The organism is Afipia dichlorophenoxyacetatis (assembly GCF_055386385.1).
Map to the genome: position 1 here is coordinate 5225119 of NZ_AP029250.1, position 57671 is coordinate 5282789.

Annotated in this window: 50 protein-coding genes, 1 tRNA gene and 1 pseudogene (2 of these 52 only partly in view); 20 read left to right on the top strand and 32 right to left on the bottom strand. The window is 57.5% G+C overall.

Translation table 11 applies throughout. From position 1 onward, the window contains the following. A protein-coding gene (locus ACZ5C3_RS24480) for a polysaccharide biosynthesis/export family protein (RefSeq protein WP_464033731.1) crosses the window boundary here: on the top strand, positions 1-557 show its 3' end. It extends 574 nt beyond the left edge of the window; 557 of the gene's 1131 nt are visible here — the last part of the coding sequence; its start codon lies off the left edge, out of view; its stop codon occupies positions 555-557. A gap of 129 nt (positions 558-686) precedes the next feature. Continuing rightward, positions 687-2741 carry a hypothetical protein gene (locus ACZ5C3_RS24485; protein ID WP_464033732.1) on the top strand — a complete coding sequence of 685 codons (2055 nt, stop codon included), beginning with the start codon at positions 687-689 and terminating at the stop codon, positions 2739-2741. Between the two features lie 29 nt (positions 2742-2770). On the opposite strand, the gene ACZ5C3_RS24490 is transcribed toward ACZ5C3_RS24485, so the two are convergent. Continuing rightward, complete coding sequence (locus tag ACZ5C3_RS24490) at positions 2771-2950, bottom strand: hypothetical protein (protein ID WP_464033733.1); 180 nt, start codon at positions 2948-2950, stop codon at positions 2771-2773. 258 nt (positions 2951-3208) lie between these two features. Between ACZ5C3_RS24490 and ACZ5C3_RS24495 the strand changes: the two genes are divergently transcribed. Further along, positions 3209-4675, top strand: coding sequence for an undecaprenyl-phosphate glucose phosphotransferase (locus tag ACZ5C3_RS24495; protein ID WP_464044338.1), 1467 nt, complete (start codon positions 3209-3211; stop codon positions 4673-4675). 78 nt (positions 4676-4753) lie between these two features. Here the strand turns inward: ACZ5C3_RS24495 and ACZ5C3_RS24500 are convergent, their stop codons facing one another. Further along, a complete protein-coding gene (locus ACZ5C3_RS24500; RefSeq protein ID WP_464033736.1) occupies positions 4754-5170 on the bottom strand; it encodes an H-NS histone family protein in 417 nt (138 codons plus the stop codon). Positions 5171-5824: 654 nt separating this feature from the next. On the opposite strand from ACZ5C3_RS24500, the gene ACZ5C3_RS24505 reads away from it, so the two are divergent. Beyond that, positions 5825-6178, top strand: a complete 354-nt coding sequence (locus tag ACZ5C3_RS24505; RefSeq protein WP_464033737.1) for an H-NS histone family protein — start codon at positions 5825-5827, stop codon at positions 6176-6178. Positions 6179-6364: 186 nt separating this feature from the next. On the opposite strand, the gene ACZ5C3_RS24510 is transcribed toward ACZ5C3_RS24505, so the two are convergent. Both ACZ5C3_RS24510 and ACZ5C3_RS24515 read right to left on the bottom strand, forming a co-directional pair. Further along, positions 6365-7441 (bottom strand): nucleotidyltransferase family protein, encoded by a 1077-nt coding sequence (locus ACZ5C3_RS24510; RefSeq protein WP_464033738.1) that lies wholly within the window; start codon positions 7439-7441, stop codon positions 6365-6367. Beyond that, positions 7438-8592, bottom strand: a complete 1155-nt coding sequence (locus tag ACZ5C3_RS24515) for a hypothetical protein (protein WP_464033739.1) — start codon at positions 8590-8592, stop codon at positions 7438-7440. The genes ACZ5C3_RS24510 and ACZ5C3_RS24515 overlap by 4 nt, the downstream gene beginning before the upstream one ends. A 237-nt stretch (positions 8593-8829) precedes the next feature. On the opposite strand from ACZ5C3_RS24515, the gene ACZ5C3_RS24520 reads away from it, so the two are divergent. Together ACZ5C3_RS24520 and ACZ5C3_RS24525 are read left to right on the top strand one after the other, a co-directional pair. Next, positions 8830-9087, top strand: a complete 258-nt coding sequence (locus ACZ5C3_RS24520; protein ID WP_464033740.1) for a hypothetical protein — start codon at positions 8830-8832, stop codon at positions 9085-9087. A 210-nt stretch (positions 9088-9297) separates the two neighbouring features. After that, positions 9298-9900 (top strand): hypothetical protein, encoded by a 603-nt coding sequence (locus tag ACZ5C3_RS24525; protein WP_464033741.1) that lies wholly within the window; start codon positions 9298-9300, stop codon positions 9898-9900. 414 nt (positions 9901-10314) lie between these two features. Here the strand turns inward: ACZ5C3_RS24525 and ACZ5C3_RS24530 are convergent, their stop codons facing one another. From ACZ5C3_RS24530 to ACZ5C3_RS24545, 4 genes are all read right to left on the bottom strand, one after another. After that, on the bottom strand, positions 10315-10683 hold the full coding sequence (locus ACZ5C3_RS24530; RefSeq protein ID WP_464033742.1) for a hypothetical protein: 369 nt from the start codon (positions 10681-10683) through the stop codon (positions 10315-10317). Positions 10684-11281: 598 nt separating this feature from the next. After that, complete coding sequence (locus ACZ5C3_RS24535; protein ID WP_464033743.1) at positions 11282-12097, bottom strand: lytic murein transglycosylase; 816 nt, start codon at positions 12095-12097, stop codon at positions 11282-11284. Between the two features lie 57 nt (positions 12098-12154). Then, on the bottom strand, positions 12155-13111 hold the full coding sequence (locus tag ACZ5C3_RS24540; protein ID WP_464033744.1) for an MBL fold metallo-hydrolase: 957 nt from the start codon (positions 13109-13111) through the stop codon (positions 12155-12157). Between the two features lie 192 nt (positions 13112-13303). Then, positions 13304-14194 (bottom strand): NAD(P)-dependent oxidoreductase, encoded by an 891-nt coding sequence (locus ACZ5C3_RS24545; protein WP_464033745.1) that lies wholly within the window; start codon positions 14192-14194, stop codon positions 13304-13306. 132 nt (positions 14195-14326) lie between these two features. Here ACZ5C3_RS24545 and ACZ5C3_RS24550 point away from each other — a divergent pair, with 132 nt between their 5' ends. Further along, positions 14327-15217: a LysR family transcriptional regulator gene (locus tag ACZ5C3_RS24550; protein WP_464033746.1), complete on the top strand. Its 891-nt coding sequence runs from the start codon at positions 14327-14329 to the stop codon at positions 15215-15217. A gap of 14 nt (positions 15218-15231) precedes the next feature. On the opposite strand, the gene ACZ5C3_RS24555 is transcribed toward ACZ5C3_RS24550, so the two are convergent. Further along, positions 15232-16476, bottom strand: a complete 1245-nt coding sequence (locus ACZ5C3_RS24555) for a diguanylate cyclase domain-containing protein (protein ID WP_464033747.1) — start codon at positions 16474-16476, stop codon at positions 15232-15234. A 311-nt stretch (positions 16477-16787) separates the two neighbouring features. On the opposite strand from ACZ5C3_RS24555, the gene ACZ5C3_RS24560 reads away from it, so the two are divergent. From ACZ5C3_RS24560 to ACZ5C3_RS24575, 4 genes are all read left to right on the top strand, one after another. Continuing rightward, positions 16788-18194 carry a PAS domain-containing protein gene (locus ACZ5C3_RS24560; RefSeq protein ID WP_464033748.1) on the top strand — a complete coding sequence of 469 codons (1407 nt, stop codon included), beginning with the start codon at positions 16788-16790 and terminating at the stop codon, positions 18192-18194. Between the two features lie 303 nt (positions 18195-18497). Next, positions 18498-20855 carry an Orn/Lys/Arg family decarboxylase gene (locus ACZ5C3_RS24565; protein WP_464033749.1) on the top strand — a complete coding sequence of 786 codons (2358 nt, stop codon included), beginning with the start codon at positions 18498-18500 and terminating at the stop codon, positions 20853-20855. A 22-nt stretch (positions 20856-20877) separates the two neighbouring features. Continuing rightward, positions 20878-21453: an N-acetyltransferase family protein gene (locus ACZ5C3_RS24570; protein WP_464033750.1), complete on the top strand. Its 576-nt coding sequence runs from the start codon at positions 20878-20880 to the stop codon at positions 21451-21453. Between the two features lie 194 nt (positions 21454-21647). Further along, positions 21648-23198, top strand: a complete 1551-nt coding sequence (locus tag ACZ5C3_RS24575; RefSeq protein ID WP_464038422.1) for a helicase HerA domain-containing protein — start codon at positions 21648-21650, stop codon at positions 23196-23198. 22 nt (positions 23199-23220) lie between these two features. Here the strand turns inward: ACZ5C3_RS24575 and ACZ5C3_RS24580 are convergent, their stop codons facing one another. Next, complete coding sequence (locus ACZ5C3_RS24580) at positions 23221-24540, bottom strand: glycoside hydrolase family 5 protein (protein ID WP_464033751.1); 1320 nt, start codon at positions 24538-24540, stop codon at positions 23221-23223. Between the two features lie 95 nt (positions 24541-24635). Then, positions 24636-26687: a GumC family protein gene (locus ACZ5C3_RS24585; RefSeq protein WP_464033752.1), complete on the bottom strand. Its 2052-nt coding sequence runs from the start codon at positions 26685-26687 to the stop codon at positions 24636-24638. A gap of 310 nt (positions 26688-26997) precedes the next feature. Here ACZ5C3_RS24585 and ACZ5C3_RS24590 point away from each other — a divergent pair. Together ACZ5C3_RS24590 and ACZ5C3_RS24595 are read left to right on the top strand one after the other, a co-directional pair. Then, a pseudogene (locus ACZ5C3_RS24590) lies at positions 26998-27256 on the top strand (N-acetyltransferase family protein); the annotation flags it as partial. A 217-nt stretch (positions 27257-27473) separates the two neighbouring features. After that, positions 27474-29117 (top strand): tetratricopeptide repeat protein, encoded by a 1644-nt coding sequence (locus ACZ5C3_RS24595; RefSeq protein ID WP_464033753.1) that lies wholly within the window; start codon positions 27474-27476, stop codon positions 29115-29117. 21 nt (positions 29118-29138) lie between these two features. On the opposite strand, the gene ACZ5C3_RS24600 is transcribed toward ACZ5C3_RS24595, so the two are convergent. The 5 genes from ACZ5C3_RS24600 to ACZ5C3_RS24620 all read right to left on the bottom strand — a co-directional run bounded on the left by ACZ5C3_RS24600 (position 29139) and on the right by ACZ5C3_RS24620 (position 34391). Further along, the gene (locus ACZ5C3_RS24600) at positions 29139-30629 is read right to left on the bottom strand and encodes a pyridoxal phosphate-dependent decarboxylase family protein (protein WP_464033754.1); all 1491 of its coding nucleotides are present in this window, start codon (positions 30627-30629) and stop codon (positions 29139-29141) included. 411 nt (positions 30630-31040) lie between these two features. Beyond that, entirely contained in the window at positions 31041-32600 is a 1560-nt protein-coding gene (locus tag ACZ5C3_RS24605; protein WP_464033755.1) for a DUF262 domain-containing protein, read from the bottom strand. Beyond that, positions 32597-33532: a nucleotidyltransferase family protein gene (locus ACZ5C3_RS24610; protein WP_464033756.1), complete on the bottom strand. Its 936-nt coding sequence runs from the start codon at positions 33530-33532 to the stop codon at positions 32597-32599. Before ACZ5C3_RS24610 ends, ACZ5C3_RS24605 begins: the two co-directional genes overlap by 4 nt. 264 nt (positions 33533-33796) lie before the next feature. Beyond that, a tRNA-Glu gene (locus ACZ5C3_RS24615) sits at positions 33797-33871 on the bottom strand. A gap of 187 nt (positions 33872-34058) precedes the next feature. After that, on the bottom strand, positions 34059-34391 hold the full coding sequence (locus ACZ5C3_RS24620) for a hypothetical protein (RefSeq protein ID WP_464033757.1): 333 nt from the start codon (positions 34389-34391) through the stop codon (positions 34059-34061). Between ACZ5C3_RS24620 and ACZ5C3_RS24625 the strand changes: the two genes are divergently transcribed. Together ACZ5C3_RS24625 and rpoH are read left to right on the top strand one after the other, a co-directional pair. Continuing rightward, positions 34390-35403, top strand: a complete 1014-nt coding sequence (locus tag ACZ5C3_RS24625) for an RluA family pseudouridine synthase (RefSeq protein WP_464033758.1) — start codon at positions 34390-34392, stop codon at positions 35401-35403. The two genes, ACZ5C3_RS24620 and ACZ5C3_RS24625, sit on opposite strands and share 2 nt — an antisense overlap. Before the next feature lie 217 nt (positions 35404-35620). After that, positions 35621-36517 carry an RNA polymerase sigma factor RpoH gene (gene rpoH, locus ACZ5C3_RS24630; RefSeq protein ID WP_464044339.1) on the top strand — a complete coding sequence of 299 codons (897 nt, stop codon included), beginning with the start codon at positions 35621-35623 and terminating at the stop codon, positions 36515-36517. 123 nt (positions 36518-36640) lie between these two features. On the opposite strand, the gene ACZ5C3_RS24635 is transcribed toward rpoH, so the two are convergent. Both ACZ5C3_RS24635 and ACZ5C3_RS24640 read right to left on the bottom strand, forming a co-directional pair. Then, on the bottom strand, positions 36641-37066 hold the full coding sequence (locus ACZ5C3_RS24635) for a hypothetical protein (protein WP_464033759.1): 426 nt from the start codon (positions 37064-37066) through the stop codon (positions 36641-36643). 320 nt (positions 37067-37386) lie between these two features. Beyond that, a complete protein-coding gene (locus tag ACZ5C3_RS24640; protein ID WP_464033760.1) occupies positions 37387-37686 on the bottom strand; it encodes a hypothetical protein in 300 nt (99 codons plus the stop codon). A gap of 454 nt (positions 37687-38140) precedes the next feature. Here ACZ5C3_RS24640 and ACZ5C3_RS24645 point away from each other — a divergent pair, with 454 nt between their 5' ends. After that, the gene (locus ACZ5C3_RS24645) at positions 38141-38359 is read left to right on the top strand and encodes a hypothetical protein (RefSeq protein WP_464033761.1); all 219 of its coding nucleotides are present in this window, start codon (positions 38141-38143) and stop codon (positions 38357-38359) included. A 110-nt stretch (positions 38360-38469) separates the two neighbouring features. Here ACZ5C3_RS24645 and ACZ5C3_RS24650 read toward each other — a convergent pair whose 3' ends face one another. The 3 genes from ACZ5C3_RS24650 to ACZ5C3_RS24660 all read right to left on the bottom strand — a co-directional run bounded on the left by ACZ5C3_RS24650 (position 38470) and on the right by ACZ5C3_RS24660 (position 42103). Continuing rightward, entirely contained in the window at positions 38470-39105 is a 636-nt protein-coding gene (locus ACZ5C3_RS24650) for a formyltransferase family protein (protein WP_464033762.1), read from the bottom strand. Positions 39106-39159: 54 nt separating this feature from the next. Next, positions 39160-40725 carry a hypothetical protein gene (locus ACZ5C3_RS24655; RefSeq protein WP_464044340.1) on the bottom strand — a complete coding sequence of 522 codons (1566 nt, stop codon included), beginning with the start codon at positions 40723-40725 and terminating at the stop codon, positions 39160-39162. A gap of 85 nt (positions 40726-40810) precedes the next feature. Continuing rightward, a complete protein-coding gene (locus ACZ5C3_RS24660) occupies positions 40811-42103 on the bottom strand; it encodes an adenylosuccinate synthase (RefSeq protein WP_464033763.1) in 1293 nt (430 codons plus the stop codon). Between the two features lie 225 nt (positions 42104-42328). On the opposite strand from ACZ5C3_RS24660, the gene ACZ5C3_RS24665 reads away from it, so the two are divergent. The 3 genes from ACZ5C3_RS24665 (at position 42329) to ACZ5C3_RS24675 (ending at position 45482) form a co-directional block, all read left to right on the top strand. Beyond that, complete coding sequence (locus ACZ5C3_RS24665) at positions 42329-43276, top strand: DMT family transporter (RefSeq protein WP_464044341.1); 948 nt, start codon at positions 42329-42331, stop codon at positions 43274-43276. Between the two features lie 104 nt (positions 43277-43380). Next, on the top strand, positions 43381-44325 hold the full coding sequence (locus tag ACZ5C3_RS24670; RefSeq protein WP_464033764.1) for a DMT family transporter: 945 nt from the start codon (positions 43381-43383) through the stop codon (positions 44323-44325). 218 nt (positions 44326-44543) lie between these two features. Further along, entirely contained in the window at positions 44544-45482 is a 939-nt protein-coding gene (locus tag ACZ5C3_RS24675; RefSeq protein WP_464038423.1) for a Bug family tripartite tricarboxylate transporter substrate binding protein, read from the top strand. Positions 45483-45592: 110 nt separating this feature from the next. Here the strand turns inward: ACZ5C3_RS24675 and ACZ5C3_RS24680 are convergent, their stop codons facing one another. The 11 genes from ACZ5C3_RS24680 to ACZ5C3_RS24730 form a co-directional block, all read right to left on the bottom strand. After that, entirely contained in the window at positions 45593-47281 is a 1689-nt protein-coding gene (locus ACZ5C3_RS24680; RefSeq protein WP_464038424.1) for a methyl-accepting chemotaxis protein, read from the bottom strand. 223 nt (positions 47282-47504) lie between these two features. After that, positions 47505-49094 (bottom strand): phosphoglycerate dehydrogenase, encoded by a 1590-nt coding sequence (gene serA / locus ACZ5C3_RS24685; protein ID WP_464044342.1) that lies wholly within the window; start codon positions 49092-49094, stop codon positions 47505-47507. A gap of 36 nt (positions 49095-49130) precedes the next feature. Then, positions 49131-49448, bottom strand: a complete 318-nt coding sequence (locus ACZ5C3_RS24690; RefSeq protein ID WP_464033765.1) for an antibiotic biosynthesis monooxygenase — start codon at positions 49446-49448, stop codon at positions 49131-49133. A 27-nt stretch (positions 49449-49475) separates the two neighbouring features. Continuing rightward, a complete protein-coding gene (locus ACZ5C3_RS24695) occupies positions 49476-50648 on the bottom strand; it encodes a phosphoserine transaminase (RefSeq protein WP_464044343.1) in 1173 nt (390 codons plus the stop codon). 125 nt (positions 50649-50773) lie between these two features. Next, the gene (locus tag ACZ5C3_RS24700; RefSeq protein ID WP_464033766.1) at positions 50774-51355 is read right to left on the bottom strand and encodes a glutathione S-transferase family protein; all 582 of its coding nucleotides are present in this window, start codon (positions 51353-51355) and stop codon (positions 50774-50776) included. A 92-nt stretch (positions 51356-51447) separates the two neighbouring features. After that, entirely contained in the window at positions 51448-52272 is an 825-nt protein-coding gene (locus ACZ5C3_RS24705; RefSeq protein ID WP_464033767.1) for an outer membrane protein, read from the bottom strand. Positions 52273-52413: 141 nt separating this feature from the next. Then, positions 52414-53256, bottom strand: a complete 843-nt coding sequence (locus ACZ5C3_RS24710) for an outer membrane protein (RefSeq protein ID WP_464033768.1) — start codon at positions 53254-53256, stop codon at positions 52414-52416. 277 nt (positions 53257-53533) lie between these two features. Further along, complete coding sequence (locus tag ACZ5C3_RS24715; protein WP_464033769.1) at positions 53534-54784, bottom strand: MFS transporter; 1251 nt, start codon at positions 54782-54784, stop codon at positions 53534-53536. 100 nt (positions 54785-54884) lie between these two features. Then, the gene (gene glmM / locus ACZ5C3_RS24720) at positions 54885-56231 is read right to left on the bottom strand and encodes a phosphoglucosamine mutase (RefSeq protein ID WP_464033770.1); all 1347 of its coding nucleotides are present in this window, start codon (positions 56229-56231) and stop codon (positions 54885-54887) included. A 208-nt stretch (positions 56232-56439) separates the two neighbouring features. Beyond that, entirely contained in the window at positions 56440-56625 is a 186-nt protein-coding gene (locus ACZ5C3_RS24725) for a hypothetical protein (RefSeq protein WP_464033771.1), read from the bottom strand. A 57-nt stretch (positions 56626-56682) separates the two neighbouring features. After that, positions 56683-56856, bottom strand: coding sequence for a hypothetical protein (locus tag ACZ5C3_RS24730; RefSeq protein WP_464033772.1), 174 nt, complete (start codon positions 56854-56856; stop codon positions 56683-56685). A gap of 94 nt (positions 56857-56950) precedes the next feature. Here ACZ5C3_RS24730 and ACZ5C3_RS24735 point away from each other — a divergent pair, with 94 nt between their 5' ends. Then, a protein-coding gene (locus ACZ5C3_RS24735) for an alpha-hydroxy acid oxidase (RefSeq protein ID WP_464033773.1) crosses the window boundary here: on the top strand, positions 56951-57671 show its 5' portion. It continues 449 nt past the right edge of the window; the window shows 721 of its 1170 coding nt (coding positions 1-721); the start codon lies at positions 56951-56953; its stop codon lies beyond the right edge, outside the window.

Below are 57671 nucleotides of genomic sequence, written 5' to 3' on the forward strand. Positions count from 1 at the left end.
TTGGCGCTTTGGTCTACGAGCCATCGAACAATATTTTCGTCATCCCGAACGATACGATTTATCTCTACAGCCAGCCCCAGACCTTTGTGGCATTCGGCGCTGCCGGTACGCAGGGGCAATACAAATTCGATTCATGGCGGATTTCGCTTGCCGAAGCCGTCGGAAAACACGGCGGGCTTAACGATTCCCTCGCCGATCCCGCTTCCGTATTCCTTTATCGCGGCGAACCGCGTGAAGTGGCAGAACGGCTTGGCGTCGACTGTTCGAAGTTCCAAGGACCGATTGTTCCGGTCATTTACCACGTGAATTTCAGGGATCCGTCGGGCTACTTCCTGGCGCAGACATTCGAAATCCGGAACAAGGACGTGATCTATATCTCGAACGCAGCTTCGGTTGAGACCACGAAGTTCCTGAACTTCCTGCGAACGATTATGGCGACCGTCAACGACCCGATTATTTATGCGACCAACGCTTACACCTTGAGCGCCGTCGCCAAGGGAGGCACGGCGGCAATTATCAATACGCCGACCCCCATTTCGGCAGCGCCAACTCCCTGAGGTCTGCGCGAATTTCCGGCACTCTTCGCTTGCTTGTCTCTCGATTGAAAGTCATCCATTTTCTAAATAGTGATAACAGACAGATCGAGACCGCGATTTTGACCACTGCCATTACGGTGGGAATGCCCGGTGACCGCAGTCTTCATAATTTTCGTTTCTTTGATCGTGATCACGCCGGTGCTCACGATCATTGACAGCGTGTTTGTCTATGGGCTGATCCTCGCAAACGCTGCCACTGCAATAGCCCTCATCGCGCTCACCTTCCATGCCGGAGACTTTCGGCGGCTCGCTCAGCTGGCGGAACCCATAGCCCTTCTGCTTCTTATCCCCGGCTTCTGGATGCTCGTTCAGATTATGCCCATTCCCAGCCGGTCGCTTGCTCACTCCGCCTGGGCAAGCGCATCCGCCGCCCTCGATAAACCGCTTGTGGGCGCAATCAGTCTGGACATCGGCACAACCTTGCTAAGTCTTGCGCAGTACTTTTTTGCGCTATCCGTTGCGATCATTTCAACTGCCATCGCTCTTGATCGCCGCCGGGCGGAAATCACCCTTCTTCTGCTCACCGCATCCGCAGTTGTGATCGCCACAGGACTGCTATGTGTGGATCTGGGCTATTTCCACGCAGCTCTCTGGGATCTTTCCTCCCTGCGGTCGCAGGCAATGAACGTCGCGGTGATCGGTGCAATACTTTCGACGACAAGCCTCATTCACATTTCCGAACGAACTCGAACACTCCCGACGAGCCGCGAGACGGCTCCCCATCCGACGAATTACGCGACCATCGTTTCCGTGATTGGCCTCGTCATCTGCCTGTTGGCCCTCGTGATCGATGCCGACGGCATGATGTTGTTTGCAGCCGCCTGTGGGCTTGCCGTCCTGATGAGTGTCATGGCCATTCGAAAGTGGCGCTTGGGCTTGTGGGGCCAGTGCGGCCTCGCTGCGGTTGCAATGGTGGGGCTGATCGGCTTTTTCTCCGCCACTCCCATCAACCACAACGTCGATCCCACGCTCTGGTTCTCGAGTCAGCCGGTACCAATTCTCGCGACCGCGGATCGCATCCTGACAGATGCTGGATTGAGTGGAACAGGTGCCGGAACCTTTGAAGCGCTTTTACCGATTTATCGCGATATCGATAGCTCGCAGTCGATCCCCGCGCCGACGACAGCCACGTTGGTCGCTGTAGAGATGGGACGGCCATTCCTCTACGGACTGATCATCCTGGCCGTATTCGCGGCGTATGTTTTGTTTAGGAAAGCCCTGCTGCGCGGTCGTGATTATTACTACGCCGGGTGCGGTGCGGGCTGCATTATCGCAATGCTGATTGCTACGTTCGCAAATGCAGGCCTCGTTGGTCTCGCGGCAGCCCTTCTCACCGCATCAGTGCTGGGCATGGCGTTCGCTCAAAGCAAGCGCTCAGGCAATGCAGATGGAAACGATATCCCGGTGCAACAGGCTGCACTTTCGATCGAGCAGACAAGGTACGCCGCAGGCCAATCCCCACTCACACAGACGTGGTTCCGCTTGGGATTGGTGGCATTCAGCATCGTCCTCGCTTCACTGTCGGTATGGATTATCGTTGCTGAATATTATCGGCCTTCCCGGGTTCAACTCCTGGCAGATCGGCAGACAAGCCTTTCTCGCGGAGATCCCGCTGATCAACAGAACGCGAAACGAGCTGCTTTGGTCGCACGCATTCGCGGAGACCTATGGGCAGAAAGCGCATTCACACATTCTGACCTGCTATGGAAGGAGCCGCCAGCGGTTCCAGAAAGCGGCGGTGGGGCCGCTAACGACACGCGCATGGATCTGGAAAATGCGATCCGATACGCCCCGCATCGCGGGGACGCCTGGCTGATGCTTGCCGCCATGGCTGATCGATACCATTGGCAAGGTCTTCAACCGGCCGCTTTGCTTAAGATGTCGTATTATACCGCGCCCAATGACCTCGCGCTTTTCCCGCTTCGTCTTCAGACCTCGCTTCAGCCGAATAACCTGAGGGATCCTGAAATTCAGGATCTCGCCAAACGAGACATACGCCTTGTTGTTACCAAGATGCCCTCCCTGAAGCCCGCGCTGATTGCGGCTTACAGAGCAGCTCCGCCCGCAAGCAAAGCCATGGTGGAGCGCCTTATCACGGAGATTGATCCGACCTATCTTGCAGCGATGCGCGCCGGCCTGCAGTAAGATTTGGCTTCCCGGACGACCCTGTCCCGTCAGACGTGATTGATACGCGTACCGGGCTCGGCAAGACCAGCCCTCTCAAGAAGGCTGCGACCGTAAATCCCCCCGAGATACCCGACCTGGATTGCCAGCAGATTCATCAGCGACCATAGACCTGTCGACAGTCCAAACAGAGCCCCTGCGACAAAGCTTTCAAGCACAGCGAGAGCCATCAATCCGAGCAAAGCCTGGATTGGGAAAATCCCGCCTATCGCTATTCCTATAAGACCGTGACCGATCGCTGAATAAAACAGGGCGCCAGCTCCAGGCAAATCGCAACATGCTCATTCTATTGGCGAATTTGTTAACGAGAGATCAACGCCCGGTGCATTTAAAATGTCTCTCCATTTAATTATTAAAAACTTGCTAAATTTAAATATCCAGGCATATTTAAAATATTAAATAGGGGTTCGGCGCATCACAGGCCCGCAATGAATTTCATCAAACGTGACATTGAGATAGCGCGGAGCGTCGCCGTCACCGGGTTGCGGGAGCCGCCACCGGCGCGGAAATGGCCAATCACCTATGATTCCGTTGAAATCATCACGGTCTTGACCGACGCGGCCATTATCCTGTCCACGAGCATTATCGCGGGCATCGGCTATCATCTCTACATCGGCGCCCCCGCTGACATGCTGCAATACATCGGGTCGGCGGCTATCGTGGCAGCCCTCTTCATTTCCTTGATGAAAAGCCGGGAGATGTACAAACCAGCGGAATTGCTGGCTTTACGCACTCAGGTGCGGGCGATTAGCATTCTCTGGACAGCCGTATTTTTTTTGCTCGCCGGCACGATCTTCGCGCTGAAAACAGGCAACGAAATTTCGCGAGGCGCAAATCTGCTTTTCGCAGGCCTTGGCTTTAGCGCACTGATTGCGCAACGCTTTTTATGGCGTCGGCTGCTGACCGAAGGGATGGTGAAAAGACGGTTTTCCGGCCGCAAGATCGTTCTCATTACCGACCACGGACGCCCCTCGGAATCCAATCTCCCCCATGTTTTGACCAGCCTGGGCTTCCGTTTGGAGCGCCATTTTACACTTCCCCCTCCGGAGTATGGCAATCGGCGACGCGAGAAAGTCATCTCAAGCGCAATCGCATATGTTCGAGGATCCGAGGTTGAAGAAATCGTTGTGGGCGCGGACTTAAATCATTGGCCGGAACTGCGCAGCCTTATCACCGAACTGCGGATATTGCCGTTTCCTGTCAATCTTATTCCCGTCGGCGCGGTATCGGAAATCTTCAAGCAGCCGTCTCACACGCTCGGCAGCGCGACCTGCATCGAGATGCAACGCGGACCGCTGACTCCATTTGAATATTCGATGAAGCGCTGCCTTGACGTCTTGATGTCGGGAATGGGCTTGTTGGTATTCCTCCCCTTATTGGTGATCGTCGCGATTGCGATCAAACTCGATTCACCAGGACCTGTTCTATTCAAGCAACGCCGATGCGGGTTCAACGGGCGATGCTTCCAGATACTGAAGTTCCGAACAATGACGGTCCTTGAGAATGGAGCCGCCATTGCCCAAGCCCAGCGCATCGATAACAGGGTAACTCCGCTCGGGAAGTGGCTTCGCAGAACCAGCATCGATGAACTGCCTCAGCTGTTCAACGTCCTGGAAGGCAGCATGTCATTGGTTGGTCCACGCCCCCATGCCGTGGCGCACGATACGCAATTCGACAAAATCGTCCGGAACTATGCATCGCGGCACCGGGTCAAGCCTGGCCTGACGGGTTGGGCTCAAGTCAATGGATGCCGGGGAGCGACGCCAACCTCGACGGATATCGAGCGCCGCGTCGAACACGACCTCTGGTACATCGACAACTGGAGCTTCAGGCTCGATTTCGCAATTCTTCTTCAAACAGTCACGGAAGTCTTGCGCTGCCGCAACGCCTACTAGGAAAGCGTTCCACTCAGGGCTTCAGAGGCGCCGACGCTTTCCTGCGAATCTTGAATTTGAGGTTTTTGAATTTGAGACTCAGGCCCGACGCCGGCCCTTGGGGCTACTGGAAGCACCAATCCTGAAATCATCGATTTTGCGACCGGACTTAAGTGCCGCGACCAGCCAACGTGGCTGCTTACCCCGTCCGGACCAGGTTTCGGATGGCATTAACGGATTACGATACTTTGGAAGAACCGCTGGGTACTTACGGCGAGGCTTGTCTTCACCATTGCGGGACGCCACTTCGGCCCCCTGCGTAATCGCGTCCTTCCCGCCGTTGAGATACGCTAATCGCTTCTCCAGTTCGCGCTTTTCTGATGCGATACGGACAGAAAGAATCTTGCTGACCGTCTCATGGAGATTCCAAAGGTCGTCAATCGACATACCTTCCAGATCAATCTTCTTCATCTGCGCAAACCCGCATTCCTGATTCCAGCCCCACATGTAGGCCATAAGCTGTTCCCGTTCAACGTGCTCCTTACAACAGATAAACAACCGATAAGACGGGAGCCGTTCAATCCCGATAATCCCCCTCAGTAAACAATTGAGATCGTTGCGTGATTGCCAACATCCTCTGAGCTTCATGTCCCAAAGGCGTTTATCAAGCTGGGCGCTGCTTTTCAGAGTATAAGCATCACCTCAAATTCCACGCACGTGCTCAGAAGATCCGAGCAAGCAATTCAAGAATCGCTCTCCAAATAATAATCATCAAATAACAAATCCCAAGCGACCACGCGCAGGCACAGTATTAATTTTTGGAAGATGCTGCACAGCAACTACTCTCGGGGGCAGCGCGCAATCGGTAGAATATAAATATTTAAAATTCTGAATTCATCTCTGATCGGCCCGCAACGCAACAAATTGCCTACTTTTTGACATGTCAACGACCTTATTTAAATTATTATCGCCTCGAATATTATTAAAAAAAATTTTCTGGGGAGGATCGCGAAATTCGACAAATTAAATTTATGTTCCCGGATCAAATCTGATTTAAAATAACTTGCTCTTGAGTCGCAGATCAAAGAGTCGGCAATCACTGGTGGGGAAAGTACTTCCCAGAATTTGGGGACTGAGAGTCGAAACATAAACAACGATCGCGAGAGCCCTATGCGAAATACAGATCTGGATGAAATGCAGTTCAATGAACTCTGGCTTCTTCACGAAGAAATCACAGAGATTCTGACGGACAGAATCGTCGCAGAAAAGCGGGAGCTGGAAAAACGCCTTGCCCAGCTCAATCGCAGTCAAATCGCTCGCGATGCGCCCTCAAAGGCATCTTCGCGCGCAGGCAATCGGCCGCGACGAAAATATCCTAGGGTGCTACCTAAATACCGCAATCCTTCGTCTCCGTCCGAGACCTGGTCTGGCCGTGGCAAGTTGCCTCGTTGGCTCGTTGTTGCCCTCGACCGAGGACACAAAATGGATGACTTCAAAATCATCCATAATGCCAACACCGAATAAGCTTGGCCGCTCGTTGGGATAGTCAACGACCAAATTTTTGGCATGATTTAAATCGTTTGTGCCGAGCGTAGGATTGACGCGCGCATTCATTTCAGCCGGCATGGTCGCCGCCGGGGGGCAGCCGACGTTCAATACCCACAAACAGCTAGACTGGTCCTTGACCGACCTTGAAGCCACGAGAGCGACCTAAATCTTCCCCGCGCGCTGCTCTCGCGATCGTCCAACCAAGAAGCGGACCGTATCGAGCCGAGGCAGGATACGCCTCGTCAATTTGAAACCTGGCGTCAGTTCGCCTGAGACCCCCAGCACGGCACGATAATTTCGATAGTCGAGCAACGCAGTCAGCAGAAACGCTCGGCTCAAAGCTGGCAAACGGATCTGTAACATGCGGCGCCAGTGTTGAATTTGGGGGATCGCTCTTGCGCGCAGCTGGGGAGGCACGTCTACCCCAAGTAAAGAGGAAAGTGCGACCATCTGGGTTTCCATCGCATTTCTCGCAAGGTCCCCCGGAACGAGTAGCGCGAGACGTTCCCAGTCAACGCCATCTGACTCGTTCGCCAAATCCCTCAAATCAAGGAGATGCCGCAGATCGATTTTGCCCACCCAGTAGTCCGCATCCTGAAACTGATCGTGAATAATCAACATCAGAGCATGATAGGTGGCGGAAGGAATGTAAACCGAAGTGTCGTTCCACGATAGCAGTCGACAGTTCTGCGTGATGTCTCCCGAGATGCCGTAAAAGAAGCCATGACCAGGAGGCTTTTTATGCAGATCAATCATGCCCACATCTCCCGGCCGCGCCAGATCGGCATACCACTTGGCCGCGCCATCCGGAGCCTCATAGTGGACCCCGTAACCCAGCTTGCTGAGGCAACCGAAGGCGGCTTTGGCTTCTTCCGGTGAGACCAGGATATCCAGATCGGAGATAAGACGCGCGCCCGTTCTCCGACTCGATGAAACGAGCACTGCGCTTCCCTTCATGAGGACGGGCGTAATTTTCTCTCTGTTCAGTGCGGCCAAGGCTTCCGCGAGTTGCAAGGAAAGCCGATTGTTGCGGATAATGTTACGCTCGAATATCTCGCAGACATAATCATGGACATCCGCCGGGATATCCCCGGGATGTCGTTCAACAATGTCTATCAGGGCAGGCGTGGTTAAAGTCTGATTGGCAAGGCTGATCAGCGACATCCAATCGACGTTGTTGGGAAGCTCCCCCAGTAGACACTGACACAGGTGAAGGAACGACGTGTGCTGGCTGGTCATTTGCAAAACCGCACAATTGCATCACACGCGTCTGCCGAGTCGGCATAACTCAGTTCAAAGCAATCCGCGCCGTTTATCGCGTGCTTCAGAGCATTGCACATCGGTAGTGTCATCTTCTCTCCAGGAGAATACGCCCCCTCCATCAGTCTGCGCATCACCTCAATCCGGTCTAACTGAGTGAATGTCGCCGGGCCGTCCCCACGTCGAATAAAAAGAATCCAGCCGACAACAGATCCGCGGGCACGCGTGATGCGCTCTGGAAGCACATAGCGCACACGCTTGCCGTCTGGACGCCGATGAACAACCGCTTCGTTGAGATCGGGGCGGAACTGTCCGACAATCTGCCAGGCGCCGGGCTTAATTGCCGGAGCAAAAGGCACTCCCGTCGCAGTGCCATCGGGCGCGACCAGCACAATATCGTCGCCACCGTATTCAAATCCGGCTTCTCCCAATCGCATCGATAAAGTCGTCTTGCCAGCTCCGGGCCGTCCGCTGATGAGCAAGCTTTTCCCATTGCGATGCAAGCACGCCGCATGCACAAGTACGTTGGGAGGGCTCGCCACGACCACCTGTTCGGTGATGTAAGCTTTCAACGTCGGCGCAAGCTCGACGGGATCGCAGCAAAAGACGCCACGCTTGTTATGAAACACTTGGACAAATTTATTCGCTTCGATGACGTCGATGACATCTCGACCGTCGGGGGCAAGCACGATCTGATGATCGAACAGCGTCAGTAACTTGGCTAGAGGTTCAGTTGCGACACGTATCGTCGCGCTGAAACCCGCGATATGAATATTGAACGACCGCGCGAAGTGGATTGGGTCGTCATCGAATTGCCAATGCGGTTTCAACAAACCAAGTTTGTGCCACATGCGTATGGCTTGCGAGACATACATGCCTGCCAGATCTGCATTTACGCCAGCTTTGACCAATCCATCGCGAATTGCATCAACGGCCTCCCCTTCCTCAAGCTGACACCAGATGTAAGCTGCGATCTGATTGAGTGCATAAATTTTCTGGGAGGATTCCGAGAAGATTGCGCTCTGATCCCCCAACAAAAAAAATGAGACGCCCTCGACCGGGCGCAGGGCGTATGGGGGTTTGGGATCGTTTGTGACGTCCATCGCATCCAAGGGCGAAATGCTCTTCATAAGACTTCCCTGCCCCCAATTCCTATCGCCGAAACAGCCGAGCCGCCCCATGGAACCGTTAAAATCCACGACACACAACATTAAATAACGGCCCAGACAACTTGCCTATGAATTAAATGTTACTTTTGGTCGATTGACACTGGAAAGTTTGAATTATTTAATGGTAGTTAATTCGATATATTTATTTCGACCAGAGCCACATATGAAATCAAAGCGTCCAACATTAGAGGTGATCGAATGACACCCGAGCAGACAGGTTCCACGCCTCCTTCAGACGAAGCCAATGAGGATCGACGAAAGTTCCTCGCCTCTTGCGGAAAGTTTGCAATCGTCACTCCGCCCGCAATCACGATGCTGCTGTCGACGTCATTAAATTCGGAAGCCGTGGCCCATTCAAATGGTGGTGGCGGCAAGGGTGGCGGCGGTAAGGATCGCGATCGGGACTGGTGGGACTGGTTCGAGTGGTTATGGGACGACAAACCTTGGCGCCGGTAAACGACGTAGGTTAAGTCGCAACTCAATTTAGGGTGGTACGTGGCAGCCCCGGGGCTGCCACAGATTTTCTTTTTGCCGGGACGTAACTAGGAAACCTCAGCGGGGCTGGACGCACAATCGCCATTCCAATTCCTCATCGTTAGCTCATTCTGGACATCTGTGCAGAGTTCGAAGGGCGCAATTAAATGCGCGGAGTAGCGAGTAGCTGTAGTGAGCGACGACAACGAGCGGGCCGACACTTCTCCTGAACCGCGGAACGCTCCAGGTGATCGGTCCAACTTAACCAGCCTCCAGACGCGTAACCTCCCCGTCAATCCCGAAGCTGACACGTCATCTTCGTCCGAGCCCCCGCACTCTCCGGACGAACTCGCCTCGTCGATCCAGGCGAGCGTGTCAGAGATCGCCGTCATCTGGATGCTTCACAAATGGTCGCTCACACAAAAAATGCAGAGCGAACCTCTCCATCAACAAATCAAGAATTTCAGCCCTGTTGCCTTTGATGTCATTGTCTCCCGCTTTCCCGCGCTGAAAAACGCCAAGGAAGAGCATCTGTGGCTGATCTATTTCAAGGGATTGCTCACAGCCGGAACTCATCCGCGCGAAGAGATGACGAAGGCGATCCAGACCGTTGGAGCACAGGAATGGATTCGCGTATCTCCCGCCGCAGCCGGCGCGCCCGCCGCAGAACCGACTCGTGACGGCCCGCTCACGCAGTCACCCCGCGGCGACCAGGCCGATGCGGACGCCTTGGAGCAGATAAGCCGCGCCTTGGGGCAGTCAGAGCCTCAGGACAGCTCAGCGGAACGGAAATGAGATATTTATTCGGATTATTAATCGCCCGCTGTCGTACGAATGTAATTCCAAAGTTCCAGAATTAACCTCGCTCCTTCCTATTAAGCTTGATGCTTCAGTTTCGTTGCAAGCTGAATAGAAAAGGGTGAATTATACTTATTCAGATCGTCGAGATAATTATTCGAGTCATTTGAACCTGAACGACGCCAAATTTCGTATCTTTATTTTTAAGACATTGACGCCGGAATCTGATTGGAGATTGCCGTGGTTTCTCATGATAGAGGCGAGCGCCGAATACCGCGCTCAAAACGTTCCCCCCAAGCGAAGCGTCGATCCTTAGAGAGAAGCGAGATCGAGGCCCGCCTGAAAGAACTGAACTTCTTCCTTGCGTCGCTCGAAAATCGCACACCCTTGTTCACCGGGCATCGTCGCGGTTCATTGTTGAACTCGCCGATCGGACGCAAACATTCTCGCAATGTCGGAAGCCGGACATACGCGGCAGAAAATAAGGAATAATTCGCGCAATCCATGGTTATTCATCAGACTCGCCTTTGAAATCGGCAACGTCTCATGGGGCACAAATTTTTCATGATAGCGTTTGCGACCGCCTCGATTGTCGCATTGTGCGGTTGGCTGATCGGACTCGGTTGGGCCGCCACAAAGTTGATTGGCTTGTTGTAAAAAAGATCTATTTAGAGCTCTTCTGCCTCTAGCTTGATTGACCGGCGAAGCAAGAGCAGTAAATATCTTCGACGGCGTTTTTAGATTTTTGATTTTAATACCGTTGCAGTTAATACCATTCATGGATACCCCGTTCGGGTGATGGATGAGCGATTATTCTTTTGTTAGTTTGACGTATGGCTCTTTTTATTTGGAGCGGTTCGATGTCGAATAGTATTCGTGTATTGCCTCCGCAAAGACGTCAGGCTCTTGGCCGCCGCGCGTTTGGTTCTCATCCTCACACAAGCCTCCGCCAACGCCTTCTCGAACTTGCCCGATTGCGCGAGTTGGTGCGAAGCGCCGAACTGCGAGCCCGAAGTCAGGATCCAGCACGCTAAGGATTTCCGATAATCAGAACCGTAGATCTGCGGCTAATAACCTCAGGCATTAATTTTAAAAACGAGCATCGCTCCACGTCTCGCTCGCGTGAGATCTTAGCTGGCTGTCGATCGATACAACGGCGCGGTCGCTCATAGCGCTACGGACTCCCCCTCATCCGCGGCTCCTCCGCGCTGCGCGTAACGCATCGCTTTCGCAGATTGCCGCTATGCTTGGATCGCTTCGCTCTATGCACTCTCGATGGTCGTGTACGCTTTCCTGCTCGCCTGGAATTGGGGCGAGGCGTGAGCGACTACAGTCTTTCGGCTCTCACCTCGGCAACCTGGATACGAAGCAGAGCGGATCAACGAGCGGCCGACGCCCGCTCGCCATCGATCTGACGACCCATCAGCGCCAGGGCTCGCTGATAAACTGATGCGGCATTCCACGCCTGGATAGCCGCGAAGTTCGCCTCCCCTGGTTGGTATCCCGCACCTGCCCGCCAGCCGTGGGCCTTCAGGAAATTCGCGGTCGAAGTCAGCGCATTGGCCGCAACGTCGAGATTGCCGGTGCCATAGGCCAGAATGTTCTTCGGCAAAAACTGCGTCTGACCGACTTCCCCGTGCATGGAGCCTCGCGTGCTCGCCGACAGCGTACCGCGGTCGATTAACTTGAGAGCTGCGTAAAGCTGATCGGTGAAATATTCAGGCCGTCGGCAGTCGTAGGCGAGTGTGGCAACGGACGACAGCATGTTTTGATTGCCTCGTACACTGCCAAAGCCAGTCTCCATTCCCCAGATCGCGAGAAGCGGCCCGGGCGGAACGCCGTAGCGTTGTTCAATGGATGCAAAGAGGGCCGCGTGAGATTGCTTGAGCGAGCGACCACGCGCGACAATGGTTGAAGCGCCACGTTTGGCGAGAAACTGATCGAGTGACAGACCAAAGCTCCTCTGCCCACGATCGGCGTTGATCGTTGCGGTTGCGTAGTTCGTCTGCATCAGGGCAGATATGCCAGCCGCGCTGACGCCTTTTGCTCTTGCCTCTTCGGAAAACTCTCTCTTCCAGGTTTCGAAGCCAGCCGAGCCATTACCGCAACGCGCGGCGTCAGCTTTGTTGCCCATCGATGCGAGTATAGTCACAGCCACCAAGGTGACTGTCGCAATCTGCCTGCCTCGGGTCATCGACGTTCTCCTTCTTCCTGCACGGCTTTTGTCCGCGATATCCTCTCCGTGGGCCTGTCAAGTGATCGGCACATACCGATATCCCGTACCTTTTCGCTCGGCGAACCCTAAGCCCGGATGAGGCCAGTGGAATCCGAGCATCTTCATTTTGTCGGTCGCGGCGCCATCCAGCAGCTTCTTTCGATTGGCGACAGCCACGTTGCTGTCCATGTCATAGGCGAACCGCCACTCGGGATGAGGAAAGTACACGGCAGGTTCTGTGATGGCGTCGGCGGGGATCAACAGTCCCTCACCACCGGCCACAAGAAGCGAGATATGGCCCGGCGTATGGCCCGCGCTGTCCACCACGCTGAGACCTGTGACGATGTCATTGCCGGGCTTCACCATCGTCACGGTGTTTTTCACCGCTCCGAGGTTGGCTTGCGCACCAGAGACGAAAGCATGCATCTGTTCGGGAAGCTTCGCCTTCAGCGCGAGATCCATCCAGAAGTCCCATTCGACTGCCGACACGTAATAAGCCGCATTCGGAAAGTTCAGCTCGTCACCAAAGCCGATGGTGCCCCAAATATGGTCCGGATGAGCGTGAGTGAAAACGACCTTGGTGATGCTTTTCGGATCGATATTAGCCGCTGCAAGATTGTCCATGAGTTTGCCGACCGTCGGCTGGAAATTCGTGCCTGAGCCTGTATCGATGAGAATGAGATCCGACTCCGTGCGAAGCAGGACCGGATTGGTTGCCGGCTTCACCTGATCTGGAGCAAGACCGGCGTCCTTGAACAGCCGCTCCACGTCTTCACGCGGCACATCAAGGCCGTGAATGGTCGTCGGCAGTACGAGATAGCCGTCGCTGAGAACCGTGACGTCGAAATCGCCGTGCTGAAATTTGTAGAAATTTGTCTGGGTGTTACCCGGCATCGGCCAAAGTCCCGCACCGGCAAGACTTGCTGCACCAATCATCAGGTCCCGCCGATTCATGGCGAACGGTAACGGCCTTGACTGCTCGCGTTCCGACATCACCGTCCTCCTGCGTGCGTCCTTCGACACCCGCATCGGAGCACATTAGCCGCCTTCTCGGCCAGTGATTATTTTGAGGATTGGACCGCGATAAGCCGGATGACGAGAGCTGGCGGTGCAGACGCAGTGGATGGGCCCGATGCAACCCGCATCTGCATCACACCCTCATCCGGTGCCACGGCTCAAAAACGGTCATGCGATCGAGGCTGTTCGTTGCTCGATGGCCTGGACGACCGCAGCCATGTCCTCATCGCCGAGGCCGAGCGCTTGCGTCTCGCCGTACAGCGCATGACACACATCCAGCAGCGGAGATGCGATGTTGGATTCTCGCGCTGTTACGGCAACGAGAGTATTGTTCTTCAAGACATCGGTTATTCCCGCCTGACGCGCAAAATCCCTCTTTATGAGTTTCGCCGCCTTGATCCGCGACACGTCGCTCGCCATCGGCCCGGCGTCGAGGATCGAGACGAAACGGACCATGTCCAAACCAAGCTTTTCGGCAAAGTGTGTGGCTTCGGCCAAACCGGTGACCATGGTGATGAGGAAGAGGTTCACCGCCAACTTCATCTTTAATGCACCCGGGACTTCACCGCAGACGAAGGTATCCCGGCACATCGCCTTAAACAGAGGACGGATGGATTCCACATCGACAGCATCGCCGGACAACATGGCAATGAGCTGGCCGGCCTCGGCCGGCTTGCGCGATCCGGAAACCGGTGCCTCCACATATCGGCCGCCCGCAGCGCGGATATCGACTTCGAGTGCCTGCGAATAGCTCGGCAAGACCGTCGACGTATTAACGATCACACGAGAACGGACCCGATCTGAAAACGCATCGCTATTTCGCCCAAGGACGGTGTCAATCGCGGCATGGTCGGCCAACATCAGGAATACGATGTCACACCGGGCGAAGACGTCCGCGGCTATTTCTGCGACCGAAGCGCCGGCATCGGCCAGAATCTGACACTTCGACACTGATCGATTCCAGACAATGAGCGGCGTACCCGCCTTGACGAGGTTGAGCGCCATCGGCTCGCCCATGGATCCAAGACCAATGAAGCCAATGGGAGCGACAGATGCCATGCTGATGACCTTTGATAAGTTGGCCGATGATCTGCTTGGCAACCCGGCCGACGGAAATCTGCACGCATCCTAGCTCCGCCGAAGTCTTTCGAATATCATATAGTATTGAAGATTCACTTCGCGGAATCGAATATGACGAATTCCTTTGATATTGAAGCTCTTCGGACCATGGTCACGGGCACCGAACTCGGAAGCTTTGCGCGCGCGGCTTTGCACCTGGGCCGCTCCCAATCCGCAGTCAGCATGCAACTCAAAAAACTCGAGGAACAAGCAGGCAAGGCGCTGTTCCGCCGCAACGGGCGCGGTCTTGTCCCGACCGAAGCAGGCGATGCTCTGCTCGTTTATGCGCGCCGGATCATCGATTTGCATGATGAAGCCGCGGCCTCCATCGGCGCGACAGCAACCACTGCCTCAATCAGGATGGGATTGCCGCAGGACTTCTTTGAGGATGTGATGCCCGAGGCCATCACGCACTTCTCCCGTCAGCGGCCGAACGTCCATATCGAGGTTCGCGCCGGACGCAACTATGCACTTGAGGAGGAAGTTCGCTCCGGTCATCTCGATCTGGCGCTCGCGTTTGTCAAAGCAGGTGCAGACAAAAACAAGGAACGCCTGAAGACCCTGCCGCTGTTCTGGCTCGCGGGGAAAGCAGTCGCACACTCATCAAACGCCGCACCCGTGCCGCTCGTGCTGTTCGATCATCCGTGCCTGTTTCGACAAAGCGCAATTCAGACGTTGGAAGCCAATGCCCGACGTTGGCGCTTGTCTTTGACGACGCCCAGTCTACCGGGCGTGTGGGCGGCGTTGCGCTTCGGCCATGGCATCACGGTTCGAACAGCGCATCGACTTCCATCGGGAATACGCGATGTCAGCGCCGAATTGAATCTGCCCAAACTGCCGTCGCTCGAATTGCGATTGCTCACAGGAGCCGAGCTTTCGCCCGCCGCCTCAGAGTTGGCAGACATTTTAAGGTATGTCGTCCACGAACGCGTGAGCGTTCCAGGCCGGAAGCGCCCAAGATGATAGAGAAAAAAACGCTATGGGCGCCCGCCGAGGGCGACCAGACTGACGACCTCCACGTTGGGGGCGTGGACGACGAAGCCGCCCTTACCACGGCGCTTGGCCTCATACATCGCGCGGTCGGCCGCGCTCAGCAATTCGTCAGCGGTGGCTCCGTCGCGCGGCGCTGCGGCGATGCCGATGCTGACGCCGATCTGTGCGGCGGGGGCGAATTCAAACGGTTCTGCGACGCGTGAAATAATCCGCCGGGCGACGGAGATAGCTTCATCGTCGGTGACGTGAGGCAACAGAACGACAAATTCGTCGCCGCCGAGACGGCATACAAAGCCAACCTCGCGGACGCTGGCACGCAGACGCTTGGCCACCGCGACAAGAACAGCATCACCCGTCGCATGTCCGAATCCGTCGTTGACGGCTTTGAAACCGTCGAGATCAAGACAGAACACGGTGAGCTTTGAATTGGCAGGACCGGCCTCCGGACCAGGGCTCGCCAGCAGATCGGCGAATAGCTTCAAGTTCAGCGCGCGATTGGGAAGACCAGTCAGCAAATCATGATGCGCCATCTGGCGATTGCTATGCTCCGAACGGTGGAGGTTGAGCAGGACCTTGTGGTTCTCCAGCAGCAGAAAAATCATTCCAGCAGTGTAGAGCGGCGTCTGCAGGCCGACGAGAAACAAATACGGGAGCGGCGACAGGATCGTCGCAACGGCAAAGGGCAGCGTCAGGATGCAAATCAGCAGCGCCCCGTACCGCGGGGTGGCGGCGTTGCGAGAAGAAATCCCGCCGACGAGATTGGCGATGCCGATACCAGCCATCAGGATCAGCGGCACCACGCCCGATCCGACACATTGATAACAACCGGCGGAGATCAGGATAGCCGAGGCCAGCCCTGCCCAGATCGGCGCGATAGTCGTTCCGGTGCGCTGGGCGGCCTTCGCTTTCGCGACGTCCCCTATCATCAGATAAATTCTGATGCTGCCCAGAACCAGTTCTGCAGCCAGCCACGCACAGGCCCATGAGGCCCCCGTCAGTGCGACGGCGATCGTCGCAGTGAGCAAGGAGGCAAATATCGCCACTGCGAGCGTCTTTATCTTGCTCGCGCGCTGATGCAGCAGCTCGCGGCGGACTTCGTCGGGCTCGGGATGTAAGCCGGTAAGGAGCCAGTCGACGCAACCACGCAGGCGCGACTTGGCAAGCGATTTCGACCGCTGCGGTTGCGCGGCAACACTGGAATCGGTGTTCAGTGGGACTATGGCCGTCATGCCCCCAGTCTCACTCTCGGGCATTGAGGAGCGCTTAAGCGCGCCTGCAAAGTTCCCGAAAGCGTAAAGATTTAATTTCCGGGGCGTTGCCACCTGAGGTGGCGCCCCTTTTCCGGCGCCACCTCAAAGGGCCGCGAACGTAGCCGGATCCCGCTCGGCTCGGTCGGATTTGCCTCATCGCGGATGCCTCACTTTTAGGAAGGGTTCCGGTTTCGAACGGCATTGGCATGGGATCGGAAAATGGGTGTAGGCTTGGTTGGTTGTCTCGATAGGTGCCGGGCGGGAACTCTGAATCGCTAAGGGGACATCTGTTGGCGAACGAGGCAAAGAGTGATGCGAAGGTAAACCAGCGGACCTCTGTGCCCGACCTGTCGCTCATCGAGCAGCCTGCCTTGCAGCTTATCTACGATACAGCGCCAATCGGATTAGCGTTCTTGTCTCCCGACTGCCGCTATCTGCAGATCAACCAGCGCCTCACCGAAATATGCGGCATTTCCGTTGAAGGGCATTTGGGACGAACGGTGCGAGAGTGCGTCCCGGCGTTGGCTGAATCGGTTGAAGCGATTGTCCGCTCCATCATGACAACCGGCGAGCCGGTGACCGGGATCGAAGTAGCCGGGCAGCGCCCCGACCAGATCGAAGACCGTTCGTGGATCACTTACTGGCACCCAGTGAGGGGGCGGCATAACGAGATCGTAGGCGTCAACGTCGCAGCTGAAGAGATCACCGAACGCAAGCGCGCCGAAGCGGCACTTCGGGCGAGCGAGCGGCAATTCCACACACTGGCCGATTCCATTCCGCAATTGGTTTGGATGGCTGAGGCCGATGGCAGGATCTTCTGGGTCAACAGCCATTGGTATGACTACACAGGCGTGTCGCCCGATAATGCAACCCCCAATGACTGGCAGTCCCTTCTCACCCCTGCCTCACTGCTGGACGCTAGACGCCGCTGGACGCAGTCCATCCAAAGCGGAACGGCACTGGAGATGGAGTTATTACTGCTCGGAAAGGACGGGCAGTACCGCCCATTCCTCACCAGGGCGATTCCACTGCGCGATGCGACGTCGACCGTTTATCGATGGATTGGAACGCACGTCGATATCAGCGAGCAGAGACGCCGCGAAGAGCATATCCGCTTCATCATCGACGAGCTGTCACATCGCACCAAGAATCTCCTTGCGGTTGTCATGGCGGTCGCAAACCAGACCGCACGGTACGCGGGCGACGTGAAGCAGTATCAAATGTGCTTTTCGGAACGGCTGCAGGCGCTCGCTCATTGTCATGATCTGCTCGTCAAGGATAGTTGGCAGGGTGCCACATTCCACGATCTTGTAGCGGCACAGATGCGGCCGTTCGGCCAAGCCAATGCAGGGAGGATCAACGCCGCCGGGCCTCCGGTGGTCCTGAAACCCGACGCCGTGCAACATTTGGGCTTGGCTTTGCACGAGCTGGCGACCAATGCCTCAAAGCATGGTGCGTTATCAGGGCCTCATGGCGAGGTGTTGATCCAGTGGCAGATCGACGAAGCGGACGACAAGGTCCGAATCCATTGGTGTGAAAAGGGCGGACCACCCGTTATGCCTCCGCAACGGCAAGGCTTCGGTCGCGTTGTGATTGAGCAAATTGTCACTCGCGCTCTCAACGGCAGCGGCCTGCTGGACTTTTCCCCCGCGGGCGTGAACTGGACATTTGAATTTCTCCAGCGCATCGAAAGATGAGCAATGTGCTTGGTCGCGAGGACCTTTCGGATACTCGTTGGGGCCATCACAGCGTGCGCGAAGTAACGCTCGCACTTCAAAGCTACGCCCCTGAATACCTCACCCTTTCGAATCATAGACCGTTCGAGGCTGGAAGCGAGTTGTGCGATGGCGCATGACGGCAGCAACAATTGTTGGGAGCCACTGGCCTAAGGTCCTTTTTCTGGCTGATCCACCTACATCCACCTTTGGTCACTGAGTTGTCACATAACGCAGCGAGAGATTGTGCTGAAACACATTTGATGCACACGTCGCGAGGACCTTATGGACTATTTCAGGCGCTTCACTTTCCTCTTCGCGATGCCGACATTTGATGCCGACGATCTCGAAGGCATCCGGCTCAATCAAATCGTCGACGAGATCGAACGCTCCGGTTTCGAGGTCGTCAAGGCACGTAAGATGGAGGATGCCGAGATCGCGGTTCAGACCGATGCCGCCATCGGCTGCATGGTGGTCGATTGGGGCAAGAAAGGTCTCGAAGGCAAGACGGCAGCGCTGATCAACCTGATGCGCCGCCGTGGTCTGGACTTTCCGATTATCTTGTTGATCCGCCGCAAGCGATTTGAAGATTTGCCGGTCGAGGTGCTCGACTTCATCGATGGCTATGTCTTCCTCTCCGAAGAAACACCGCCATTTATCGCCAAGAATCTGATCAGCCGCCTGAAGCAATATGCCGAGACGCTGAAAACGCCGTTCTTCGGAGCGTTGGTCGATTATGCTGAAGAAGGCAACCAGTTGTGGACCTGCCCAGGTCACAACGGCGGTGTGTTTTACAGCCGCAGTCCGATCGGACGGGTTTTCATGGAGCACCTCGGCGAGGCCGTGTTCCGCGACGACCTCGACAATTCGGTTCTCGATCTCGGCGATCTTCTGACCCACGAAGGTCCCGCGCTGCAGGCGCAGAAAGAGGCCGCACAGATCTTCGGTGCGGAGAAAACCTATTTCGTGCTCAACGGCACTTCGACATCAAACAAGGTTGCGCTTTCGGCGCTGGTGACCGACGGCGACCTGGTTCTGTTCGATCGCAACAACCATAAGGCCGCGCTTCACGGCGCACTCATGATCAGCGGTGGGATTCCAGTTTACGTTCCGACAGTGCGGAATCCCTGGGGCCTGATCGGCCCGATGGTGTGGGACGACTTTGATGAGGAGGCGCTGCGCCAGCGCATCCGCGTCAACCCGCTGGTTAAGGATCCGGAGGCCTGGCGCCGAGAGCGTCCCTTCCGCGTCGCCGTGATCGAGCAATGCACTTATGACGGCACCATCCACAATGCCGAAATGATCCTGCAGCGCATCGGCCATCTCTGCGATTACATCTTGTTTGATGAGGCCTGGGCCGGCTTTATGAAATTCCATCCTCTCTATGCTGGCCGTTTCGCCATGGGACTCTCCAACCTCGGCCCTGATGCTCCGGGTATCATCGCGACCCAGTCCACGCACAAACAGCTGGCAAGCTTTTCGCAAGCTTCGCAGATCCACATGAAAGACCGCCATATCCGCGGTCAGAAGCGGCGGGTGGAGCACCGGCGCTTCAACGAGAGCTTCATGCAGCACGCTTCGACATCGCCGTTTTATCCGTTGTTCGCCTCGCTCGACGTTGGCGCGCAAATGATGAAGGGCCGCTCAGGCGAAGTGCTGTGGGACGACACGATCAGGCTTGGTATCGAACTGCGCAAGAAGATGCGTGCCGTCCGCCGCGAATTCGAAGAAAAGGAAACGCGTCCGGAACGGCGCTGGTTCTTCGAACCCTTCGTGCCCGAGCGCGTCGGGATTCCTGATGCATCGCGCGAAGGAGCTGTGCACAGCGTCGCCTGGGAGAGCGTGAGCACCGATCAGCTCGCCACAAACCCGGCCTATTGGCAGCTCGGGCCTGACACGACCTGGCATGGTTTCCCAGGCATGGCGGCGGGCTTTGCGATGACCGATCCGAACAAGCTCACGGTGCTGACACCGGGCTTCGACCGCGCCACCGGAGGCTATGCCGAACATGGCATCCCGGCACCCGTGGTGGCGCAGTTTCTGCGAGAAAACCGTATTGTCCCGGAGAAGAACGATCTCAATTCGCTGCTCTTTTTGCTAACGCCGGGTGTAGAGGCCAGCAAGGCCGGCACGCTGATCAGCGGCCTTGTCGCGTTCAAGAAGTTGCATGACGACAACGCGCTGCTCGAAGAGGCTATCCCCGAATTCTCCAGGCGCAGACCGGCACGCTATGCCGGCATCCGGCTGCGCGATCTTTGCGCGGACATGCACCGCTTCTTTCGCGATGCCGATGTCAGCACGTTGCAGTCGAAACAGTTCGCGTCCGAGCACTTGCCGGAGATCGCCATATCGCCTCACGCCGCGGCGCGCTGCCTAGTGCGCAATGACGTGGAGTATCTTCCCATTGATGAAATTGCGGGCCGTATCGCGACAACACCTTTCGTGGTTTATCCGCCTGGAATCGCCACGATCGTGCCAGGTGAACGGCTCACTGAACGGGCACAGCCAATGATCGACTATCTCAAGATGTTCGAAACCTGCTTCAACACGTTTCCCGGCTTCGACGTCGAAATCCAGGGCGTTTATCGCAAGGTCGACGCCAACGGCCGCATCCGGCTATATACATACGTCGTTTCCGAATAGTGGAGCACGTATGGAAGCAGGGATGCCAAGCGAGCTAGAGCAGCCAATCGTTGTGCGGCCATCGCGCGATACCGATGTCGACGCCATGCTGGCGATTTATCGTCGCCATATCCGCCACGGCATCGAAGAAGGCGTCAGTGACACCGAGACGCCGCAGCCCGATGATTTGCGCGACCGGCGCAAGAACCTGCGCAACCGCCGTTTCCCTCATCTCGTGGCAACGAGGGGTGGAGATATCCTGGGCTACGCCTATGTCGTGCTGTTCCGTAAGCGGCCAGCCTATCGCTACACGGTCAAACACTCGATCTATGTTCACCACGAGCACATCGGCCAAGGCATCGGACAGATCTTGATGCGAGAACTGATCGACGTCTGTGCTGCGGCGGGCTTCCGGCAAATCATCGGCTATATCGATGCCGACAATGCGCCTTCCCTTGGTCTCCACGAGAAATTTGGCTTTTCCAGAGTGGGCCTGCTGCCTGGGGTGGCCTATAGATATGGTCGCTGGGCCGATACCGTCATGGTTCAGCGCTCGCTCGCCACCGGCGCCACGACAGCTCCATCACCTTTGCTGTCCCCCGGACCGGTGAGCAAGTAAGCCGCATTGGCCACAAGCGGTGAAACGGCTTGCATGCCTGCTCCATCAATCCAACCCCAACGCGCGTTGAAAAAATAGTTTTCAACGGCGGCGTACAAGCCACGCAATGCCTTTTGGTAACAGCCTCGGGCCGCTCGACGGGCTGCGATCGGATTGATAAGCCCTCCTAGCAGAAAGGGGCGTTGAGTCGAGACATGACCGTTGCGATCGAGATGGGACAGACAACGGCAGGTGGCTCGGCGGCACTGGATCTCGAGGAACTGCTAGCGACCCGCCTGCTGGTGCAGGGCAATTCGGGCTCCGGTAAATCTCATCTCCTACGCCGGTTGCTGGAACAGAGTGCGCCGTGGGTACAGCAGACCATCATCGACCCCGAAGGCGACTTCGTAACGCTGGCCGATTCGTTCGGCCACCTGGTGATCGATGCTGAGGACCACACCGAGCGGGCCCTGCAGGCAGCCGGCGAACGCGCGCGCATTCATCGCGTCTCTACAGTGCTTAATCTTGAGGGGCTCGACGCCGAGAATCAGATGCGGCGCGCTGCGGCCTTCCTTGGCGGACTTTTCGAAGTCGGCCGCGACCACTGGTACCCGATGCTGGTGGTGGTGGACGAAGCACAGCTCTTCGCGCCGGCTGTCGCAGGGGAGGTTTCGGACGAGGCCCGCAAACTCTCTCTCGGCGCCATGACGAACCTGATGTGCCGCGGCCGCAAGCGCGGGCTAGCGGGGGTCATCGCGACCCAACGACTGGCGAAGCTCGCCAAGAACGTCGCAGCCGAGGCTTCCAATTTCTTGATGGGCCGCACCTTCCTGGATATCGACATGGCGCGCGCCGCCGACCTTCTCGGCATGGAGCGACGACAGGCAGAAGCCTTCCGGGACCTGGAGCGCGGGCATTTCATGGCGCTGGGCCCAGCCCTCTCCCGCCGCCCCCTGGGACTGCGCATCGGGCCAACAGATACCGCGCCCCGCAATGCAACCCCACGATTGATGCCACTCCCCGAAGCGGCACTGGAGGACGCACGCGCCATTATCCTCGCAGAGCCGCCCCCCGAGAATATCCGGCCCCAACGCCGGCCGCCGTCGCCAGACCTCCTCAACCAACTCATGGCGGCGAAGTCCGCGGCGCTGGAGATCCGCCCCGAAGTGGTGGTGGACCAGCTACTCAGCGCTGAGGAACTCGCGGAGCGGCGTGCACGGCTGGACCGTATCCTGCGCGCTATCCTCTCGGAGCCCGACGCGGGATTCCGCGCCATCAGCGTCCTCTATCAGGAGTTTGTAGTCCGCTGCCGAATTGAAGGCCTCGGTTCAGCCGTGCCGGACCTCGGTGACTTTCAGCGGATGCTGACACACGCCCGCGCAGGGCTCGACACTGAAATGGTGGCGGATGACGCTTGGAAGGACGTCTCGATCCGAGCCTCCATCCTGCCTCAGGATATGCAAGGCATCTTCATGATGATTGCCCGCGCAGCGAAGGAGGGTTGGCCCTGCCCGAGCGATGCAGCGATTGCCCGCGCCTATGGCACACACTCCCTGCGCCGCGCGCGATACCTGCTGACCTATATCGAGGACCAGGGCCTTATCGTTTGCCAGGTTGACGGTGCAGGCCGGCGGATCGTGACGCTGGTCGAACTGGCCTGGGCTACAGCACCGGGCGACCCCAACGCCGAAGAACTTCCGGCGGAGGATGGCTGCAGCAGCGCGATGTCGCTGCCGAACACCTGCGGCGACAATAATCGTCGTTAGAATGAGACCTAGGCGTTGCCGCTCATCGCTTTCGCATTAGCATTTGATCGGTGATCTCTGTCTGCTCAGGACGATAGTTTCCCGTGCCCCATTCGGATTGAATACCGTAAGGTGGATCATCGGATGGTCCGATTACCCACCAACTGCCGCTGATCGGCTGCTGGCCACTCGAAAACCCTGGACCACCAGAGTTTTCATATTTGCCGTTCATGTAATCGATCAGCGTCCATGCCCATTTGCGGCTTTCGGGAGTCCTCATCGACGAACCCATCTCACCGATCCAGACCGGCGCGATATTGTCCCTGACTAAGTATCCCCACGTGCGATTCATTCGATCGATGTAGTCCTTGCCGCTTTCGGCCAAGCCCCACCTTAAAATGTCAGAGACTTCGTCCGGGTATTCATGCACGGAGTAGACGAGCTTGTTGCCAACGGGCAACTTGACCGGATGAGCGCCGGCAGCGGTGAGGTTGCCTGCAGGGGCGGCGTATTTCGGGTCGAAGCCAGACGCTGCCGGCGGCGGAGAATAGAACAGAGGCCCGGCGCAAATAATCAGGACATCGGGATTCACCGATTGAATCGCCGCGCCGACATCTTCGCACATCGCCTTGATGTCAGTCGGGCCGCCACCGCCCCATGTGATACGGCCCTCGTCTCCATTGGGTTCGTTGTGCAGATCGAAACCGATGACCGTTGCATCACCGGAATATCGAGCAGCTAACCGCATCCAATTCTGCTTGAACATCACCGCGGTGACTTGGCCTTTCAGGACTCCATCCGTTCCATTCGATCCCAGTCCAAGGTCGAACCACAGGCCGTTCTTTTGTTGTCCTGCCGTTCCCTGGTTGGAATGGTGATCGAAAATCACCTTGAGGCCGATCTGCTTTGCGTAAGCAACAATGGCATCAAATGCTTCAATCGTTGAGACGTATTTGTAGTGCCCGTTGGAGTCCGGAGTGCGATCGGCGACCAGATCCCAATTCAACGTCGTGTTGATCCAGCCTAGCTTGTCGCTGTAGCCATCGAGCGGCGCGTCGAGACCGACATCGGTCCAGGGAATTCGGACCGTATTGAACCCGCCGGCGACGATAGAATCCAAAACTTTCTTGTAACTGACTGGCCAAATACCGGACGGCGCCGCACCTGGCCGACCGTCCGTACCGTTCCATCCGATGGACGCAATGCGGACGCTCCTGCCGGATTCGTCCACGATCTGGCTTCCCGATGTGCTGAGAAAACCGGACGGCAGGAGGAATCCGCCGCGCGCAGACGGGCGTAGGTCATTTGCGGTCCGGATGATGGCCGGTGGATCGACAAGATGAGCCGGAGGAATGCCGTCCATGTATCTGTCCTAACAGACGTGCTCCGTCGGCGGGTGACTGAGAAAGCCGGCGTCGCGGCTCCGGATGGTCGTCAAACCATCGTGACCATGTTCGATCAGGCGGCCAGCGATGCGTTCGGCTCAACGAAGAGCACCCGGGCCTTAACCTGATTGTGGCGGAGGATATCAGCGAGCACGGACGTCTCGTCCGTGCGGGCATTCCGGGTTGTCGCTATAAAAACGACTTCGTCGACCATGGCGTAAAGTCCGTAGTTGGACGATGCGGCCCCCAATTCGCCGCCGTCGATGATAACCCGGTCGAGCTCGCGCGCCTGGTTGATTGCGGTTGCAATCGCCTCTCGCCCGACAGCGGGGGGCGGCGGGAATGCTTCGATGCCGGCGGGCACGACACGCATCGTGGTTTGCTTGTGCACGCGGAGGACGTCGCCAATGTTCGCTTTCGAAGCCAGGATCTCGCGGACGCCTTTACATCCGTCAAATCCGAGGATGGAGCTGACCCTGTGGCGAGCCAAATCGGCATCAATCACGACCACTGTCTTTCGGTCTGCGATAACCGCTCGCGCCAGTTCGAGTGCAGCGAGATCAAGCGCTTCATCCGCTTGGGTTCGAACGAGCATGATGGTGTACCCGGCAGGCGCCCCCGGCAACTCCGCGCGAAGCCGAGAAAATTGAGTTTCTGCTTCAGGAACGATTGAGGGATTGATCGGCGGTGGAATCGGGCGTTTCCGCCTTGCCCCGGAGGTATCTGTGCCTGGGCCATTGCCGGCGCCAGCGACGAAATAGTCAACCGCTAACGCCAAGGCTACGCCGAGCGTGGACCCACCGAGGAGTGCCGCGGCCAGCATAAGGATCGTCGGAGGCCAGCTCTTACTCTCTGGAGGAGTCGCGGGAGAAATCAATCGTATGTTTGTCGTGTCGATTCCCTGGCGCTCTTCGGCGGTTTTCGCCTTGGCCAAAAATGTTTCATAGATGGCCCGGCTCGAATCTGCTTTCCGCTCCAATTCGCGCAACGGAACGATGGCTTTCTCGTTAGCTTGCGAGAGAGCCTTCATCGCATCAAACTTGGCCTGCAGATTCTGGACGTTGGTGCGCTCAGTCGCAGCGATGTTGCGAACCGCCTGAGCGACACGTTTGAGTTCGTTCTTGATGGCAAGATCCGTGTCTTGCAGTTGTGCCCGTGCTATCTGCAGACCGGGGTAGCTGGGGCCGGCGATCCGTTCCAGCTGCGCGACCTCGCGAGACGCATCGGCCGCCTTCGCTCGTAACTGGACGATTGCTCCCGACTGGATTGCTTCCGGTAATGAGTCGAGACCAATTCCCCCACTTTCGACCGACTCGGCCAGTTTCACTTTTGCCTGCGCATCGGTCAGTCTGGTTTTGGCGATCGTGAGTTGGGTGTTGGCTTCATCAAGCTCTTGCTCGGTCACGAGCCTGCTGCGCGAACCGACGAGCCCGTTTGCTGCTTTATAAGCGGCAACCGCTTCTTCACCGCGCCTCACCTCGAGGCGTAGCTTTTCGAGTTGCGAATTGATCGATTCCGAAATCCGCCGGTTGAAGCTTGCGTTCGCTCCAGCCTGAACCTCCAGATAGGCATTGGCCACGGCATTGGCGAGCATCGCCGCGCGGTCGCGCGTACTCGCGGAAGCCATGATGTCGATGACGAAGGAACGATCAATCCGCTTGGTCGACGTCCTTCGGCGCAGGTTGCGCAACGCGGTGAGCTCGCGGTCGTTACCTGATTGTAAGCCCAGCACAGCTTTTACCAGAGAAATGACCGGATTGCGCTGACCGTTGAATTCCGGATCGTTCTGCAGGTCGGCTTGGTCGATGACCCGCTTGAGGACCTCATCCGAGGTGATGATCTTCAACTGGCTCTCGACGAGGAGCAGGCCATCGCCCGGCACGGAATTTTGCTGGGGGTCGTCCTTTGGCGTGCTCTGATCGCGAGGATCAACATAGACTTGCGCGGTGGCTGTGTATGCGGGCGGGGTGATCAGCACGTAGGCGAGCACCAGACCGCAGAGCAACGCAGGGACACAGAGAACCCAAAGTTTCTGTCGAGACAGGATTGTGAGGACGTCTTTGAAGTCGATCCCATCCAGCGCGCGTTCGCTGGATTGATCCATTGAAACTTGCTTTGTCGACATGACGCAGGACACCACTCACAGTCTGCAGACCTTCGAAATTTTAACCAATCACTTCCGGAGAGGTGGGTAAAAATCCCGCCTTTGGAGTATCTTTGGTCTTGGTTAACCTCGAGTTACTCCTCAATAGCGAGCGGGTGGACCGGGGTGCTCGTCGAACGGTGGCGGCAAGAGACGGCGGTCCTCTCCGGAAAAAGGGTCATGAAGTCCATCCGCGACGCAAGGTCGTCGGCAATGTCGGTGCGGAGCTCAGGACTCGGCGCCAAGGCAAGCCATCTTTCGGGATCCGGCAATAGCGTTCGTGATTTCCGACGGCATCGGACAGCTCTTGATGCAGGACCTGATCGACGTCTGCGCTGCGGCGGATTTCCGGCAAGTCATCGGCTGTATCAACGCCGACAACGCAGCTTCTTTAGGCTCCATGACAAGTTTGGCTTTTCCGCGTGGGCTTGCGGCCTGGCGTGGCCTACAGGCACGGCCGCTGTGCCGGTACCATTATGGTTCAGAGCTCGCTCGCCACCGGCTCCACCACCGCTCCTCTACCGTCTCCTCTACCGTCTCCTCGACGGTGAACAGGTAAGCTGTTTCCGGAATGCCTACGGCGCGATTTCAATTTGAATACGGCAAATTTTGCCTGCCGTGAATCAACTGCCCGGCGTTGCAAACACTGATCGCAACTTTAGCAAATGACGTTATTTTGATTGCCTGCCAGGGCAAATGAACCCACTCGGAAGCAGCTCGTTTACCGGCTCATGGTCACAAGGTTGTCTCACTTGCAAGAGCCCTTCCATGAACTTGAACACTTCAGCTGCCACCACATTGCCCGACACCGAAACGCAACTCATTCGACAGATGCAGCTTGGAGAGCAGCATTATTCAAAAGGACAGATCGATCAGGCGATCTTCGCTTACCAATGCGGCCTTGACGCCGGAACCGCCAGTTCTATCGAGATCGCGAGTGACCTGCTCGCCGATTTGCATGCCAAACTCGGCGTTGCCTATTTGGCGGACCGCCGTTTCGGCGCCGCAACGGAAGCCTACAAGAGCGCTCTGCGCCTGAAGCCAACCCTGATCGGCTGCTGGTGCAATCTCGGCAACGCTCAACTTGAAATTGGCAATGTGAGCAGTGCGATTGAGATTTATCTCGAGGCATTGAAGCTAAATCCCGCGCATTGGCCTTCCCGCGTCAACCTTGCGGAAGCGCTCATGAGAGCGAAGCAATACCTGATGGCGAAGACTCTGCTGCTGGAATGCGTCGGAGAGCGGCCGCAAGACGGAAAGCTTCGACATCAACTTGGCAAGGCATGCTTCGAGCTCAACGAGGAAAAGGAAGCACTTCAACATTTTCAGGCCGCGCTGACCATTGATCCGGGCGATTCCGATAGCCTTTACTGGATCGGAGGGATTCGCCAGAGGATGGACGATATCGACGGTGCACAGGCCGCCTATGCGCAGGCCGCAACGATCCATCCGCTGATCCGAAGGAAAGCGTCGAGTTCATCGGCAGAGTTTCGCTTGCTTGCCCTTTATGCGCCACTCGCTGGCAATGTGCCTGTTGAATATCTCTTCAAAAATGCACCCTACGATATCGATATTCTGCCCTTGATCGAGGGACATGCGATCGATGTCACGGCGTTTGAAGACGCCCAACTCGTTGTCAACCTGGTTTCCGATGCGGATCAAGCCGACGCCATACTTACACTCGCGACGAACCTCGTCGAGCGACTGAACAAACCGGTGATCAATCATCCGAAAGAGATCAGGCATACCACGAGGGATTCCATTGCAAGGCTTCTGACAGGAATTCCCAATTGCTGCGTGCCAAAAATCTTGCGGCTAAAAGCTGGTACAGAGAACTCAGCTGATGCGCTTGCAGCACTCCTGCCTTTTTCGTGGCCAGTCCTCGCGCGGCCGGCCGGCACTCATGGCGGTGATGATTTCGAAAAGATAGCAAACCTGCCCGAACTCACCGACTTTATGGCGAAACACTCTGACAGCGACAACTATGTCATCGAATATATCGATTATGTTTCGACCGACGGATTTTTCCGCAAATATCGCTTTATCTTCGTTGGCGATGATATCCTGCCCTATCACCTTGCGATCGGAGATAACTGGAAGGTGCATCACGACTCAACGGACATGAGCGATCATTCCTGGATGCAGCAGGAAGAGGCGGATTTCCTAGCGAGCCCAGAAACAACGTTTTCGGCCGATAACTACCGAGTGCTCCGAACGATCCGCCAGCGCATCGGGCTCGACTATTTCGGCATTGATTGCGGATTAGATCGTGACGGCAACGTCGTCGTTTTCGAGGTGAATGCCTCGATGTTGGTGCATGCGGACAATGCGGGATTTTCCTATAAGAACCCCTTTGTCGAGACCATCAAGCTCGGTTTCGACACGATGCTGCGGCAGCGCGCTTTAGGCTAAGCTCTCGTAGGCTTGCAGCTATCAGCGGGTCTGCCGGGCCGTCGAAAACTCGCTTTGTCTTGATGCCACATCCGAGGTGCTTCCAACCGTCTCCGCAGCTAATTCTATTAGTGAAGAAACGAACCGATCGATGTCGGAGACGGTGGTGCGATGGTTGACTATGGCTGCGCGCAATACGGGGTGACCGTCGAGATAAGTCAGCGAAGGGGCTGCCACGCCGCTGTCGTGTAACGCTTCGACCAGCCTTGGATTCCGTTGATCGGCGTCGTCAGATGTGAGCCCGAAGCAAACGATGTTCAGCGTCACCGGCGAGTGCACGACAAACAAACCACTCGCTTGTAGCTGAGCGGCCAGGTAGCGGGCGACTTCACAACATTGAGCCATCGCCGCGCCGAGCTGCATTGTGCCGAAGGTTTGCAATGTCACCCAGGTCTTCAGCGCCCGAAACCCTCGGGAGAGATCAGGACCGAGATCACAGGGCCAGATGTCCCGCCTGGCAAGCCCGCTGCCCGCGCGAGAAAGATACGCCGCTTCGCTGGAGAAGGTCTCGAGGTGGAGTTTGGAATCGCGGATCATCACGAAACCAGCATCATAAGGCACATGCATCCATTTGTGAAAATCAAGCGCAACCGAATCAGCCAGATTGATGCCATGTAACAGCGGACGCAACTCATCAGAGAGCGCCGCCACGGCGCCAATGGCGCCGTCGATATGCAACCAAAGGTCTTGCGCCTGGGCGATATTGGCAATGGCAGCAATCGGGTCGAGCGCACCCGTATTCACGCTACCGGCGGTAGCCACGACCAGAAAAGGCATAAAACCGGCGGCACGATCGGCGGTGATCGCCGTCTCCAGCGCGTCGATCCGCATCGCTCGCGTTTCATCTGTTGCGATCAGACGAAGCTGCTCCGAACCTAGCCCGGCGATTTCCATCGCTTGACTGATGCATTGGTGCGCTTCACTTGAGGCATAGGCAGTCAGGCGTGTCGGGATCGCTTGCAATCCACTGCGACGAACCGAGGTGCCGAGGCATTTTGTACGCGCAACCAAGACCGCAATGAAGTTTGCCATGGAAGAACCAGTGACGAAAAGACCGGAGCAATCCAAGGGCAGTCCAAGCGCTTCCGCCATCCAGCGGGTTACCTGTCGCTCGACTTCAAGCCCAATATGATTGCGTCCACCGCAATTCGCATTCAGGCCCGCAGCAATCATTTCGGCCACCATACCCACCGGCGTGCCAGCTCCGTGAACCCACCCCATGAACAGCGGATGAGTATTGCCGGTGACGTAAGGAACAATCAGCCGATCGACATCCGTGAGGACCGCATCAAAATTGCGCGAAGCTGACGGAAGCGGAGTACGAAAAGCTGCGCGGATGTCGTCCGGAGCCTCCTGCCATACCGGTCGTTCGCGGACTGAGCGCAGATGCTCGATTATTGTATCGAGTGCACGATGAGCGCTGGCACGGAATGCATCCCAGTCGGCCGGGTCGAGATCTCTATCCATCGCCATGCATGATCCACGCTGTCCATCCAATTCCCAGCCGGATCAATTATGGCCTGTGTCCAGACGATTCGTCGAATTAAAGACCGATCTGGATCATCACTGCAGGTCATCTGGCAAGGATCGATAGCAGTGCCGATACGTCGGTCTTGTTAGAATGTCCAGCGAGGTTCGCAGAGCTCTAACGAATTGGCGCTCCCTGGGGGAGACGAAGGGCGACTCAGAAAGCCCCGAAATAACAAGCACAAATCTACGCTGCTGCTGCCGGGTTGCTACCACCGGTTATTACCACTGACAAGCGAGGAAGTGGCGCGCCCTTTAGACGGACAGCCTGCCAGCTGTGACCCCTCCTCAATAACAAATTAGCCTCCGACGGCCCAGTAGGGCTCTCAGCCTTTTGCAGCTAGCGAGAGAGTCTAGCTAGTCAGGCATTTCCTGCATAACGTCCACCGACATGCGGATTGAAGACGCGCGCGACAGCAGGGCTTGACGGACTTCGCCCCTCTTGAGCTGCCGAATGACTCGAGGGCTCATAAATTGAGCGTCCAACAGATGAGGAAACCGCTCAATGGCGCGCTCAAGGTCCTCTGGGCCCGCTCTCCAACTGCTCACGAACTCTGGTGGCACGTAAAGGACGTTAGCAATCGTCCTCGCGGACGAAACTTGTCTCCCAAAAAACTCTGAAAGAGCAGGCCTGTCGACGATAGGCACAAACTGCTCGTAGGGGACACTCGCAAGAGGTAGCTCCTTGAACAAGCCGTTTCGAACGAGCATTTGCACGTACGCAACGCTAGTAGCCTTTCCACGAAGGAATCGCTTAGTGATCAATTCGATTGGCCTTAGATCACGGGACGGGCTCTGGATGTCGGCCCCGTCCTTCAACTGACTTACAAGTTCGTCGATCATACGAACCAACGCATGATCAGGACGTCCCTTGAGTGCCTCGTAGAAGCTGGTTGTTGTGAACCAATACCTTAGACGAGTTCTGATCTGGCTGAGGTTCACGTTCTCCCTTGCCAATGTCAAAAGTAAAAGCCATTGAGCTTCGTAAGGTAAGGCGTCGGCGCTTGACATACCGCACTCAGCCGCAACGAATCGCACGCATTTATGTAATTTTTCCCGAAGTGTTTGTACTGCGTGGTGCAGACGCTTAGCCGAAATGTTCCGCAGCTCCATCAATATGTTTGGAAGAGGTTGCAAGCCAACAAAAATGCCTAATGCCTTGAGCAGGGTCTCATCCTCAAAGCGGAAGCCCTTCTCCTCTAGCTCTGCCTGCAACGCTTCAAGCTCGTCAGATAGATCGAAATCGTCTGACCACGTAAGAGCTCGCATGAAATCGACGACCCCAAGGCGCACACCGGTTGAGTTTATCCGCTCGAAAATACTGACGACCTCAGTGGGGCTTCTCTCCGTTATGCTAACAACGGGCACCATGTATTCTTGAAACACTGAAAGCAGATTTATCGCCCTCTCCAATAGAACGTCACTGCCTGTAAGACTTGCTAGACTTTTCTGTTGCTCTAGGAATGCACGAGGGTGGAAGATTGATTGGAGGGGAATAGTCCGCTCTGCGCTCGCCACATCACGCGCGTGCAAGAATGTTTCTTCTTCTAAGTCAAAGTAAATTTCAAACCTGTCGTCTTCTGGGACTTCTTCGCGATTGAACACTCCGTTCAAGGCGCTCAATCGCTGCACTCCGTCGAGCACAAAGCTCGCTGGATAGCGCTCTTCGGTAAGCGGGAAACCTACCATGGACTTCTTGACGCTTCTGAAGACTGCGCGGTCGACGCGCCAAAGCAGGATGCTGCCAATGGGAAAACCGCGATAGACGCTTTCGAGAAGCTCAAGAACTTGCTTCTCTTCCCAGACAAAGTCCCGCTGAAACGGCGGAACGCGATAGTCTCCACTTCTTATCCGTCGAAATATTGTTGGTAGATGCTCGACCGTGGGTGTCGGTGGAGATGTACTTGTCTTCTTCATTGAGAAGCTTCCGTTGAAAAGGGCTCGGATTGACCGCTTGATAAGCCGTCGTCGATTAGCACCTCGGAGGCAGACTGGACGTCGGGCGCAGCAACTCCTGCGTTAATCTCGGTCGCACCTGAGGTAACTGCGGCCTTTTCGGGCCCTGTAACAGCTTTCTCCTCAGTATCTTCATAGAGCTGTAAAATCATTCCCTCGAGCATATGAAGCGTGTGGCTAAGATAAGAGGCTGAAAAACGCGCAGAACGATAGTCCCACTTCCAAGAGTGAGGGTCTTTCGGTGCGACATTTCGTTCCTTGTCGTAAAATCGGTGGGTTAGCTCATAGAGCATGTGCTGCATTTCCGTAGTGATCTGAACTTCGAACAAGAGCGCTTCGGCGAACTCTTGCCAACTTTGATCAACCAGGTTCACGGGAATGCTTATGTAAACGTGATGAGCATAGTAGCCCTCATCCTTAGTTTGAGCTCTCGAATTCGCCTTGAGCCCTAACGCCGTAGCCTTCTTGATAATTTCTTGAGCGATTTTTGCGGGCTCGTCGATGTGGCGACACACCAGTGTCGATCGAACGAGATCATTGATCCTGCCAAACATGTTCCGTGGATTGATCCAGCCGCCTTTAGGGGGTTGATCAAATCTCCGATTGTTCAGGACGTTCATCCGATAGAGCTTCGATAAAATCGAAGGATAGCTCTTAGCGTGAAGCTGGAAATCTCGGCTCACGATATTGATGGGCAGTCGGTGAGACGTCACCTGATGGTCTATGACAAGCTGTTCAATGAAGGCAACAAACGAGTGCTGCTCAACTTGAGTGCGGGCAGACTGGATATTTGTGTTGACCCACGTCTGGAGCGACCTGTCGTCGATGTCGAAGCCGAGCGTTTGTTTGCAAAAAGCCCCAAACTCTTCAAACGTCGGTTTCTTGATGGTCATTCGAGCCCGGATATCTTCCGAAAGGACCCGAAAAGCCCGCGCGCTATGTCCTTTCCCCTTCAACAAACTATCGGTATGCGCGCACTCTCGCAACCTATACTCGTACCCCCATGCGAGCACCTTGGCGTGCACGTATTCTAGCAGGCCTCATTTGGGCGCCGTTGAGTGTCGCGCGGAGCACCGCTTTAGAGCCCCGGATGGAGAGCGCCTTGTAAGCGCTTCGGCTTCTCGAAGTGTGCGGTCCATCAGCGACGGCGTGCGCACTGGCGCTCCCTAGGGGAATCGAACCCCTGTTTCAGCCTTGAGAGGGCCGCGTCCTAACCGCTAGACGAAGGGAGCAAGCGCGAGGGCAACGGAATAACCTCGAAACGCCGCTGCCGCAAGGTGGAGACTTGCATCTCCTGCATTCCCCGCAGGTTTTTGGATAGACTGGTTACCTGCGGGCTTTGGGACCAGTTCCCAAACAAGGGAGCTTGGCCGCCTGCCCGCGTATTGGCGCCTCGCGGCTGGTCTGCGTATTTGAGCCTTACGGCTCGTTCGCAAATTTAAGCCGGCCGGCCGGCTTCAGGGTCTTGGCGTCAAAGGTGCGGATTTCGGTCTCGCCGCGGATATCGATCGTTACCGCCAGCCGGTCGCCGGCGGCGGCCGTCGAGACGATCCGCGCCCCCTTCGGCAGAGTGGCCGTGATGTCGGCCGTTGAACCACTTCCATCGGTCTTGAAAAGACGGTAGCCGATGACAACCAGCAGCGCGCCGACGCCGACCGCAGTGGTCAGGCCGGCAATCACCATCATCCGGCGCACCCGCGCGATCAGGGCAGCTTGCTCAGGGGTCGGATCGGGCGCAACAGTTTCAGTCATGCAAGACTCTTTTGAAAACGAGACGAACCGCCATGAAGTGACGGTGGAGGGCGATGAAGGATCCCGGCGGCTGGATCGCGTGCTGGCGGTGCGCAGCCCGGACCTCTCCCGCTCGCGCCTGAAGGCGCTGATCCTCGCCGGGCAGGTGAGCGTCGGGCCCAACCCGGTGCGGGACCCCGCTTATCATGTCAATGCCGGGGATACGATCACAATCGACGTGCCTCCCGCCGCGGCCGCCGAGCCCGAGGGAGAGGACATCCCGCTCGATATCGTCTTTGAGGATGACGACATCATTGTCGTCAACAAGCCGAAGGGGCTCGTGGTCCACCCCGCCGCGGGGCATGAAAGCGGCACATTGGTGAACGCGCTGATCGCCCATTGCGGGGCCAGCCTTTCCGGCATCGGCGGCGTGAAACGGCCCGGAATCGTGCATCGCCTCGACAAGGACACCACCGGCCTGATGGTGGTCGCCAAGAACGACCGCGCCCATCAGTCGCTGTCGGCGCAGTTCGCGGACCACGGCCGCACCGGCGAAATGCGCCGCGGCTATATGGCATTTGCGTGGGGATCCCCCGGCCGGCAGCGCGGCACGGTCGACCAGCCCATCGACCGCCATCCCTACAACCGGGAAAAAATGGCGGTGCGCCAGGGTGGCCGCGAGGCCATCACCCATTGGGAGATCCTGGAGAGTTTCACAGGACAAGACAGTAAGCCGGTCGCATCCCTGCTTGCCTGCCAGCTTGAGACCGGCCGCACTCACCAGATCCGGGTCCACCTCGCTCATCTCGGCCATCCTCTGATGGGAGACGAAGTCTACGGTGCCGGCTTCAAGACCAAGGCCCACCAGCTCGGCCCGCAAAGCCAGGCGGCGCTCACATCATTGGGGCGTCAGGCCCTCCATGCATATTTGCTGGTCCTGGAGCATCCCTCGACTGGAGAAATTCTTCATTGGGAGACGCCGCTGCCGGAGGATTTGGTTCTTCTCGAGGCCGCACTCCGTAGCACAAGCTAATTCGGGCGCGCCAAAAAGCCGCATGGTTACATATGTTTAACCAGCGTCACAAGAACGTGACCCCTTTTTGTTCTTCCCCTCGCGGCTTCGATTGGTGTATGTTTCACCTGCGCTCGGGATTGGCCCGAGCGGAACATTGCAGCGCCGCTGGCTTTGACACAGCAGCAGGCCTGCCTGGCCCGCCTCTCTAGGGGGCCTGAACAATGGAGGGCGCAATATGGCCCGTGCCGCCACGCTTCCGGTTCTCAATGGAGAATCCGGCCTTGCTCATTACCTCGCCGAAATTCGCAAATTCCCGATGCTTGAGCCGCAAGAGGAATACATGCTGGCCAAGCGTTGGCGCGAGCATGACGATCGCGATGCGGCGCATAAGCTCGTCACCAGCCACTTGCGACTCGTGGCCAAGATCGCCATGGGCTATCGCGGCTACGGCCTGCCGATTTCCGAAGTCGTCTCTGAAGGCAACGTCGGCCTGATGCAGGCGGTGAAACGCTTTGAGCCCGAAAAGGGCTTCCGTCTTGCCACCTACGCAATGTGGTGGATCAAGGCGTCGATACAAGAGTACATCCTGCGTTCGTGGTCGCTCGTCAAAATGGGCACCACCGCGAACCAGAAGAAGCTGTTCTTCAATCTGCGTAAGGCGAAGAGCAAGATCTCGGCGCTTGAGGAGGGTGATATGCACCCCGATCAGGTGAAGCAGATCGCGACCCGCCTCGGCGTTGCGGAGCAGGACGTCATCGACATGAACCGCCGCCTGGGTGGTGACGCGTCGCTGAACGCACCGATCCGCGACGACGGCGAACCGGGTGAATGGCAGGACTGGCTGGTGGATACGTCGCCAAACCAGGAAGCCATCATGGCGGAGAGCGAGGAGTTCGATCATCGCCGCAACGCGCTTGTGGGCGCGATGGGCGTGCTCAACAGCCGCGAACGCCGCATCTTCGAAGCGCGACGTCTGGCTGATGATCCGATGACGCTGGAAGATCTTGCCGCCGAATTCGGCGTGTCACGCGAGCGCGTGCGCCAGATCGAGGTCCGCGCGTTCGAGAAGGTGCAGGCTGCGGTCAAGACCGCGATCGCCAAGCAAGAGCGCGAGTTGGAGCCAGCGTACTAATCGCCCGCGACACGTGAATCGAAAAGCCGGCCCCTCAGGCCGGCTTTTTTGTTGCGAGAGTTTGAACCCTCGCCGTTCACGCTTATGCGCGAGCGGGCGCCGAGCGCGTCGTCGAATGCCCTTTCAGAGATAATCCCTGAAGTAAGCCGCCAGATCGTCATCATTGTCGAGTGCTCCGAAATAAACCGGCTCATCCAGCAAAAGCGCACTGGCTTGCGTTTTGTAATCCGGCGAGACGTCGTCGACCCCCGGCAATGGTTGCGCCAGGATATCCCGGTAATTCTTGTAGGCGTCGGCGTCACCGCTGAAAATGCAATTGCAGTGGCCGGGATCGGCATACACATAGCGCGTCATACCGCCCGCCTTGTGCACGACAAAACGATGCGGCGGCAACGCGTTGAGCGCGCGGCGACTGGCTTCATCGTTGGCAAACCGCGCTCGAAAGCCAGCAGACTCAAGATAGAATCCGTTCTTCTCCAGAAACGCCTTGCTCGGTGCGACATATTGAGCCGCGAGCGGCCACGCCACCAGAGCAAGAACCAGCGTCAATCCGGGCATTCTGACAAAATGAGACGCGCGCCACCGGGCAATCATGAGGGACCTTTGCAATCAATTCGAATGAAATAAAAAACATATTGAGCTCCGGCATACTGCCACAACTCAGGACAAACGCGAGGCAATATCTGAAGTGCAGCCGGCAGCTTCGCTGTTAACGTCTTCCGCGAATGGATCGATAGTTCAGATAGGGCGCCGTTTCACGCGTCACCTGAACTCATGTGATTCAAATCACACGAACTTCACGTAAGCGACCGTTGCAAGCTCTTGATGAAAAATGGCGACGAGGGCCTGCGGCAAGCACGGCCTTGGATTCAGTTCACCTTGCCTTCCGGCTTTTTTGCCGAGGTGCCCATCAGCAGAGCGTTGTTCAATGTGTCCCGCAGGTTCACCGCAGCCGCGGCAGTCATACGCAGGTGTGCTACCGCTTTGACTCGGCTCTTCACCTTCCCATGCGGCGCAGCCTCGATGAGTCCGGCTGCCAGCATGACGTTGATCAAGCCGCTGTTGTTGCCGTAGGTCGGACAGATCTCAAAGAAAATGATCGGCGCATCCATCGTGCCTTCCACTGGAAGATAATTTGGATCAACGGGCACGGAGGGATCTTCAGCCATGGCAATTCCTCGAATTCATTTTTGATGGGAAAAAGATGTGGATGAAAAAGATGCGCGCATCAGCTTTTTTTGACGGCATCTTTCCCGACCAGATCCCGTTTCTGACAGTTGTGTGAAGTCATGCATCGTTACGGGTGAAATGTCGATTCGACATCACTAGATGTAGATCGGTTCCATGAATCTTCTCCAAGACTTTCGCTTTCGTCACATGTCTGAAGAAGATGTGAATAGAGCAATTCCACAGTCACATCATCGTATCTGCACTTCGCTTCACGCAGGTGACTCATATCTGCCCTAATGGGAAGACATAGTCCGCACGCTCAATGAGCAAGCGCGATCGGGAATAAATCGAAACCGATTTTTCTGATCGCGCTCTCGTTTTGGAATATCGGAAGACCGCACGACCCTACCGTCAAACGCCCATCGGCGGATCGTGCGAAATCAGGAGACGAAGATGATCAACCGCTCGCCGGAAAAATTCGATCCCGATTACGTTGCCACCCTCAGGAAAATTCTGGACGTTGCCGTGGAGCAGATCGCGGTGGAGAATCGTACGCCTGCGACCAAGGCGAAGATGGCGCAAACAATCGTACGAGAAGCTGCTGACGGCGTGACGGATGCCGGCGTGCTGGTTTCGCGCGCGGTTCGCGTGGGCGAGACTCCCGCAGCGTAAAAGTTCTTCTCGCCTTTCCTTGCGCGGGAAAGGCGACGCGCGACGCCGAGGGGCGTCTGCAGCATTCCTCTTAAAGAGAAATCAGATCGTGTCCTCGCGAGTGTCGCGGATTACGAATGCGATGAAGCTGCCCGCTTCGGCGCAGCGTGGGCGGCATCGGTATCGAGCTTGGGCGCATTCGTCGCGAACTGCTCATCCTGTGGTTTGGCTGGCAACGCACCATTGGCCTTCGCATGATCGATGACCTGTGCGAGCAGCTTGAGCCCGAGTGGTGCGAGGGCTCGTTCCCACAATTCGCGTGCGGTTTCACCTTTTTTGACAAAGCACCAGTCCTGCATCGCGATGGCACCGGCATCGAGCCGATCAGACAAATGATAGATCGTCCCACCTGCGATCGGATCACCCTCCCTGATGGTCCATTCCACTGCAGCAATGCCGCGGTGCCGCGGCAGCAATGAAGGGTGATACCCAATGCCGCCGTGCTTCGCGACTTTTAACGCGTCGTGGCTGACGCGCGCATGGCTATGGGCGGTGACAATAAGATCGGTCCCTGGTGCAATTTCTGAGGGAACGATGATTTTCGGCTGCGCCTGGACAACGACCTCGATACCAGCGTCGCGTGCGGCAGCGGCAAGCCTGTCCTCCCCATCAGCGACCACAACGCGAACGATATCGACGCCGTGACCGCGCAACATTTTCAGTGTCTCGACACCAAAGTGGCGCGAGCCAGCAAGCGTGATCTTCATGTCATAGCCCCAATATTTTTCTGCACACGGTCCGCCCGGACAACCAGATCACGCTTACTCACCCCAAGCGGTGAAAGCCTCGTTGAACGCGCGCTCGCCAGGCGCGCCTTTTTCGATGGCGATAATCGATCGGCGCTGGTTCGAGTAGACCAACGGAATGTCAAACCACGACCTCTCTTTGAGAAGCTGAAGGTTACGCGCCTTGTCAGCCTCGACATTCGACAATCCGACGAGGAAGAAACCGTCGGTCACCTTGACCGCGAGGCCAGCCAGAGGCGTTCCGCGGGCCTGTTCGTTCGACTTCATCAGGATACCGGGGACGTTGGCGACTGTGGCGCCGAAATCAGGCGGCAGTTGGAATGTCAGCTCAGCCGTGTGGCTGGCAGGAAGCGACGCATCATTGTTGCGACGGATCGACAGCGACATCTTGAACTTGCGTTCTGGAATTTCGATGTCGGCACGCACGCCGATATCCGGCGGCTGGCCAGGCTGCCCCTTCACAGGCTCAGTCCGCCAGACCACGGTGCCGACGTACTGCCTCCCCTGCGGCGAAGACGGATCTTCGTCGTACAACACAACGCGCTGCGCGACCGGCGCGACCTGGGTCGAACCCGGTTGACCGACGCGATCAGCAATTTTCGGACGCACGCCATTATCCTTGGGCGCCTCCGCGACCGGAGTCGGCTTGAGCATCGCCCGCAGCGACGGATAAACCTTCTGGTAGAAAAGATATCCCCCGCCAATCAGAGCGAGCAGGACGAGGACAGCGATAACAGCCTTGATCGGAAAGCGCCGAGCCGGCTTTTCGTCCTCATCTTTGAGGACGGGAATGTGACCGCGTGGACGGCCAGCCTGCGGCTGGTAGTGGCCCGCCTCTTCAGCGGACTCATCGTAGCTGTAAGGCGCGTCCGCTGCGCCATGCGGGTCACGATCATCCGCCGGCGGGGAGACATTCGAATAGGTCCGGCGCGCCGAACGATTAGCCTGTGCAGCGGCGCGACCGAGATCATCGGCGTCGGCGACGACATCGCGCATCCGCGGGCCGGAAGGAGCCCCTCCTCCGCGGATATCAGATGGGGAATCCGGTGCACGGCCTTCATCGCCTCGCGGCCGGGGGCCAGGCGGAGGCGCTTGAGGCCGCGGCGGCGGGGAAGGATCGGCTCGCAGATTGCGCGGGGGCCGCGCTTCCGGAGCGCCATCGGGACCGGGACGCAATGGCCGCTGAGTCGGTGGCGCAGGAGGCCGCGGGGTACGCGCGCTTTCTCTTAGTGCATCACCTGGACGGGCACCTTCACGGCGCGGTGGGGGCGGAAGTGCCTCGGCAGGAGTTTCCGGCGCCCGTTGTGAGGAAGGGGCCTCCGGGCGACTGCGCGGCTGCTCCGGGCGGGCGCTCTCTGCGACCGCGCGCTTGGCCGCATCGGCCTCGACACGACGCACCGCATCTTCGAGCGCGAGCCGCTCACGGGTGATTTCGGCTTCGCTCAAGGCTGGCTCAACACTGCGAAGCTGAGCGATCAGCGCCGTGCGGGCCCGCTCATAAAGCGCGCGCCGGCTTTCGCCGGGAGCACTGGGGTCCAGTCCGGCGATGGCGCGGGCAATCAGCGGGTAGTAGTCAGCCATCCTCGTCCAGTCTGCAGGATTCGGTGAAAATCCTGTTACCTAAAAAACATGATCGTGTCGGAAAACCGAGTCTCCGCCACCACCCTTACGCCTCAAACGGATTCTGTACGAGGATAGTATCCTCGCGTTCGGGGCTCGTGGAAAGCAGAGCGATCGGACAACCGACAAGTTCTTCGACCCGGCGCACATATTTGATGGCCTGCGCCGGCAGATCTGCCCATGAGCGGGCATTCGCCGTCGGTTCTTTCCATCCCTCGATGGTCTCGTAAATCGGGGTCACGCGGGCCTGAGCGCCTTCCCCGGCCGGGAGATGATCGATCTCCTTGCCGTCCAGCATGTAGCCGACGCACACCTGAATTTCGTCGAAACCATCAAGGATATCGAGCTTGGTCAGTGCCAGTCCATTAATACCGCTGGTGCGCGCCGTTTGCCTGACGAGCACGGCATCGAACCATCCGCAACGGCGCTTGCGGCCGGTGTTAACACCGAATTCCTTGCCTCGACGGCCGATCTCTTCTCCGATCTCATCCGTGAGCTCGGTCGGGAAAGGCCCCTGTCCGACCCGGGTCGTATAGGCTTTGCAGATGCCGAGCACATAACCGACGGCGCCCGGGCCCATGCCCGTTCCTGTTGCGGCCTGAGCCGCCACAGTGTTGGAAGAGGTCACGTAAGGATAGGTCCCGTGATCGACATCGAGCAAAGCGCCCTGCGCGCCTTCAAACAGGATGCGCTTGCCCTCGCGCCGCTTGTGGTCGAGCAGATTCCAGACCGAATCCGCAAACGGCAGAACGCGCGGAGCGATCTCGGTCAACTCCTTGACCAGTTCACCGGCATTGACCTCAGGCAAATTCAATCCGCGCCGCAGCGCGTTGTGGTGCGTCAGCAGACGCTCGATCTTGTGCGGCAGAGTTTGCGGATCGGCGAGGTCCATCAGCCTGATCGCGCGACGTCCCACCTTGTCTTCATAGGCCGGGCCAATGCCGCGCTGCGTGGTGCCGATCGCTGTTGCCTTATTGGCATTTTCACGAACAGCATCGAGCTCGCGATGCAGCGGTAAAATCAACGTCACATTCTCGGCAACGCGCAGGTTGTCCGGCGAGATCGCAACGCCCTGGCTCTTCAGCTTATCGAGCTCGGTCAAAAACGCCTGGGCGTCGAACACAACGCCATTGCCGATCACCGACAGCTTCGACGGCCGCAGCACGCCGGACGGAAGCAGCGCCAGCTTGTAGGTGTTACCATTGATGACGAGCGTGTGGCCCGCATTGTGACCGCCCTGGAAGCGAACGACGATGTCAGCCTGCTCCGACAACCAGTCGACGATCTTGCCTTTTCCTTCGTCGCCCCACTGGGCGCCGACGACGACAACATTGGCCATTTCGAGATGTTCTCCTGCAACCCGCAAATCCGCCGGAGCACCCGGCGCCTTGCAGCCAGGGCCGCTCGCATGCGAGGCATGTCACCGGATAACGGATGCGCGCATGGGACGCAAGCAAGAACGGCTGTTGACGCCCCCGCCGAATGTAACGCAAATCATTGATATCCCCAATAAAATCCGGGCAATCGAACGACCCGTAATTCCTGCCCCAATCCCGCCGGAAACATGAACGCTCCCGCCCCGCGAACGGACGCTCCGTGGCTCATGCAGCGGCCTTATCTGCTGCTCTCCCTTTGTTCGCTGTTCTGGGCTGGCAACATCGTGCTGGGCCGATTCGTGTCCTCGAGCTTTCCCCCGATGGCGCTGTCGTTTCTGCGCTGGGGGCTGGCTTGCCTGATCACCTTACCGTTTGCCTGGCGGGGCCTTCGGTCGGACTGGCCCGTCATCAGCAGGAATTGGCCCCTGCTGGCCTTCTTGTCCCTGACAGGTCTCGCTGGGTACAACGCTTTGGCCTATCTCGGACTGCAGTCGACGCAGGCCCTGAACGCCCTGCTGATCCAGTCATCAGGCCCCCTGTTTGTTGCGCTGTGGTCGCTGATCCTGCTCGGGGTTCGGATCACGTGGTCTCAGGCGGCGGGCATCGCGATCTCGCTCACAGGCGTACTCACCATTTTGTCGCGCGGCGATCCTTTGGCTCTGGCCTCCATTCACCTGAACACCGGCGACTTGTTCTTCACACTGGCACTGATCATTTTCGGCATCTATTCGGTGCTGAGCACCAAGCGGCCGAAGATAAATCCCCTGGCGTTCTTCTGCTTCACATCCGGCTTTGGAGCGCTGCTCCTCATTCCGGCCGTCGCCATCGAAGTCGCCTTCGGCAAAACGCCCGCTGTCACGCTCGATAACGGATTGGCTTTGGCCTACGTCGCCATCTTCCCCTCGACACTGGCCTATTTGTTTTTCAACCGCGGCGTGGAAATGATCGGCGCGAATCGCGCCGCGCCGTTCTTTCACCTGATGCCGGTTTTCGGATCGATCCTCGCCATCGTCTTTCTCGGCGAGCGGCCACAACCCTTCCACGGCGTCGGTTACGCGCTGGTGCTGGCAGGTGTGTTTATCGCGGCGCGCCGCGCCGCCGCAAAGAGCACCGAGTCGCCGGCGAGCAAGAGCTAGCAGCTGCACACTGCGCGATTACGCATTCTAGCAATCCGGTATTGTCACTTGTCCCGTGCTGGAAAACCGGCAGAACTCGACGGTAATTTCATCGCAAGAACAATATGACAGCCGCAGATCCGCCTTCGCTCCAGCCAACTTTCGCCTCGCGGCTAAGCAACCAGCCTTATCTGCTGTTAAGCCTGATGGCGTTGTTCTGGGCGGGGAACATTGTTCTCGGTCGATACGTTGCAGGTCATGTCCCGCCGTTCGCACTGACATTCGTTCGTTGGGCCGGCACTTTTCTGGTCGTCATTCCTTTCGCTTGGCCGCACCTGCGGCGCGACTGGCCATCGATGCGGCTCAGCCTGCCGTTGCTGGTGACGCTGTCCGCCACAGGTTTCGCGATCAACAACGCCCTGTCCTACTGGGGATTGCAGCACACACAGGCGCTGAATGCGTTGCTGATCCAGTCATCCGGGCCATTGTTCGTTGCGCTGTGGTCTCTGATCCTGTTCGGAGTTCGCTTGTCCTGGGCGCAAGCTACCGGCATCGTGATCTCTCTGGCCGGCGTGATGGTGATTATTTTACGCGGCAACATCGCCACACTGGCGGCAATCGAATTCAACGCCGGCGACATTATGTTCGCGGCAGCGTTGTCGGTTTTCGGTCTTTATTCGGCACTGATGCCGCGACGTCCAGCCACCAATCCCTTGTCGCTGATTGCCTTCACGACCGGCTGCGGTGCGCTCATGCTGCTGCCGCTCGTCGGTTGGGAGATTTCCACCGGCGACACGCTGCATTTCGATGCGTTGACACTGTCCACGATCGTCTTCGTGGTGATCTTCCCCTCGACGCTCGCCTACCTGTTTTTCAATCGCGGTATCGAATTGATCGGCCCTAATCGGGCTGCGCCGTTTTTTCATTTGGTGCCGGTATTCGGCTCCGTCATGGCAATCGTCTTCTTAGGCGAGAAGCCAGAACTGTTTCACCTGATCGGCTACATCATGGTGATTGCCGGTATCGTGATTGCGTCTCGCCGGAAATCCACCGCAGCTCAATCCCGTTAGCTGCGCCAAACTAACAAACGCTCGTCGTTTGATGCACTGCAACGCCGTTGAAGCCGCTCGCAATTCATTCCGACTTCGCGCAGTCTAATGCACGAACCGAATGGCTTCGGTCATTTCCTTGCGAATGACTGATGACCACAGAAAAACTCGGGCGGAGGAATGGAATGAAGGCTGCCAGGAAGATCTATTCGTCGATCATGGCCTTATGCGTGGTCGCGATGACGAGTGCGCTCTGCACCAACGCTGCATCGGCGCAAAGCGGGACGTATCCAAGCCATCCTATCACTCTGGTGCTGCCCTTCGCGGCCGGAAGCGGAACCGACACCACCACGCGTCTGATTTCGAAGGAACTTGGCGTGGCGCTCAATGCAGCAATAGTGATCGACAACAAGGCCGGCGCCAACGGATCGATCGCGGCGAGTTACGTCGCGCGCTCGGAGCCGGACGGCTACACACTGTTCGTCACCACGAATACCAGCCACTCGGCCAATCCATATCTCCTCAAGAACATGACCTACGATCCGGTCAAGGATTTCACCCCGATCGCACGGACCGGCGATTTACCGTTCATGCTGGTGATCAATCCCGAGATCCCCGCCAATTCAGTTGCTGATCTGATCGCGCTGGCCAAGAAAGAGCCGGGAAAATACACATATGCCAGTGGCAGTTCCTCGGCGATCGTCTCCGGCGCAACGTTCGCGCGCCTTGCGGGAATCGATCTTCTTCACGTTCCCTACAAGAGCTCTCCACCCGCGCTCACGGATGTCATCGCCGGACGCGTGAGCATGATGTTCGTCGATGTGCCGACAGCTCTTCCGCATGTGAACGCGAAGGCGCTAAAAGCGCTTGCCGTGACGACAAATTATCGTTCCGCGCTATTGCCCGATCTTCCCACAATGGACGAAGCGGGCGTAAAGGGCTTCGACGTCACGTCATGGCAGGGTTATTTCGGCCCAGCCAACATGCCGAAAGAGGTCGTGACGAAACTGAACACCGAGATCCGCAAGGTTGTCGAACGCCCCGATATCAAGAAGGAGCTCGCAAACCGTGGCATGGAAGCCTTCTCTGGCACGCCGGAAGAGTTCGACGCCTTCGTGAAAGATCAGCTCGTGGTGTGGAAGCGGCTGATCACCGATGCAGGCATTGAGCCACAATAGGCCAGCTATCGTGGTGGTTCAGAAGTTCGCTACGAGGTGCACTGCAGTATGCAGGCGAACTTCGGATTCAGGACACTCGTGTCTCTCCCCGCTCGCGGGGAGAGACCAAATTATGCTGCGCGGACCTTGCCCAGGAATTCATCCACTGCAGATCGCAGCATTCCAGACTGATTATCGAGTTCCCGCGCGCTTGAGAGCACGTCCGATGCTGCGGAGCCGGCGGCTGCCGCAGCAGAACTAACGCCGCCGATGTGATCGCTGATCTCGTTCGATCCGGCAGCAACCGACTGGATGTTGCGCGCAATTTCGCGGGTCGCTGCGCCCTGCTCTTCCACAGCGCTTGAGATATTCATCGTGATCTCGCTCATCCGCGAGATCGTCTGGGTAATGCCGCCGATGGCCTGCACTGCCTCGCTCGTTGTTGACTGCATGGCGGTCACCTGAGCGGAAATTTCCTCGGTCGCCTTGGCGGTCTGGTTGGCAAGTGCCTTTACTTCAGAAGCCACCACCGCGAAGCCGCGACCTGCTTCACCCGCACGGGCAGCTTCAATCGTCGCATTGAGCGCGAGAAGATTCGTCTGCGCTGCGATGCTATGGATCAGCTGAACAACCTCACCGATCTTTTCTGCACCTGCCGACAAAACCTGTACCGTAGCGTTGGTGCGCTCGGCGTCACCCACCGCCTTGCTGGCGATCTCGTTCGACTGACTGACCTGCCGCGAAATTTCCGCGACCGAACTGGACAGCTCTTCCGCCGCGGCCGCGACAGTGCTGACATTGGAGGATGCCTTCTCGGAAGCCGAGCCGACGGTTGCTGCGCGCGCACTCGCATCGCTTGCGGTCGACGTCATGGATTGCGCCGTTGTCTGCATGCCGGCTGCGGATGCCGACACGGAGCGGACAATGCCGTTGACACTGCGCTCGAATTCGCTGGCAAGACTTTCCATCGTGGCACGGCGCTCGGCAGCAACACGTTGCTGCGTCGCCTCTTCGGCCCGCTCCAATTCGCGCATACGCATGGCATTGTCCTTAAAGACCTGAACAGTGGTCGCCATCTTTCCGATTTCATCGCGGCGGTCGGTGCCGGGGATCGGCTGTTCGAGCTGACCGTCAGCCAGCGTCTTCATCCGGCCGCCGAGGAGACCGAGTGGAAGTGTAATGCTGCGGCCGAGCAGCCAAGCGACAGCACCTGCGAACACACCAATGATCAGAATAGCAAGACCGAGCGTCCAGACGACCGGCATCAGCTTTGCATCGAGGTCATCCAGATAAGCACCTGTCCCGACGAAAAGATTCCAGCTGGGGATCGCAACCGCATACGACAGCTTGCGGATCGGCTCTTTCTCGCCCGGCTTCACGTATTCGTATGTCAGAGTCACGTCGCCCTTGGCGGCAACGCCGTCGCGCAAATCACGGACGAGAGCACGACCATTGGTTTTGTTATCGAGGCGGTTGGTGCCGATCATCTTCGGATCGGGCGCAGCCACGGTCACACCATCCATCGTGTACGAAAAGAGATAGCCGTTACCGTTGTCAAAAGTCATGGTCTGGACGCGACGCGCAAACTCCGCGATCGCCGCATCCTTGGTCAACTGACCTGCCTCAACCTGCTTTTGCAACCCAAGCGCCAGATTGCGTGCTGTTTCGACGATCGCACGGGTTTGCTCAACCCGCGCATCCAGCATCAGTCTCTGCATGGTATTGGCTGCGAAAGCGCCCGCAGCGAGAAGGCCCAGCAAGGTAACACCCACCAGAATGCCGAGCTTGGCGGCGATGGGCAGATTGTTGATGAACTTCACAGTGACGCTCCGGAGACATTGGCGCGTACGCGCCATGGCGGTTTCGTCACAAAATAACCAGATTGTCTTTAGGTTTTGTTACCCAAGACTCGCATGAGCTTTTTTGATCGCCCATAGAAAAGCACAGGCCGGAGCTTTGCCCCGGCCTGTGTTAGTTCATTAGGAACTCGGACACGCAAGACGATCAGCAGACCGTCCGCACCGCGATCAGAAGGTCAGGGCCTTAAAAAGTCAGAGCCTTGGCCTGCTTCACCTGCGGGAGGGTCGCGACCTTGGCCAGAACATCTGCCGGCACAATTCCGTCAACCTCAACCAGCGCAATCGCGTCGCCACCCGGCTTGTTGCGGCCAAGGTGGAACGTCGCGATGTTGAGCTTGGCATCTCCCAACAGCGACGCGAACTTGCCAATAAAGCCCGGCTTGTCCTCGTTGGTGACGTAGATCATCGACTTGCCGAACTCGGCATCCATCCGGATGCCCTTGATATCGACCAAGCGAGGCGCGCCGTCCGCATAGACTGTGCCCGACACCGAACGCTCCTGCCGTTCAGTGGTAACCGTCACTGTGATCAGGCTTTCATAATCGCTCTGGGCGGCACGGGTCACCTCATCGACGACCATGCCGCGTTCCTTGGCGACGACGGGCGCAGACACAACGTTGACATCCCCCAGCATCGGCCGGAGCAGACCGGTCAACGCAGCCGACGTCAGCGCCTTGATCTTCATCTCGGCAACATGCCCCTCGTAAGTGATCTGCACTTTCGCGATGCCGGTTTCGGTCAATTGGCCAGCGAACGAACCAAGCTTCTCAGCAAGCTCGATGAAGGGCTTCAGCTTCGGAGCTTCTTCGGCCGTAATGGAGGGGAAGTTCACGGCATTGGAGATCGCGCCGGTCAACAGATAGTCCGACATCTGTTCGGCAACCTGAAGCGCCACATTCTCCTGTGCTTCCGTAGTGGAAGCACCAAGATGCGGCGTGCAGATGACGTTGGCACGGCCGAACAGCACGTTGGTTTTGGCGGGTTCTTCAACGAACACGTCGAAGGCGGCACCCGCAACATGGCCGGAATCGAGCGCTGCCGCGAGTGCAGTTTCATCCACCAGTCCGCCACGCGCACAATTGATGATGCGAACGCCCTTCTTCATCTTTGCAATCGCATTGGCATCAATGATGTTCTTGGTCTTGTCGGTCAGCGGCGTGTGCAGCGTGATGAAATCGGCTCGTTTGAACAGATCTTCAAGCTCGACCTTCTCGACACCGATGTCCTTGGCACGCTCCGGCGACAGGAACGGATCGAATGCGATCACCTTCATCCTCAGGCCCAGCGCACGGTCGGCGACAATGGCGCCGATGTTGCCGCAACCAATCACGCCCAGCGTCTTCGCCGTGATCTCGACGCCCATGAAGCGGTTCTTCTCCCACTTGCCGGCCTGGGTGGAAGCATCGGCCTGAGGAATTTCACGAGCAAGCGCGAGCATCAGCGTGACGGCATGCTCAGCCGTGGTGATCGAATTGCCGAACGGCGTGTTCATCACGATGACGCCCTTGGCCGTTGCCGCAGGAATCTCGACGTTGTCGACGCCGATACCGGCGCGGCCGATGACCTTCAGCCTGGTCGCCTTTTCAAGAATCTTCGCGGTGGCCTTGGTGGCGGAGCGGATGGCGAGGCCGTCATAGTTGCCGATAATTTCGGCGAGCTTGTCTTTGTCCTTGCCGAGATCCGGCTGGAAATCGACCTCGACGCCACGGTCCTTGAAGATCTGGACCGCGGCTGGCGACAACGCGTCGGAAATGAGAACCTTGGGTTTCGTCATGGAAGACTCCAATGAAAGACGATGAATGGCTGCGTATCAGTTCTGGCGCGCTTCAATGATCTCATAGTGCTGCGAGACTGCATCGAAGCGTGAGAGCACGGCACGTGCCTTGGCCGGCACAACGCCTTCTTCGTAATTGGGACCTGCGAACGCGATCACGGCATCGAGCGAGTCGAAATTCATGATGGTGATGAACTCGACCTCGTCGCCGTCATCGCGGCGCAACAGCTGAATGTCGCTGAAGCCCACGATCTTTCGCGCCAGGATGCCGGGAAAAATTTCCGTCCGCAGCAGACGCTCGTAAGCATCTGCATTTGCGGGCGTGGTCCAGCCATGCCAGATGCGTGCGATCATGAATGCCTCCGCGTAACGCGGCCGACGTTATGCTGCCTTGGCGAGTGAGGCTTTGGTCTCGGCGAAAGCCCAGTCGAGCCACTGCGTCAACACAGCGACGTCACTGGCTTCCACAGTCGCGCCGCACCAGATGCGCAGACCCGGAGGCGCATCACGATACGCACCGAGGTCGTAACCGCCGCCTTCCTTTTCGACAGCAGCGACGAGCTTCTTTGCGAAATCCGCCTGAGCGTCGGCCGGCAGCGACGTAATCGCCGGATCGACCACCTTCATGCACACCGACGTATTGGAACGGATTGCAGGGTCCTTGGCCAGGAAATCCACCCATGACGTTTTCGCCTGCCAATCAGCGAGCACCTTGGTGTTCGCGTCGGCGCGTGCGATCAACGCCTTAAGACCACCGACGGACTTCGCCCAGTTGAGCGCATCCAGATAATCTTCGACGCAGAGCATCGACGGTGTGTTGATGGTCTCGCCCTCGAAGATTCCGGCGTTGAGCTTACCGCCCTTCGTCATGCGGAAGATTTTCGGCAGCGGCCACGGCGGCACATAGCTTTCCAGCCGGGCGACGGCGCGCGGCGAGAGAATGAGCATGCCGTGTGCGGCTTCACCACCCAGCGCCTTCTGCCAGGAGAAGGTGACGACATCGAGCTTCGGCCAATCGAGCGGCTGCGCGAATGCGGCCGAGGTGGCGTCACAAATGGTCAGGCCTTCGCGATCAGCGCGAATCCAGTTTGCATTCGGCACGCGCACACCGGACGTGGTGCCGTTCCAGGTGAACACAATGTCGGAGTTTGGATCAGCCTTGCTGAGGTCCGGGATTTCGCCATAGCCCGCATTGAGCTTGACGACGTCCTTCAGCTTCAATTCCTTGACGATGTCGCTGACCCAGCCCTCGCCGAAAGATTCCCAGGCAATGGTGGTGACAGGACGCGGCCCGAGCAGCGACCACAGCGCCATCTCGACGGCGCCAGTGTCAGATGCAGGAACAATACCGATCTTGTAGTCGGCGGGAACTTCAAGCACTTCGCGCGTCAGATCGATCGCGAGCTTGAGCTTAGCCTTGCCGACTTTCGCGCGATGCGACCGTCCAAGGGCTGCGTCTTTGAGATTTTGCGGGTTCCAGCCTGGGCGCTTGGCGCAGGGACCGGACGAAAAATGCGGCACATTCGGCCGCGAAGCGGGCTTCGCTGCAGTCATAATCTACCCTTCCAGATAGCTGCCTCTCGGTGGGGAGAGGTTTCCCGCCGTCGTGGATAGGGAAGGAACGGAATTTCGTCAAGGAACTTCGCGCATGCCGGATCACAAGTCTGGCATGCGGCGTCTCATTTCAGTCCGAGCGTGTACTCAGCCTCGCCAATCCAGCGTCTGACAGACGCGTAGCCATCGAGGTGAAAACCGCCTTCGTGGGCGGCGCGCGTGTAGGCCAACAGCGATACATCAGCAAGCGAGAACGGGTCGCCGATCAGAAATCGCGTTTTGTGAAGCTGATGTTCCATCAAGGCCAACGCCGCATAGCCTCGCTTCACCTTCTCCGGATCGAGATCACCGAGCGACTTGCCGAGGTATACCATCTGGGCGCGGCAAACCGCGATGTAGGGCTCGTGACTGTACTGCTCCCAGAACAACCACTCGTCCATCTTGGCCGCAGCATAACTGTCTGCGGGAATAAGACCGCTGCCGCGCGCAAGGTATCGGATGATGGCATTGGATTGAGCAAGCGAACGCCCATCGTCGAGCTCAATCACCGGCACCTGTCCTGCGCCATTGCGCTTGAGAAACTCCTGCGTCCGGCTCTCATTCTTCATGGTGTCGATGTCGACCCACGTATACGGCAAGGCCAGATAGTCGCTGACCCACTTTACCTTCAGGCAATTGCCGGAATTCAAATCACCATAGATTTTCATGACGGCCTCCCTGTCGAGACCATAACCCAACAGGCAAAACGGCCCCTGTCAACGACAGAGGCCGCAAAAGAGTATCCCGGATTCGACGTTCGTCAGAATCTATAGCCGAGGCCGCCACGCACCGTGTTGATGTTGGTGTCGATCGGGCCGCTGAAGCGAACGTATTCCCACTCCGCGCGCGCGAACAGGCCACCATACAACATGACCTCAGTGCCGAGTCCGAAGTTGTAACCCACCATCAGCCGGCCATGCTTGTTGTCGGCGTCGCTGTACGTGACATTGAAATTGCCGACCGTCGGTGTCCCGGTGCCGACATAGGTACCGGCGCTCGTGACAACGCTTGACCTGTTGGTGTCAGCGAGTCCGAGCGCGACGCCGCCGAAGGCATAAGGCAAAAAGCCATTCCACGCATAGCCCACACGACCGCGCAAGGTGAGGACATCGGTGAAATTGATTGAGGCTGCCGATGTTGCATTCGCAGTGTAACGAACGTCGTCGGACGTGATTTGGCGAGCCATATTACCGGAGGCGCTGGCACCAAAATTGCCATGCATGTAGCTTGAGTCGATGCCGAGAACGATATCATCCCATTGCCAGTTGTAGCCGCCGAAGGCACCAAAGGCGCTGCTCTGGTGGGAAACCTTGCCGCCGATCACCGGCCAGCTGGAAACACCCAGGACTTGTTCAGTCGTAGTCAGCGCGAGCTGCTGCGCTAGCATGTCTTTAGTCGCGCCATTGAAATTGTGATCAGACGAACCGTAAGCGCCCTGAGCACCGACGTAGAAGCCATCCCACCTGGCGTATGTTCGCGGACCATCAATCAGGCTTCCGCGCAAGATTGGGAGGTCGGGCATATCCGCAGCCTGTGCACTCTGCACCACTCCGGCCAACATCATCGCCACCGCGAACCGACGCATCACAGGACTCCGTCACTAATACTTAACTGTGTTTGATGATGCCGTGTTAACCCTAATCATTCGTTATCGCGTCACGCATTCCGCAAAAGAAAACGGCGCGGAAATCCGCGCCGTTGAAAAACTCGTGTCGATGATACGCGATCAACCCTTACGGATCAGCGGCAGTGCCGGCGGCGCATACACGGGAGCCGGATCGAGATTCCAACGCACGCCAAATCTCAGATCGTGCGAGGTAATATCTTTAAAGTGCATCGGGTTGTTGGTGAAGTTGTTGCCATCCTTGTCGATCAAGTCGCCGGTGAGGCCATCGCCAAGGTTCACATATCGGTAGGCCAATTCCAGCGTCATGTTCGGCGAAACTTTGTAGGCCATACCTGCGTGCAACGCCCAAGCGAGATTCCACTTGGATGCAGTAGCGCCAGAAGCCAAACCAGGCACCGTACCAAAAGCAGTGGTCCCATTGACGCCAACGTCCGTGAAATTGGAGATCGTGTTGCGCGCAGCGCCGACACCCGCACCGACGAACGGCGTCACGTTCCACCACGTGCCGAGATCAGCATAAACGTTGGCGAGAACAAGCCATTCCGACTTGCTGGCGGTGTATGTATCACTGCCGTGTTGAAGAACGCCGGTGTCTGAATAGCTCGTCAAGTCGAGGCCATGAAAGTTGGCGTTCCCACGGTATTCACCCGTGACGTCCGCGCGGAACCAGTTATTGAACTGATAACCGACACCAACTCCATAAATTCCAGCCGTATCAAATCCGGTGCGCTGGTCCAGCGAAAGAAGCCCAGCATAGTTCGCGTTGTCCAACCGCTTTACGCTCTGATTGCTGAAGCCGATATCGCCGCGCAAATACCAACCACCGAAGTCCTCGATCGGAGGAGGCGCATAGGCCGGCGGCGGAGCGATGGGCATATCGGCGGCGACGGCAGCCGTTGACATGACAGACGCCGCAGCAGCGGCAAGAAGATACTTACGCATTGATCGGTCCTTTCGTCCGGTGAGGCAGGACGACGCAAAAGGCCTCACTCACAAAACTCATGGACAGAAGATCGCATCAAATGTTTAAGCGGCACTTAACCCTAATTCTTAACCGTGAATTTTAATCGGGCTTAAGCCGCGCAGTTAACAACGCGCTAACGGACAGCCAGCACGTACCGCAATTGTTAAGAATTGAGATTGGAGCTTATAGCGAAGGAAAAAAGCGCACGGCCTGCTTCATCACGTAGGCCGTGCGCTTACAAATGCGACAGAAAGATCAGAGCTTGTTGCGCTTGACCTGCGGCAGGAACACCGCGAGCAAACCGATCGCCGGCAGGAACGCACAAATCTGATACACGAAGTCGATGCCTTTGAAGTCGGCCACTTCGCCTAGCACAGCAGCGCCGATACCACCGAAGCCGAACGTCATGCCGTAGAACAATCCGGAAATCATGCCGAGCCGATGCGGCATCAATTCTTGCGCATAGACAATCACAGCTGGCACCGCGGAGGACATGACGAATCCAACCAGCATGCTCAAGATCGCGCTTCCGAGCAGTCCAGCGTGAGGCAACGCCAACGTGAAGGGCAAAGAGCCGAGGATCGAAAACCAGATAACGTATTTGCGGCCGAACCGGTCACCCAGCGGACCGCCGAAGAACACACCGACCGTACATGCGCCGAGAAACAGGAACAGATAGATCTGTGCCGCCTGCGTCGTGACGGCGAATTTGTCCATCAGGTAGAATGTGTAGTAGCTGCCGATGCTCGCCATGTAGAACGTCTTGGAAAACAGCAGCACCATGAGCACCACGAGCGCAACCTTTGTGCGCAACGGTGATGGTCCGTCAGCATGATGCACCGCCTGCGACGCCTTTCGCTGCACGATGCGCGGCTTGTACCAGCGGCCGATGTAGATAAGGATCGCGATGGCAAGTGCAGCCGCCACCGAAAACAGCGCGATGGCTGGCTGGCCGAGCGGCACGATAATCGCGGCGGCAAGCACTGGTCCAATCGCCGTGCCGAGATTGCCTCCAACCTGGAATGTCGATTGTGCCATGCCGAAGCGTCCACCGGACGCCATGCGTGCAATGCGCGAAGCCTCGGGATGGAAAATCGCCGAACCTGTGCCGACGAGCGCGGCCGAAAACAAGATGACCCAATAATGATGTGCGAAGCCCAGCAGCAGAAGCCCTGCCAGCGTAAAGCACATGCCGAGCGCAAGCGAGAACGGCTTCGGATGCTTGTCGGTGTAGGCGCCCACAAACGGCTGCAGCAGCGACGACGTGAACATGAAGGCCAGCGTGATCAATCCGATCTGGCCAAAATCCAGCGCGTAGTTTTCCTTGAGGATGGGATAGACCGCCTGGATCAACGACTGCATCAGGTCATTGAGAAGATGCGACACCGCGATCGCGCCGATGATCGCAAAAGCCGGGCCAGCCGAGACAGGCTTCAGCGCATCTGCCCCGTCGACGACGACGGGGGCAACGAGGGTGTCCTCGGCAAGAATGACAGGCTTGTTCACGAAAAAGCTTCCCGGGCAGTCGAAATCGTATACCGCTCAAATACGAACTCGGCGGCACAGCCGCCAGTCGCAATTGACCATGGCAGCTTTGCCGGATTGATCAGGCTGCGGCCGCAAGCCCCAGGGCCGAGACGATCATGTCGACCGCTTCCTCGACGAGGTCACGGTTATCCCCCTCGCCCATCACGCGGATCACAGGCTCAGTGCCTGAGGAGCGCACGAGTAAGCGACCACCGCCATTCAGGCGCTTCTCGGCATCAAGAATCGCGGATTGGACCGCCGGGTTGTCGAGCGGCCTGCCTGTACGGTAGCGCACATTCTTGAGGATCTGCGGCAATGCCTCGAAGCGATGACACACTTCCGAGACCGGTCGGCCCAGTTTCTGAACCACCGAGAGCACCTGCAACGCCGCAACAAAGCCGTCGCCGGTCGTAGTGAAGTCCGACAGAATGATATGGCCCGACGGCTCGCCGCCGAGATTGTAGCCATCCTTCAACATGCGCTCGAGAACGTAGCGGTCACCGACCGGCGTGCGCAGCAACGAAAGTCCCTGCCCCTCGAGATATCGCTCAAGACCGAGGTTGGACATGACCGTCGCGACAATGCCCGGCTTGGCGAGGCGACCGTCGTCCTTCCAGCTCTGCGCAATGACGGCGAGCAACTGGTCTCCGTCCACCAGATGGCCGCGTTCATCGGTGATGATCACGCGATCCGCGTCGCCATCGAGCGCAATCCCGATATCGGCCCGCATTTCGCGGACTTTCCGCGACAGCGCCTCAGGCGCCGTGGATCCGCAGTCCTTGTTGATGTTGAAACCATCGGGCTCGACGCCGATGGAAACGACGTCGGCGCCCAATTCCCACAGCGCTTCAGGCACCACCCGGTACGCAGCGCCGTTGGCGCAATCCACCACCACGCGCAGTCCATCGAGGCTCAGAGTGCGCGGCAGTGTACGCTTGGCAAACTCGATATAGCGGTCATGGACACCGTCGATACGGCGGGCCCGGCCGAGGCTGGCGCTTTGAGCAAGCCGCTTATCGATGTTTTCATCCATCAGCTGCTCGATCTGATGCTCGACCTCGTCGGACAGCTTGAAGCCTTCCGGGCCGAACAACTTGATGCCGTTGTCGTCAAAGAGATTGTGCGAGGCGGAAATCATCACGCCCAAGTCAGCCCTCATCGATTTTGTCAGCATAGCGACGGCCGGCGTGGGCATCGGGCCAAGCAGCAACACATCCATCCCGACCGAGGTGAAGCCGGCGACCATAGCATTTTCGATCATATAGCCCGACAGGCGGGTATCCTTGCCAATCACCACGCGATGGCGATGCTCACCGCGCTGAAATACCAACCCTGCTGCCTGGCCGACCTTCAGAGCCAGTTCAGGTGTGATCAAACTATTGGCGCGGCCACGAATGCCGTCGGTGCCGAAATACTTGCGAGCCATTGTGTCCCCTGCTTCGCCGAGGCCCTAAAACACGTCAATGTCCTGGCGAGCGCCCCTAATCTAGCGCGGAGTTCAGTATAAAACCTCCCGCGGGCGAATTTCTTCAAAAAATATAATGAATCATTACCGCCGTCGCCTAGCCTGATCGGACTTAATACATTGATTTCAAATAATTTTTTCGTAAAATCCCCACATTTAATACTGTGGACTAGTCTTTCCGTTTGACGTGCTGGTCGTGCTTCGACGGAGGCGGCTGGGTCACATTCACCGGGTCCGAAGCTGGAAATGACTCCTCCAGCCCCTTGTTCAGGGCTTCGTCCAGTTTTTCCTTATGACCCTTAGAGACCTTGTCCTTGGTCTGATCGTCCCTGGCCTTGGTATCGGCGTCAGCCATTGTGCTCTCCTGCATGGGTTGCAGGACAACGTTCAATACGGACTAGCGTTCCGGCGTTTAGCCCTTGCGCTTGGGGTCTTCTTCCTGTTTTGAAGGAGAGGGCTGGGTCACGCTGACGGGATCGGAGGCGGGAAATGTCTCTTCCAGACCTTCGTCCAGAGCCTCGTCCAACCTGCGCTTCTCGGCATCCGCCTTTTTGCCAGCTTCTGGACCATGGTCGTGATCGGCCATGACATCCTCCATCCAACAGCGATTGTTTGCGTGCATCTCAACCATGATAGATGATTGCGGCAACGAAGAACGCAATGACTGAGGAAGCGTCTCTATGAAGAATATCACCTGCATCGAGGATCTGCGGCAAATCCACAAGCGCCGCGTGCCGAAGGCGTTCTTCGACTATGCTGACCGGGGCTCCTATGCCGAAGAAACCCTTCGCGCCAACCGCTCCGACATGGAAAAGATCAAGTTTCGTCAGCGCATTCTGGTCGATGTCTCGTCCCGCTCGATGAACACCACCATTCTCGGCGAACCTGCTGCCCTGCCGCTGATCCTCGCACCAATTGGCCTGACCGGGATGCAGCATAGCGATGGCGAAATCCATGCCTGCCGTGCAGCACACGCAGCGGGTATCCCCTACACGTTGTCGACGATGTCGATTTGTTCGATCGAGGACGTCGCCGCGAATGTCGACAAGCCATTCTGGTTTCAGCTCTACGTCATGAAAGACCGCGGCTTCGTGAAGGCATTGATCGAACGCGCGATCGCCGCCAAGTGCAGTGCGCTCGTCCTGACGGTCGATCTTCAGGTGATCGGCCAGCGCCACGCCGATATCCATAATGGCATGACCGTGCCGCCGCAGTGGACGCTCAGCAAATTCATAGACTTTGCTTCCAAGCCTTCGTGGGTCTCCGGCGTGCTGCGCGGTAAGCGCCGCACCTTCGGAAATCTCGTAGACGCGATGAAAGGCAGCAACGTCAATCAGCTCTCTGTGTGGATCGCATCGCAATTCGACCAGTCGCTGAACTGGAAGGACGTTGAGTGGATTC

Bases quoted from the DNA above. Each gene is read 5' to 3' on its own strand.
- ACZ5C3_RS24540 (WP_464033744.1), bottom strand. From the start codon at position 13,111: ATGTCGGAACGCGAGCAGTCAAGGCCGTTACCGTTCGCCATGAATCGG.
- ACZ5C3_RS24550 (WP_464033746.1), top strand. From the start codon at position 14,327: ATGACGAATTCCTTTGATATTGAAGCTCTTCGGACCATGGTCACGGGC.
- ACZ5C3_RS24490 (WP_464033733.1), bottom strand. From the start codon at position 2,950: ATGGCTCTCGCTGTGCTTGAAAGCTTTGTCGCAGGGGCTCTGTTTGGA.
- ACZ5C3_RS24510 (WP_464033738.1), bottom strand. From the start codon at position 7,441: ATGACCAGCCAGCACACGTCGTTCCTTCACCTGTGTCAGTGTCTACTG.
- ACZ5C3_RS24520 (WP_464033740.1), top strand. From the start codon at position 8,830: ATGACACCCGAGCAGACAGGTTCCACGCCTCCTTCAGACGAAGCCAAT.
- ACZ5C3_RS24500 (WP_464033736.1), bottom strand. From the start codon at position 5,170: ATGGCCTACATGTGGGGCTGGAATCAGGAATGCGGGTTTGCGCAGATG.
- ACZ5C3_RS24620 (WP_464033757.1), bottom strand. From the start codon at position 34,391: ATGACTGAAACTGTTGCGCCCGATCCGACCCCTGAGCAAGCTGCCCTG.
- ACZ5C3_RS24660 (WP_464033763.1), bottom strand. From the start codon at position 42,103: ATGGCCAATGTTGTCGTCGTCGGCGCCCAGTGGGGCGACGAAGGAAAA.
- ACZ5C3_RS24530 (WP_464033742.1), bottom strand. From the start codon at position 10,683: ATGAATGGTATTAACTGCAACGGTATTAAAATCAAAAATCTAAAAACG.
- ACZ5C3_RS24495 (WP_464044338.1), top strand. From the start codon at position 3,209: ATGAATTTCATCAAACGTGACATTGAGATAGCGCGGAGCGTCGCCGTC.
- ACZ5C3_RS24645 (WP_464033761.1), top strand. From the start codon at position 38,141: ATGATCAACCGCTCGCCGGAAAAATTCGATCCCGATTACGTTGCCACC.
- ACZ5C3_RS24610 (WP_464033756.1), bottom strand. From the start codon at position 33,532: ATGACCATCAAGAAACCGACGTTTGAAGAGTTTGGGGCTTTTTGCAAA.
- ACZ5C3_RS24505 (WP_464033737.1), top strand. From the start codon at position 5,825: ATGCGAAATACAGATCTGGATGAAATGCAGTTCAATGAACTCTGGCTT.
- ACZ5C3_RS24670 (WP_464033764.1), top strand. From the start codon at position 43,381: ATGACAGCCGCAGATCCGCCTTCGCTCCAGCCAACTTTCGCCTCGCGG.
- ACZ5C3_RS24725 (WP_464033771.1), bottom strand. From the start codon at position 56,625: ATGGCTGACGCCGATACCAAGGCCAGGGACGATCAGACCAAGGACAAG.
- ACZ5C3_RS24730 (WP_464033772.1), bottom strand. From the start codon at position 56,856: ATGGCCGATCACGACCATGGTCCAGAAGCTGGCAAAAAGGCGGATGCC.
- glmM (WP_464033770.1), bottom strand. From the start codon at position 56,231: ATGGCTCGCAAGTATTTCGGCACCGACGGCATTCGTGGCCGCGCCAAT.
- ACZ5C3_RS24515 (WP_464033739.1), bottom strand. From the start codon at position 8,592: ATGAAGAGCATTTCGCCCTTGGATGCGATGGACGTCACAAACGATCCC.
- ACZ5C3_RS24600 (WP_464033754.1), bottom strand. From the start codon at position 30,629: ATGGCGATGGATAGAGATCTCGACCCGGCCGACTGGGATGCATTCCGT.
- ACZ5C3_RS24570 (WP_464033750.1), top strand. From the start codon at position 20,878: ATGCCAAGCGAGCTAGAGCAGCCAATCGTTGTGCGGCCATCGCGCGAT.
- ACZ5C3_RS24555 (WP_464033747.1), bottom strand. From the start codon at position 16,476: ATGACGGCCATAGTCCCACTGAACACCGATTCCAGTGTTGCCGCGCAA.
- ACZ5C3_RS24665 (WP_464044341.1), top strand. From the start codon at position 42,329: ATGAACGCTCCCGCCCCGCGAACGGACGCTCCGTGGCTCATGCAGCGG.
- ACZ5C3_RS24705 (WP_464033767.1), bottom strand. From the start codon at position 52,272: ATGCGTCGGTTCGCGGTGGCGATGATGTTGGCCGGAGTGGTGCAGAGT.
- ACZ5C3_RS24575 (WP_464038422.1), top strand. From the start codon at position 21,648: ATGACCGTTGCGATCGAGATGGGACAGACAACGGCAGGTGGCTCGGCG.
- ACZ5C3_RS24545 (WP_464033745.1), bottom strand. From the start codon at position 14,194: ATGGCATCTGTCGCTCCCATTGGCTTCATTGGTCTTGGATCCATGGGC.
- ACZ5C3_RS24695 (WP_464044343.1), bottom strand. From the start codon at position 50,648: ATGACTGCAGCGAAGCCCGCTTCGCGGCCGAATGTGCCGCATTTTTCG.
- ACZ5C3_RS24565 (WP_464033749.1), top strand. From the start codon at position 18,498: ATGGACTATTTCAGGCGCTTCACTTTCCTCTTCGCGATGCCGACATTT.
- rpoH (WP_464044339.1), top strand. From the start codon at position 35,621: ATGGCCCGTGCCGCCACGCTTCCGGTTCTCAATGGAGAATCCGGCCTT.
- ACZ5C3_RS24535 (WP_464033743.1), bottom strand. From the start codon at position 12,097: ATGACCCGAGGCAGGCAGATTGCGACAGTCACCTTGGTGGCTGTGACT.
- ACZ5C3_RS24700 (WP_464033766.1), bottom strand. From the start codon at position 51,355: ATGAAAATCTATGGTGATTTGAATTCCGGCAATTGCCTGAAGGTAAAG.
- ACZ5C3_RS24585 (WP_464033752.1), bottom strand. From the start codon at position 26,687: ATGTCGACAAAGCAAGTTTCAATGGATCAATCCAGCGAACGCGCGCTG.
- ACZ5C3_RS24605 (WP_464033755.1), bottom strand. From the start codon at position 32,600: ATGAAGAAGACAAGTACATCTCCACCGACACCCACGGTCGAGCATCTA.
- ACZ5C3_RS24710 (WP_464033768.1), bottom strand. From the start codon at position 53,256: ATGCGTAAGTATCTTCTTGCCGCTGCTGCGGCGTCTGTCATGTCAACG.
- ACZ5C3_RS24675 (WP_464038423.1), top strand. From the start codon at position 44,544: ATGACGAGTGCGCTCTGCACCAACGCTGCATCGGCGCAAAGCGGGACG.
- ACZ5C3_RS24595 (WP_464033753.1), top strand. From the start codon at position 27,474: ATGAACTTGAACACTTCAGCTGCCACCACATTGCCCGACACCGAAACG.
- ACZ5C3_RS24625 (WP_464033758.1), top strand. From the start codon at position 34,390: ATGCAAGACTCTTTTGAAAACGAGACGAACCGCCATGAAGTGACGGTG.
- serA (WP_464044342.1), bottom strand. From the start codon at position 49,094: ATGACGAAACCCAAGGTTCTCATTTCCGACGCGTTGTCGCCAGCCGCG.
- ACZ5C3_RS24655 (WP_464044340.1), bottom strand. From the start codon at position 40,725: ATGGCTGACTACTACCCGCTGATTGCCCGCGCCATCGCCGGACTGGAC.
- ACZ5C3_RS24580 (WP_464033751.1), bottom strand. From the start codon at position 24,540: ATGGACGGCATTCCTCCGGCTCATCTTGTCGATCCACCGGCCATCATC.
- ACZ5C3_RS24690 (WP_464033765.1), bottom strand. From the start codon at position 49,448: ATGATCGCACGCATCTGGCATGGCTGGACCACGCCCGCAAATGCAGAT.
- ACZ5C3_RS24640 (WP_464033760.1), bottom strand. From the start codon at position 37,686: ATGGCTGAAGATCCCTCCGTGCCCGTTGATCCAAATTATCTTCCAGTG.
- ACZ5C3_RS24650 (WP_464033762.1), bottom strand. From the start codon at position 39,105: ATGAAGATCACGCTTGCTGGCTCGCGCCACTTTGGTGTCGAGACACTG.